Annotated in this window: 46 protein-coding genes, 2 tRNA genes, 2 rRNA genes and 3 pseudogenes (2 of these 53 only partly in view); 28 read left to right on the top strand and 25 right to left on the bottom strand. The window is 45.2% G+C overall.

Annotated features, from left to right (window positions below):
- The 3 genes from ACOGW3_RS19690 to ACOGW3_RS19680 form a co-directional block, all read left to right on the top strand.
- Positions 1-3,057: the 3' end of a cadherin domain-containing protein gene (locus tag ACOGW3_RS19690; RefSeq protein ID WP_419904508.1), read on the top strand. Its footprint begins 3,813 nt before the window's first position; the window shows 3,057 of its 6,870 coding nt (coding positions 3,814-6,870); its start codon lies off the left edge, out of view; its stop codon occupies positions 3,055-3,057.
- A 369-nt stretch (positions 3,058-3,426) separates the two neighbouring features.
- Entirely contained in the window at positions 3,427-5,211 is a 1,785-nt protein-coding gene (locus ACOGW3_RS19685) for a calcium-binding protein (RefSeq protein ID WP_419904507.1), read from the top strand.
- Positions 5,212-5,303: 92 nt separating this feature from the next.
- Entirely contained in the window at positions 5,304-6,695 is a 1,392-nt protein-coding gene (locus ACOGW3_RS19680) for a phenylacetate--CoA ligase family protein (protein ID WP_419904506.1), read from the top strand.
- A 26-nt stretch (positions 6,696-6,721) separates the two neighbouring features.
- Here the strand turns inward: ACOGW3_RS19680 and ACOGW3_RS19675 are convergent, their stop codons facing one another.
- From ACOGW3_RS19675 to ACOGW3_RS19665, 3 genes are all read right to left on the bottom strand, one after another.
- Complete coding sequence (locus ACOGW3_RS19675) at positions 6,722-8,107, bottom strand: HlyD family type I secretion periplasmic adaptor subunit (RefSeq protein WP_419904505.1); 1,386 nt, start codon at positions 8,105-8,107, stop codon at positions 6,722-6,724.
- Positions 8,104-10,116, bottom strand: a complete 2,013-nt coding sequence (locus ACOGW3_RS19670) for a peptidase domain-containing ABC transporter (protein WP_419904504.1) — start codon at positions 10,114-10,116, stop codon at positions 8,104-8,106. The genes ACOGW3_RS19675 and ACOGW3_RS19670 overlap by 4 nt, the downstream gene beginning before the upstream one ends.
- Positions 10,117-10,307: 191 nt before the next feature.
- Positions 10,308-12,053, bottom strand: coding sequence for a peptidase domain-containing ABC transporter (locus ACOGW3_RS19665; protein ID WP_419904503.1), 1,746 nt, complete (start codon positions 12,051-12,053; stop codon positions 10,308-10,310).
- Positions 12,054-12,550: 497 nt separating this feature from the next.
- On the opposite strand from ACOGW3_RS19665, the pseudogene ACOGW3_RS19660 reads away from it, so the two are divergent.
- From ACOGW3_RS19660 to ACOGW3_RS19650, 3 genes and pseudogenes are all read left to right on the top strand, one after another.
- Positions 12,551-13,992, top strand: a pseudogene (locus ACOGW3_RS19660) (bifunctional metallophosphatase/5'-nucleotidase); the annotation flags it as partial.
- 6 nt (positions 13,993-13,998) lie between these two features.
- Entirely contained in the window at positions 13,999-14,172 is a 174-nt protein-coding gene (locus ACOGW3_RS19655) for a hypothetical protein (RefSeq protein WP_419906016.1), read from the top strand.
- Positions 14,173-14,372: 200 nt separating this feature from the next.
- The gene (locus ACOGW3_RS19650) at positions 14,373-15,119 is read left to right on the top strand and encodes a substrate-binding periplasmic protein (protein ID WP_419904502.1); all 747 of its coding nucleotides are present in this window, start codon (positions 14,373-14,375) and stop codon (positions 15,117-15,119) included.
- A 40-nt stretch (positions 15,120-15,159) separates the two neighbouring features.
- On the opposite strand, the gene ACOGW3_RS19645 is transcribed toward ACOGW3_RS19650, so the two are convergent.
- Together ACOGW3_RS19645 and ACOGW3_RS19640 are read right to left on the bottom strand one after the other, a co-directional pair.
- Positions 15,160-16,776 (bottom strand): 5-guanidino-2-oxopentanoate decarboxylase, encoded by a 1,617-nt coding sequence (locus ACOGW3_RS19645; protein WP_419904501.1) that lies wholly within the window; start codon positions 16,774-16,776, stop codon positions 15,160-15,162.
- A gap of 24 nt (positions 16,777-16,800) precedes the next feature.
- A complete protein-coding gene (locus tag ACOGW3_RS19640; protein WP_419904500.1) occupies positions 16,801-17,991 on the bottom strand; it encodes a pyridoxal phosphate-dependent aminotransferase in 1,191 nt (396 codons plus the stop codon).
- A gap of 201 nt (positions 17,992-18,192) precedes the next feature.
- Between ACOGW3_RS19640 and ACOGW3_RS19635 the strand changes: the two genes are divergently transcribed.
- The 3 genes from ACOGW3_RS19635 (at position 18,193) to ACOGW3_RS19625 (ending at position 20,866) form a co-directional block, all read left to right on the top strand.
- Positions 18,193-18,828: a TetR/AcrR family transcriptional regulator gene (locus ACOGW3_RS19635; protein ID WP_419904499.1), complete on the top strand. Its 636-nt coding sequence runs from the start codon at positions 18,193-18,195 to the stop codon at positions 18,826-18,828.
- A gap of 216 nt (positions 18,829-19,044) precedes the next feature.
- A complete protein-coding gene (locus ACOGW3_RS19630; protein WP_419904498.1) occupies positions 19,045-19,869 on the top strand; it encodes a transporter substrate-binding domain-containing protein in 825 nt (274 codons plus the stop codon).
- A 28-nt stretch (positions 19,870-19,897) separates the two neighbouring features.
- A complete protein-coding gene (locus ACOGW3_RS19625) occupies positions 19,898-20,866 on the top strand; it encodes an amino acid ABC transporter permease (protein WP_419905963.1) in 969 nt (322 codons plus the stop codon).
- Positions 20,867-20,886: 20 nt separating this feature from the next.
- Here ACOGW3_RS19625 and ACOGW3_RS19620 read toward each other — a convergent pair whose 3' ends face one another.
- The 9 genes from ACOGW3_RS19620 to ACOGW3_RS19580 form a co-directional block, all read right to left on the bottom strand.
- Positions 20,887-21,930: an AbrB family transcriptional regulator gene (locus ACOGW3_RS19620; RefSeq protein ID WP_419904497.1), complete on the bottom strand. Its 1,044-nt coding sequence runs from the start codon at positions 21,928-21,930 to the stop codon at positions 20,887-20,889.
- Positions 21,931-21,933: 3 nt separating this feature from the next.
- Positions 21,934-23,466: a tripartite tricarboxylate transporter permease gene (locus ACOGW3_RS19615; protein WP_419904496.1), complete on the bottom strand. Its 1,533-nt coding sequence runs from the start codon at positions 23,464-23,466 to the stop codon at positions 21,934-21,936.
- Positions 23,466-23,957, bottom strand: a complete 492-nt coding sequence (locus ACOGW3_RS19610; RefSeq protein WP_419904495.1) for a tripartite tricarboxylate transporter TctB family protein — start codon at positions 23,955-23,957, stop codon at positions 23,466-23,468. Before ACOGW3_RS19610 ends, ACOGW3_RS19615 begins: the two co-directional genes overlap by 1 nt.
- Before the next feature lie 39 nt (positions 23,958-23,996).
- Positions 23,997-24,995, bottom strand: coding sequence for a tripartite tricarboxylate transporter substrate binding protein (locus tag ACOGW3_RS19605; RefSeq protein ID WP_419904494.1), 999 nt, complete (start codon positions 24,993-24,995; stop codon positions 23,997-23,999).
- Between the two features lie 258 nt (positions 24,996-25,253).
- Positions 25,254-26,486, bottom strand: a complete 1,233-nt coding sequence (locus tag ACOGW3_RS19600; protein WP_419901077.1) for an ISL3 family transposase — start codon at positions 26,484-26,486, stop codon at positions 25,254-25,256.
- A 70-nt stretch (positions 26,487-26,556) separates the two neighbouring features.
- A complete protein-coding gene (locus ACOGW3_RS19595; RefSeq protein WP_419904493.1) occupies positions 26,557-26,823 on the bottom strand; it encodes a hypothetical protein in 267 nt (88 codons plus the stop codon).
- A 70-nt stretch (positions 26,824-26,893) separates the two neighbouring features.
- Positions 26,894-27,331 (bottom strand): citrate/2-methylcitrate synthase, encoded by a 438-nt coding sequence (locus tag ACOGW3_RS19590; protein ID WP_419904492.1) that lies wholly within the window; start codon positions 27,329-27,331, stop codon positions 26,894-26,896.
- Positions 27,328-28,527, bottom strand: coding sequence for a CaiB/BaiF CoA transferase family protein (locus tag ACOGW3_RS19585; RefSeq protein WP_419904491.1), 1,200 nt, complete (start codon positions 28,525-28,527; stop codon positions 27,328-27,330). Before ACOGW3_RS19585 ends, ACOGW3_RS19590 begins: the two co-directional genes overlap by 4 nt.
- A gap of 79 nt (positions 28,528-28,606) precedes the next feature.
- Positions 28,607-29,488, bottom strand: a complete 882-nt coding sequence (locus ACOGW3_RS19580) for an ABC transporter substrate-binding protein (RefSeq protein ID WP_419905962.1) — start codon at positions 29,486-29,488, stop codon at positions 28,607-28,609.
- Between ACOGW3_RS19580 and ACOGW3_RS19575 the strand changes: the two genes are divergently transcribed.
- The 3 genes from ACOGW3_RS19575 to ACOGW3_RS19565 all read left to right on the top strand — a co-directional run bounded on the left by ACOGW3_RS19575 (position 29,477) and on the right by ACOGW3_RS19565 (position 31,959).
- Complete coding sequence (locus ACOGW3_RS19575; RefSeq protein ID WP_419904490.1) at positions 29,477-29,653, top strand: hypothetical protein; 177 nt, start codon at positions 29,477-29,479, stop codon at positions 29,651-29,653. The two genes, ACOGW3_RS19580 and ACOGW3_RS19575, sit on opposite strands and share 12 nt — an antisense overlap.
- A 246-nt stretch (positions 29,654-29,899) precedes the next feature.
- Positions 29,900-30,562: a response regulator gene (locus tag ACOGW3_RS19570; protein WP_419904489.1), complete on the top strand. Its 663-nt coding sequence runs from the start codon at positions 29,900-29,902 to the stop codon at positions 30,560-30,562.
- Positions 30,562-31,959 (top strand): sensor histidine kinase, encoded by a 1,398-nt coding sequence (locus ACOGW3_RS19565; RefSeq protein ID WP_419904488.1) that lies wholly within the window; start codon positions 30,562-30,564, stop codon positions 31,957-31,959. The genes ACOGW3_RS19570 and ACOGW3_RS19565 overlap by 1 nt, the downstream gene beginning before the upstream one ends.
- An 8-nt stretch (positions 31,960-31,967) precedes the next feature.
- Here ACOGW3_RS19565 and ACOGW3_RS19560 read toward each other — a convergent pair whose 3' ends face one another.
- The 3 genes from ACOGW3_RS19560 to ACOGW3_RS19550 all read right to left on the bottom strand — a co-directional run bounded on the left by ACOGW3_RS19560 (position 31,968) and on the right by ACOGW3_RS19550 (position 33,678).
- Entirely contained in the window at positions 31,968-32,468 is a 501-nt protein-coding gene (locus ACOGW3_RS19560; protein WP_419904487.1) for a hypothetical protein, read from the bottom strand.
- 195 nt (positions 32,469-32,663) lie between these two features.
- Positions 32,664-33,494, bottom strand: coding sequence for a hypothetical protein (locus ACOGW3_RS19555; RefSeq protein WP_419904486.1), 831 nt, complete (start codon positions 33,492-33,494; stop codon positions 32,664-32,666).
- A 61-nt stretch (positions 33,495-33,555) separates the two neighbouring features.
- Positions 33,556-33,678 carry a hypothetical protein gene (locus ACOGW3_RS19550; protein WP_419904485.1) on the bottom strand — a complete coding sequence of 41 codons (123 nt, stop codon included), beginning with the start codon at positions 33,676-33,678 and terminating at the stop codon, positions 33,556-33,558.
- Here ACOGW3_RS19550 and ACOGW3_RS19545 point away from each other — a divergent pair.
- Positions 33,665-34,216 (top strand): helix-turn-helix domain-containing protein, encoded by a 552-nt coding sequence (locus ACOGW3_RS19545; protein ID WP_419904484.1) that lies wholly within the window; start codon positions 33,665-33,667, stop codon positions 34,214-34,216. The genes ACOGW3_RS19550 and ACOGW3_RS19545 overlap by 14 nt on opposite strands.
- 57 nt (positions 34,217-34,273) lie before the next feature.
- Here ACOGW3_RS19545 and ACOGW3_RS19540 read toward each other — a convergent pair.
- Positions 34,274-34,714, bottom strand: a pseudogene (locus ACOGW3_RS19540) (recombinase family protein); the annotation flags it as partial.
- A gap of 99 nt (positions 34,715-34,813) precedes the next feature.
- On the opposite strand from ACOGW3_RS19540, the gene tnpA reads away from it, so the two are divergent.
- Positions 34,814-35,248, top strand: a complete 435-nt coding sequence (gene tnpA / locus ACOGW3_RS19535) for an IS200/IS605 family transposase (protein WP_419901154.1) — start codon at positions 34,814-34,816, stop codon at positions 35,246-35,248.
- A gap of 74 nt (positions 35,249-35,322) precedes the next feature.
- Here the strand turns inward: tnpA and ACOGW3_RS19530 are convergent.
- The 5 genes and pseudogenes from ACOGW3_RS19530 to ACOGW3_RS19510 form a co-directional block, all read right to left on the bottom strand.
- A pseudogene (locus ACOGW3_RS19530) lies at positions 35,323-35,457 on the bottom strand (recombinase family protein); the annotation flags it as partial.
- Between the two features lie 151 nt (positions 35,458-35,608).
- On the bottom strand, positions 35,609-37,885 hold the full coding sequence (locus tag ACOGW3_RS19525) for a YecA family protein (RefSeq protein ID WP_419903825.1): 2,277 nt from the start codon (positions 37,883-37,885) through the stop codon (positions 35,609-35,611).
- A 72-nt stretch (positions 37,886-37,957) separates the two neighbouring features.
- On the bottom strand, positions 37,958-40,882 hold the full coding sequence (locus tag ACOGW3_RS19520) for a Tn3 family transposase (protein WP_419903826.1): 2,925 nt from the start codon (positions 40,880-40,882) through the stop codon (positions 37,958-37,960).
- 257 nt (positions 40,883-41,139) lie between these two features.
- Positions 41,140-41,634, bottom strand: a complete 495-nt coding sequence (locus ACOGW3_RS19515) for a hypothetical protein (protein ID WP_419904483.1) — start codon at positions 41,632-41,634, stop codon at positions 41,140-41,142.
- A 56-nt stretch (positions 41,635-41,690) separates the two neighbouring features.
- The gene (locus ACOGW3_RS19510; RefSeq protein ID WP_419904482.1) at positions 41,691-42,866 is read right to left on the bottom strand and encodes an MHYT domain-containing protein; all 1,176 of its coding nucleotides are present in this window, start codon (positions 42,864-42,866) and stop codon (positions 41,691-41,693) included.
- 260 nt (positions 42,867-43,126) lie between these two features.
- On the opposite strand from ACOGW3_RS19510, the gene ACOGW3_RS19505 reads away from it, so the two are divergent.
- Entirely contained in the window at positions 43,127-43,402 is a 276-nt protein-coding gene (locus ACOGW3_RS19505) for an acylphosphatase (RefSeq protein WP_419904481.1), read from the top strand.
- A gap of 29 nt (positions 43,403-43,431) precedes the next feature.
- On the opposite strand, the gene lipB is transcribed toward ACOGW3_RS19505, so the two are convergent.
- Positions 43,432-44,103, bottom strand: coding sequence for a lipoyl(octanoyl) transferase LipB (gene lipB, locus ACOGW3_RS19500; RefSeq protein ID WP_419905961.1), 672 nt, complete (start codon positions 44,101-44,103; stop codon positions 43,432-43,434).
- 218 nt (positions 44,104-44,321) lie between these two features.
- On the opposite strand from lipB, the gene ACOGW3_RS19495 reads away from it, so the two are divergent.
- The 7 genes from ACOGW3_RS19495 (at position 44,322) to ACOGW3_RS19465 (ending at position 52,679) form a co-directional block, all read left to right on the top strand.
- Positions 44,322-46,607: an NADP-dependent malic enzyme gene (locus ACOGW3_RS19495; RefSeq protein WP_419904480.1), complete on the top strand. Its 2,286-nt coding sequence runs from the start codon at positions 44,322-44,324 to the stop codon at positions 46,605-46,607.
- A gap of 97 nt (positions 46,608-46,704) precedes the next feature.
- Positions 46,705-48,099 (top strand): magnesium transporter, encoded by a 1,395-nt coding sequence (gene mgtE / locus ACOGW3_RS19490; protein WP_419904479.1) that lies wholly within the window; start codon positions 46,705-46,707, stop codon positions 48,097-48,099.
- A gap of 257 nt (positions 48,100-48,356) precedes the next feature.
- Positions 48,357-49,037, top strand: coding sequence for an SDR family oxidoreductase (locus ACOGW3_RS19485; protein WP_419904478.1), 681 nt, complete (start codon positions 48,357-48,359; stop codon positions 49,035-49,037).
- A gap of 35 nt (positions 49,038-49,072) precedes the next feature.
- Positions 49,073-50,224 carry an acyl-CoA dehydrogenase family protein gene (locus ACOGW3_RS19480; RefSeq protein WP_419904477.1) on the top strand — a complete coding sequence of 384 codons (1,152 nt, stop codon included), beginning with the start codon at positions 49,073-49,075 and terminating at the stop codon, positions 50,222-50,224.
- Positions 50,221-50,823 (top strand): 2-hydroxychromene-2-carboxylate isomerase, encoded by a 603-nt coding sequence (locus ACOGW3_RS19475; protein ID WP_419904476.1) that lies wholly within the window; start codon positions 50,221-50,223, stop codon positions 50,821-50,823. The genes ACOGW3_RS19480 and ACOGW3_RS19475 overlap by 4 nt, the downstream gene beginning before the upstream one ends.
- A 273-nt stretch (positions 50,824-51,096) precedes the next feature.
- A complete protein-coding gene (locus ACOGW3_RS19470; RefSeq protein WP_419904475.1) occupies positions 51,097-51,885 on the top strand; it encodes an enoyl-CoA hydratase-related protein in 789 nt (262 codons plus the stop codon).
- Positions 51,886-51,920: 35 nt separating this feature from the next.
- Complete coding sequence (locus ACOGW3_RS19465; RefSeq protein WP_419904474.1) at positions 51,921-52,679, top strand: hypothetical protein; 759 nt, start codon at positions 51,921-51,923, stop codon at positions 52,677-52,679.
- 6 nt (positions 52,680-52,685) lie between these two features.
- Here ACOGW3_RS19465 and ACOGW3_RS19460 read toward each other — a convergent pair whose 3' ends face one another.
- The gene (locus ACOGW3_RS19460; protein WP_419901077.1) at positions 52,686-53,918 is read right to left on the bottom strand and encodes an ISL3 family transposase; all 1,233 of its coding nucleotides are present in this window, start codon (positions 53,916-53,918) and stop codon (positions 52,686-52,688) included.
- Here ACOGW3_RS19460 and ACOGW3_RS19455 point away from each other — a divergent pair.
- The 6 genes from ACOGW3_RS19455 to ACOGW3_RS19430 form a co-directional block, all read left to right on the top strand.
- A complete protein-coding gene (locus tag ACOGW3_RS19455) occupies positions 53,905-54,204 on the top strand; it encodes a potassium channel family protein (protein ID WP_419904473.1) in 300 nt (99 codons plus the stop codon). The two genes, ACOGW3_RS19460 and ACOGW3_RS19455, sit on opposite strands and share 14 nt — an antisense overlap.
- A 167-nt stretch (positions 54,205-54,371) precedes the next feature.
- On the top strand, positions 54,372-54,791 hold the full coding sequence (locus ACOGW3_RS19450; RefSeq protein ID WP_419904472.1) for a DUF1489 family protein: 420 nt from the start codon (positions 54,372-54,374) through the stop codon (positions 54,789-54,791).
- 460 nt (positions 54,792-55,251) lie between these two features.
- Positions 55,252-56,747: ribosomal RNA gene (locus ACOGW3_RS19445) — 16S ribosomal RNA — on the top strand.
- 162 nt (positions 56,748-56,909) lie between these two features.
- Positions 56,910-56,986: transfer RNA gene (locus ACOGW3_RS19440), tRNA-Ile, on the top strand.
- Between the two features lie 134 nt (positions 56,987-57,120).
- Positions 57,121-57,196: transfer RNA gene (locus ACOGW3_RS19435), tRNA-Ala, on the top strand.
- Positions 57,197-57,392: 196 nt separating this feature from the next.
- Positions 57,393-57,671, top strand: a 23S ribosomal RNA gene (locus tag ACOGW3_RS19430); it runs 2,467 nt beyond the window's last position.
- Together the 16S and 23S rRNA genes with 2 tRNA genes alongside form the textbook arrangement of a ribosomal RNA operon.

The following is a 57,671-nucleotide window of genomic DNA, read 5'->3' as shown; positions in this document are numbered from 1 at the left end:
CTTAACGCAGGTGTTGATGCCGAGACATCGACCGCCCACTCTGTCACCATCCAGGTCGATGATGGTTCGGGAAATACCTATCAGGAAACCTTCTCTGTTGGTGTCACAGACGTGGATGATACCGCCGCGACTGATATTGCGCTGTCTAATTCATCTGTCGCCGAGAGCGCCGGGGTAGGCACTGTTGTTGGCAACTTGTCCGCAACCGATGTCGACAGTTCTACCTTCAGCTACACGATTGTATCTGATCCCGACAGCAAGTTCGTAATAGATGGCGACCAGCTCAAGCTTAACGCCAGTGTTGATGCCGAGAATTCTACCGCTCACTCCGTCACCATCCAGGTGGATGATGGCGCGGGTAATACCTATCAGGAAACATTCTCTGTTGGTGTTACAGACGTTGATGATACCGCGGCGACTGATATAGCGCTGTCTAACAACTCAGTTGTTGAGAGCGCCGGGGTTGGCACCGTTGTTGGTAATCTGTCCGCCATTGATGTCGATAGTAGCTCATTCAGCTATTCGATTGTTTCCGACCCGGATAATAAGTTCGTAATCGACGGCGATCAGCTCAAACTTAACGCTGGTGTTGATGCCGAGACATCGACTGCCCACTCCGTCACCATCGAGGTCGATGATGGCGCGGGTAATACCTATCAGGAAACTTTCTCTGTTGGTGTGACCGACGTTGACGATACCGCGGCCACTGATATTGCGCTGTCGAACAACTCCGTAGCCGAGAGTGCAGGTGTTGGTACCGTTGTTGGCAATCTGTCCGCAACCGATGTTGATAGCAGCTCGTTTAGCTACTCCATTGTTTCCGACCCGGATAATAAGTTCATCATCGACGGCGACCAGCTCAAGCTTAACGCCGGTGTTGATGCCGAGAGTTCCACGGCTCACTCTGTGACCATCCAGGTGGATGATGGCTCCGGTAATACCTATCAGGAGACTTTCTCCGTTGGTGTCACAGACGTTGATGATACCGCCGCTACTGATATTGCACTGTCTAACACGTCGATTGCTGAAAATATTGTTGGGTTAGCACGTCCTGAAGGAACCGCTCTTATAACGGATGCTGCTCCTGCACATTTAATTTCGGATAGTTCTTCATCCAATACTTATGATTTTGGCACCGAAAACGCAGGCAAAACGGTCAACATTTCCTTTGATACCCAATCTTTCGGTGGGTGGGAAGAAACCGGAACCTACCAGGATGATTTCACCGTCAATGTAAATGGTGTTCAACAGGTATTTTCACATGAAGGGGATGCAACCAGTTATAGTTTTCAGGTTGTAACAGACGCGTCTGGCAAGGTCGCTATTGATTATGGGATCGATGTAACGGCTAATGGCGAAGGTATGGATGTTTCCAACCTTGTGATATCAACAGTTGGAAATAACTGGGATACCTCGGTTGGTGCGGTTGTTGGAGATCTTTCTGCTACAGATGTGGACAGCAGTTCGTTTACTTATACAATTGTATCAGATCCCGATAGCAAGTTTGTCATTGATGGCTCTCAGCTTAAGCTTGCTGCTGGGGTTGATGCTGAGACATCAACCGCCCACTCCGTCACCATCGAAGTCGATGATGGCGCGGGTAATACCTATCAGGAAACTTTCTCTATTGGTGTGAGTGATGTTGATGATAATGCTCCAACTGATATAGCTCTATCCAATAGTTCCATAGCCGAAAACGCCGGGGTGGGATCTGTTATTGGAAATCTATCAGCAACAGATGTGGATAGTAGTTCCTTTACCTATACGATTATTAGCAATCCCACTCAGGGATCCGGTGTTATTTCTAGTTCGAATATATCTGATACCAGCAACGGTTTTTCCGTTACTGCGCAATCAATTAGTGGTGCAAACCTTACTGATGCCTCTTCAGCTAATGTATCTACCAACGGTAATGGTTTTGGTGTATCAGGGGCGATTTCAAATTCTGACAGTGGAATGAACGAGCAACTCGGATACGACCAGGCAAGTGCACAATCCGAAAAATTAATCGTCGACTTTGATAATGAGGTCGATACTGCTGATGTCTCTTTTAAATATCTGTTTGATAGTTTCGATGAATCTGCTCACTGGCAGGCATATAATGATGGCGTTCTGGTTGCTGAGGGTGATTTCAACCCGGCAAATAATCAGAATACAGGCACTTTCACGATCAACCCCGCGGATAATTTTGATCAACTTGTCTTTACGGCAAAAGAGCAAACCGATGGTTCGGATGGTTCTGATTATCTCCTAACCCAAATTTCCTATACTGAGGCCCCAATAGACGATAGTACCTTGTTCTCGATTGATGGCGACCAGCTTAAACTTGCTGCTGGTGTGGACTATGAGAATGCAACCTCACACGCCGTAACGGTTGAAGTCAATGATGGTGCGGGGCACACCTATCAGGAAACATTTACCATTAATGTTGGTGATGTGAATGATGTTCAAACTGCCGATATTGAAGACCCTGGATCTATGTCTGGGGCAACAATTATTGGGACATCTGGAAATGATGATCTTGATGGGACAAACGCCAAGGATGAAATTTGGGGGCTTGGTGGTAATGATACGATTAAAGGCGGTAATCAAGCCGATACTTTAATTGGTGGAACCGGAAATGATTTTATCGAAGGTGGTAATTCAGGTGATATTCTTTATGGGGGCTCTGGAAACGATACTCTGTACGGCGAGAACTCTTCTGACACGATTTACGGTGGTTCTGGTAATGATATTATCCAAGGGGGAAATGGGAACGATTTTATCTACGCAGGAAGTGGAAACGACACGATGACCGGGGATAATGGTAACGACGTGTTTGTTTTCGATGGCAGTAGTAGTGTTGGTGATAGTAACTGGGTGAATGGTGGATCTGGCGTTGATACCATCGATTTATCCAGTGCTATGGATGGCTGGACTGTGGTACTGGATAACGGGGATACTTTCTCTAGCACTGATACTTTTGATGCAGCATTAATTACAGATGATACTGGTACTCTTACGACAGGGAATGGCGCAACAGTCACATTTGAAAGTGTCGAGTCATTTACCTGGTAAAAAACGCTTCAGGTAAAGAAAAAGAAGCCCATTTTACTGTATAGTCGGAATTTCAGCCCTTCGATGAAGAAAATTTAAAAATAAATTCCCTTAAAAACAACTTGATTATTTTCCTATCACTTCAACCCGAGGTTTATTTGTATAGGAGCCTCAACTGCTTATTACAGTTTAAAAATAATCCTAAATTTACATCGTATTTTATCCAAATTTTACAGAAGCTTATTCGACAAAAAAATTAACATCTTGTTCATAAGAATACACCAATAATCAGTGTAGATTTCTTTAATCGGCAATTGATCTCCCCTCATGCGGAGCATCCATAGAGGATAGCTTTGGCCCAAAAGATCTTGCCGGATACGGGAGTATTTTATGGCAGATCAAGACCAGGAAAAGGATGGTTTAACCACCGCAGGAAAGTTGTTTTCTGTGGATGAAAACCTGTTGGATAACGAATCATCAGAGAGAAAAGAGCTGGATAAAGTCGAAGAAAACAGCTCGAAAAAACTTGGTGGTGTAGAAAACAGTTCTTCAGCAGCAAACCTCCATTATGGTTCGTCCGAACAGGGTGAAGATTTCGATCCTAAAGCTATTGAAACTGTAGAAATAGACCTTGAAAATTCTAATGGGATTGATACGACCAATTCCAGTGGTGTTGATGGAATTGATCCCGCTAATGAGTTTAATTTTTCAACCCCTCTGAGTTCAAATGATCCGAAATCTCTAGAGGCAGGAGCGAGTTCTTCAACGGGTACTCAAAATGAAAATGTACCCAATGAAGTGGATACGTTACCTGGTACAGAACTTCCCAATGCTACAAATTCTGTGGAGTTAAGCCCTCTAAGCGTACCAATTAAAGACAGTGGTTTTAGTGAGCAACTTGATCTGAACGCAGATAACAAACTTGAAAGCGTTGATGTTCCTGTGGCGCGGGAAGAGACAAGCCAAGATATCGGTACAGAAGCTTCAAGTTTACCGAATATAGCCATTTCAACCAACTCAATCGCTGAAAGTGCCAATTTAGGCGATGTTGTCGGTAACCTTTCTGCGAACATAGCTACCAGTGGTTCTTTCACATATACCATCATCTCTGATCCGGATAGCAAGTTCACTATTGATGGCTCTCAGTTAAAATTAGCAGCCGGTGTTGATGCTGAGACCTCTACGTCGCATTCGGTTACCATAGAAGTAGATGACGGAACTGGTAATACCTATCAGGAAGTCCTTACCATAGGTGTGACTGATGTGGATGATACCGCGGCAACAGATATCTCGCTGAGTTCTAGCTCTGTTGCTGAGAGCGCCGGGATTGGTACAGTTGTTGGAAATCTTTCCGCGACTGATGTGGATACAGGCGCAGGATTTACCTACAGCATCGTTTCTGATCCCGATAGCAAGTTTTCTATCGACGGCAGCCAGCTGAAACTGGCCGCAGGTGTCGATTACGAAAGCCAAACTTCACACTCTGTGACTATTGAAGTGGATGACGGATCCGGTAATACCTATCAGGAAGTCTTTTCCATTGGGGTCGGTGACATAAATGATGTTCAAACCGCAGATATCGAAGATCCTGGCGATATGTCTGGTGCAACTCAGATAGGTACGGCTGGTGATGATACGCTTACCGGCACCGTACATCCCGATGAAATATGGGGACTTGGTGGCAACGATACGATTACCGGCGATAATCAAGTAGATACTTTGGTTGGCGGAACAGGAAACGATAATCTTTCTGGCGGAAACTCCGGGGATATCCTCTATGGTGGTCAAGGCGATGATGTCTTAAATGGAGAAAATGGGAAGGATATGCTCTATGGTGGCTCAGGAGATGATACGATCTCTGGGGGTACTGGGGTCGATACCATTTATGGCGGCAGCGGGAATGATACTCTCAATGGTGATCAAGGAAATGATCTCTTTATCTTTGATGGCAGTAATGGAACCGGAGACACCGATTGGGTCGATGGCGGTTTAGGGACTGATACAATTGATTTATCTGCCGCATTGGATGGTTGGGCCGTCGCGTTAGATAATGGGGATACCTTCTCAAGTGCGGATGCTTTTGACCCAGCTCTGTTAACGGATGATTCCGGTACGATTACCACAGGGAATGGGGCGACGGTTTCATTCGAAAGTATTGAATCCTTTACATGGTAATTGGTGGTCTCTTAAAAATAATTTTTAATCAGTCTTTGTCTGCTTTGTGATCTCTGGTGTAGGGTTTTCCTAATCTATTTTGGGGGGAAGCTTTGCAAAAGAACAGTTGGCTGAACAATTTTCACTTAACAAGCAATATTGAGCATCTTGAGTTTCCGGCCATAGGCACCCCAGAAAATCTAGCCGTTATCAGCACACTAACCCAGCTTGATAATAGCCAGTGGTGGAGCCCTGAGAAAATAAATGAAAATCAGTTTAAACAACTGTTTTCTCTTTTCAAACATGCCATCAAAACTGTTCCTCATTATAAGGACTACCCGGTTCCAACCTCCGTATCTGGACTTATGGAAATTTGGCAAAGTCTTCCCATTTTAGAGCGAGCAGATATAGGAGGGCAGGGGGAGGCACTTGTTTCTAGCAAGACGCCACGCAGTCACGGGGGTATTGGTACGCAATATACCTCTGGTTCAACAGGGCAACCGATAGCAGTTAAAAACACGGCCTTGAGCCGGGTATTCTGGCGAGCTTTTACGGCACGTGATCACATTTGGCATGAACGTGATCCCGGTTGGAAACTGGGGCATATTCGTATTGCTAAAAAGGGGCAGGCAAAGTATCCCGGAACAACGGGGATGGGCTGGGGATCCTTGAAGGGAAAAGCTGAGCTTTTCAAAACAGGGCCAATCGCGGGATTAAATATTAACTCAACCCTTGAACAGCAAGCTGAATGGCTGTTGAGAACAGACCCAGAGTTCTTGATTACTTACCCAAGCCTTATACAGCGCTTGGCCGAATATTGTATTAAAAAGAAAATTCGGCCTAAAAAGCTTCGTCAGGTGGAAACCATTTCTGAAGTTTTAACACCAAAGGTGAGAGAGCTTTGTCATGAGGCTTTTGGGGTTAAGATTGTCGATCTCTATTCAACCCGCGAACTCGGTTATCTCGGACTTCAATGCCCAGAAAATGATCACTATCACGTACAGAGTGAGGGGGTGTTGCTGGAGGTCGTTGATGAAGAGGGCAAGGCTTGTCCTCCCGGATTACCTGGGAAAATCCTTGTAACACCCTTACATAATTTTGCCATGCCATTGATCAGATACGCTGTTGGCGATTATGGCGTGATGGGGGAAGCATGTTCTTGTGGCCGCGGATTACCGGTTTTAAAATCTATTCTGGGACGGGAACGTAACAGATTACGCCATCCCGATGGCTCTCATCGATGGATTGCCTTATCTGCGAAAGATTATAAAGCTTTACTCACCATTGCCCCGGTTAAGGAATATCAAATTATACAAAGGTCTTTAACCAAGTTGGATTTAAACTTGGCGGTAGATAACAAGCTTACCAAAGACCAAAAAGAAAAGCTGACCAAATGGGCTCAGTCAGCTCTTCATTTTCCTGCAGAGATTAATGTTTATGGCCATAAAACTCTTGAACGAAGTGCAAATGGTAAGCTGGAACTTTTTAAAAGTCTGATCGAATAAGGCATTTCCTCTATACAACCAGATAATTATCGTTCGCCAAAAGAGCTATCCAAGGCACGATAAATTGGCTTCAAAAGATACTGCATCACGGTTCTGTTGCCCGTTGTTATATCGGCGTCAACGACCATGCCTGGCAGGATTAAATTACGATCAGGTTGATTGCCAACGTAATTTTTATCCAGATCAATGGTGCCTTTATAAAAGGGCTCACCCTGTTCATCCTGAAAGGTTGATGCTGATATATATGTAAGTTTACCAGATACATCACCAAACCGGGATACATCATAAGAGGTAAGTTTAACTTTGGCTGTTTGCCCGATCTTTAGGTGGCCGACATCTTTCGGTTGGATCTCTACTTCGGCAATAAGATGAGAGGAGAAGGGGACTATTTCCATCAATACATCGCCGGGGCCGACAACCGCACTGATGGTTTTTGTCGCCAGGCCTTTCACAATACCGTCGGTTGGGGCGACGATTTCCAAACGGGACACCCTGTCTTCTAGTTTTGCTTTGGCTTCTCTGACTTCTGCCAATTCAGCGGTTACTGTTCCCATTTCTAAAAGAGAATCACTCCGAAGATTTGCGCCGAGTTCAACCAAGGCACTTTGAGCTTCTATTTTGGCTTCCCGGGAGCGAATGATATCCCCTTGGACTGAGAGTAAATCCCCCTTAACCTGGATCAGAGATCGTTCGACATCCAATACGTTGGTACGGGCCTCAATACCTTTTTTGAATAGGTTACGATGGAGTTCTACCTGTTCCGTAATAAGTGTGATTTGGCGTTTAAGATTGGCCTCTCGATTATTGAGGGCAACGGTTTCATTACTGCGTTGTTCAATGCGTGATTGTAAGACGGTTCTTTGACTGGCGAGTGCTTCTTGCTGCAAAGAAAGAATGGCCGTTTGATCACTGACGAGGTCAGGATATTCCGCAGCAAAAGAAAAGTCTGGTTGTCTGTTTAAAACAAAAGATTCAAGTCTTTCTGCCCGCAAAGCCAAACTAACTTCCCTGGCCTTTAATTGTTCCAACTCACCTTTAGCAGCGGCTTCATCCAGACGGAAAAGGGTATCTCCTTTGTGTACAATCTGCCCGTTATCGACCAAAATTTCAGATATAATGCCGCCTTCAAGGTGCTGTACAACGTGCAAATTCCCAGCGGGAACGATACTCCCGTGTGTTGTTGCTCGTTCGCTGATTTTAGCCAATGCAGCCCATAGACCAAAGCAAATGAGTAAAAGAACGAAAACAACGACAAATTGTCCAAGCAGCCTTGGAGGCCCTGTTTCTTCAAGAAGAAGTGGTTGAGAAAGAAAACGAATTAAACGACGATTTGACCTTGGTGGGAAAGGTCGTTTATCGCTTTGTGTTTTAAACGTATTTTGCATCTTATCTGTACCTGAAATTTTGCTCATGCCTGGGACACAGTCTTGGGGATCATGCCAAGCTTTTCCATTACGGCTTGGGGAGGTCCATTTAACAAAATGGCGCCATTTTCGATGTAAAGTATCCTATCTGCATGTCGCATGTGGCTTGGCCTATGGGTAACGGCCAGAACGGTGGTATTACCTTTAAGGGTTTCAATTTTCTTAAGAAATAATTGATCGCCTTCCCAATCAAGGTTATTGGCGGGTTCGTCCAGCAGCATTATATTTGCACGTTTTATATAGGCGCGGGCCAACATAATTTTTTGCTTAAATCCAGCGGGTAATTGTCGTTGTAATTGGTCCGTAAGTCTGGTTTCCAGCCCATCAGGAAGATCTTGGATTTCCTCTTTAAGTCCAACATCTTCAATTGCCTGGATGATTTGTTCATCACTGGCGTTTGGTTCTGCAAGCCGCAGGTTTTGGGAAATTGTTCCATAGAACAAATGACAGTGCTGAGGGGCATAGGCAATCGAGTTTCGAAGCTCTCCCATGTCCAACTGTTGAATATTAATGCCGTCTAATAAGATTGCACCTGATTGAGGCTTATATAACCCTGCGACGAGCCTCAGTATTGTCGATTTTCCCGATCCGTTGGGTCCGGTAACGCATACAAACTCACCAGGATCTATGCTAAAGCCGGCGCCTAACAGTGCGGGCTCTGTTTTCATTGAATAACGCATACTCACACGGTTAAAGGTTATTTCCCCTTTAAACTCACGATGCCTGCTGATTATTTTATTTGGCTCTTTCTCAAGCTGTAGTTTCATCAGCTGGTTTAGGTGAGATAAGCCAATGCTCATTTGTTCCAGACGATTTAGAGATAAGAAACCTGTATGCAAGGGTGAGAGTACACGCCAAACCAATGCCATGGACGCAATAAGAGCACCAAGCGTTATGTCTCCCTCTAATACCAGTAAAGTCCCGACAGCAAGGGTCGCAACACCTGATAACATCATAAGAACCTGGGCAAGCGTTTGAATGAGAGACGTTATTTGTGAGCTTTTGAAGTTGGATTTGGCTGTCTTTGCAGAGATATCCCGATAACGGGAGTGCCAAATTGATTCCGCTCCAGCGAGCTTAATGGCTCTGAACTGGGACATCATTTCAACTAGAAAACCTTGCCGTTCTGATTTGGCTTCACCAGAAGATTTTATTGCGCGTTTGAGAACAGGGTGGAGGGTTATCCCAATGAGTGCGAATAAGACGATTAAAATCAGTGGAACCCACGCGAGAGGGCCAGCAATAATAGCTATGACGAGGATATATAATACAGCAAAAGGGAGATCTAAAAATACGCTCGCCAAGGGGCCGGTAAAGAAATCCCGAACAGCCTCAAATTGTTTGAGGCGGGAAATTTGTGTGCCGATACTGGCGCGCTCTGTCATCGCAACGGGAAGGTGCAGAATTTGTTTGAATGCTGATACCCCAACAATCATATCTATCCGACCACCCATGTAGGATAACATCCTGGCTCTCATCACTCGTAGCAAGGAGTCAGCCAAAATAGCGATTGTTACCCCTAAAACGAGATTTGTTAGGGTGAGTTGTGAGGAAGAAATAATGACCCAGTCATAAACGGCCATAATAAAGAGGGGAACACTCAAGGCCAAAATATTGACAATTGCCGTAATTCCCAGCATCTGCCAAATAAGAGGCTTAAAACGCCTACTAATCATGTCAAACCATTGGCCTGAATCAGACTGTTTTTTAATTTCGCTTCTTTTTACATCTGCTTCTTCAATCAGATAGGCAGTACCCTTTAAGCCCCTGGTTTTAATTTCGAGTGTTTTTTTTCTTTGCCCGTCATATACAGTCGCCGTTGTCCCATGGTGTTCCAGAATAACCAGTGCGGGATCATTTCCTGGTTTGAACAAACAGGGTGTTAATCTCGGATCCAACTGAGAAAGTTTCAATTTTGTCGGATGGGTTATGATATTCAGGTTAGATAATATTCTTCGCAATTGAGATGAGTCGATATCATCAGCAAAGTGAGGCATTGCCTCTATAATATGCCGTGGCGTTCTATCCCAGCCAAGATGACGCAGAAGGATTGGTAAACAGGCAGCAATATCCGACTTGTTCTCCATTCCACCCAGAGAAATTTCTGGACCGGGATGGTTCATCATATCTACGTGTTGTTTGTTGTCTTGAGCATCACTGGAAAAGATGTTGGTCATTGACATTTCAATTAACTCGCAGCTTTTGGGTTTTGTGATGAAACATCAATCTCTCTTTTAGGCCGTTTTTCTTTATTTTCCAGAGTACCGCCCACCAGTAAATATTGCTGGTCAGCTAGGTTAAGTAGGGATGGACGTTGCGATATTAATATGATGGTGGCTTGACCTTTGAGGTGTTCCATCATGTTTTTGAGATTTTCATCACTCTTGTTATCCAAAGCTGAGTTGGCTTCGTCGAATAAAATAATTTTAGGCTGTTTTGAAAGTGCTCTCGCCATAACAATCCCTTGTTTCAAGCCAACAGATATGTCGTCGGATATGCCATCGGCTACCATAGTTTCGTAGCCTTTGGGTAACCGGTTTATGGACTTGTCAATGCCGAGGAGAGATGTTGCTCTTATGGCGGCATCTACCGAGCTTTGCTTGTCAAACAGGGTGAGGTTTTCAAGGATAGTGCCGCGGAATAAAACCGGCTGTTGTGGCAGGTAAGCTATTTGGTTTCGAATTCTGCGCGGGTCATAATCCATTAAGTTATGACCATCATATAATATTGAGCCCTTGGTGGGGGAAGTTGCTCCCATTATTAGTTGCAATAGAGTGGATTTTCCGCTTCCGGTACCGCCCGAAATACCGATGAATTGATTGGCTTGGATACTTAATGTGATATTCGATAAAATAGGGGTTTCTTCGTCGTAATCAAAACTGACATTGTTCAGTTCCAGATTTCCCTCCAAAGGGGGAGGGGCTTTTCTTGCCAGATTACTTTCCTGCTTCAAACTAAACAGAGTATTCAGGCATTGTTGGGCCACTGAAATGGTTTGAAACTGGGTCCAAATCCCAAGTGCACGTAAAAGCGGTTGTGCCGTCCGTCCCGAAAGCAGGGTACTCGCAGCCAGAGCACCCATCGAGATTTCACCAGCAATAACATAGGTTGCCCCAACGCTTACGACAGAAACCATAATCAGAAGAGAAAAACTCAGGCCGAGGGTTTGTGCGATGTTACTCCAAAAAGTAACTAGATAAGTACTTGCAGCACCGTTTTCTTGCAATCGTTCGTAACGGCGAAGCATCAAAGCTTCCATCGCGAGTGATTTGACCGTGTGAATATTACTTAAAACTTCGATGATGAAGTTAAATCGATGATCGTCGTGGTTGGATTTTTGTTGGATGTGTTTTTTTAAAATGAGACCAACGAGGTATGAAAGAATGACCAGTATTGTAAGTAAAATAAGGATTATATAGACCAAAGGTCCTGCGATTACATAAATAACCCCGAGAAATAACCCGGCAAAGGCAAGATCAATGGCAAGTGTTTTCGATTGACCAGCATGAAAATCTCTTAATATTTCTAGGGCATTAAAATTATCAACATGATCTCCAGGGGCGCTTTTTTCAAAGGAGCTTATATCTGAAGATAACACCCGTTTTATAGCACGACACCCGCCCTGATGTTCGTAGCGCATGGCCTGCCAACCAGAGAGATAGTTTCTAATGATACGAAATAGGCCATCTATAAATAGAACAATTGATAAACCCAGTATAAAAAAGAACAGGGTATTGGTAGAGGCATTTGGTAATACGCGATCGTAAATTTGCAAAATCACGATAGGCAGAGCTAATGAAAGGATATTGACGGCAAGTGATGCCGTTAAGATAGCAGAAGACGGGAAAGGAAACCGGGGGAGGGTTATCTTCTCGGCAAGAAAATTATTTTCGGTCTCATTTATACCAAGTTTGTCGGCAGGATTTGAATTCATGCTGCTTCTGTTAAATATTGTTTAAAATGAAATTGGGCGAGCACCCATCGTTTCTTAAAGTTACGATTATTATGCTTTCTAAATAATTAATATTCCTACCCGTTTTGTCGGATTTAGGATTAATTTTAAGTAATAAATTAAGAGGGGTTTGAATTTTTTTTCCATCCTGGCTCTGGACTGAGAGGGGTAATCCTCTTAGTGTTTTCACCCATAACAAGAATAAATTTTCTTAATCTATGGGAGCTCCACTTAACACCTTCCCCCGCTTGAAAGCAGGGGATTTTCGGGGCGGTTAGCCCGTCAGGTTGACGCTTCACAGGGGAGCCAGTGCTACCCTCCACGTCCAGCAACGGTGTGTTCCACCGCCGTTTGGGTAAAAGCGAAACAGCTTGGTTATCACTGTTTCAAACGCAATCTACCACCAATCGGTGGCAACGTAAAGAAAGGCCGCGCTTCCTCCCCGACCTAAAGGACGGGGTATCCGCGCGAGATTTTAGATGAAAAAGCACCTTTCCGGCGCAGTCACCCTGGCTGCGGGACTTTGTCTCTTTGCGGCTTCGGCACAGGCCGATTATTCTTTAAGTGTTCTTCATATCAACGATTTGCACTCTCGTATTTTACCCGTGAATAAATATGATTCCACTTGTGGTGATAAAGATCTTGCTGAAAATAAATGCTTTGGTGGATTTGCCCGGGTTTCACAGGCTTTGAATGATCGCCGGGATGCATTGGAAGCGGATGGCGGAAATGTATTGGTTCTGGATGCTGGTGATCAATTCCAAGGCTCTTTGTTCTATACGAATTACAAAGGCGAAGCGGCTGTTGAGTTGATGAACATGACTGGTTTCGATGTTATGACCATCGGGAACCACGAATTCGATGATGGCCCTGAAACTCTGCTGAATTTTATCAATAAAGCAAACTTCCCAATCGTAGGCGCCAATACAATCGCTTCTTCAGATTCTATACTGCGCGGTAAGTATGCATCTTCCATCGTATTAGAGCGCGGAGGAGAAAAGATTGGTGTGATTGGTGCTTTGGCAGAAGATACTGATGAGACATCTAGTCCTGGTGATGGGATCACATTCTTTGATACGGCTAACGTAGTTCAGCCAATTGTGGATCGGATGCAAGCCCAAGGCGTTAATAAAATTATTCTATTAAGCCATTTGGGTGTTCCCAGAGACAAACAAGTTGCTGCTCAACTGACAGGTGTTGACGTAATCGTGGGTGGTCACAGTCATACGCTACTTTCCAACAGCAATGACCGTGCTGAAGGGCCTTATCCAGTGATTGCTACGGCGCCAGATGGTAAAGAAGTACCAATCGTTCAGGCTTATGCTTATTCTAAGTTTATGGGTGAATTGAACCTGACATTTGATGATGAAGGTAATCTCAAAGGTTGGTCAGGTGATACCGTGCTTTTGGATAATTCCTTTCCTGAAGATGCCAAGATGAAAGCACGTATAGCTGAAATGAATAAGCCTTTGGCCGAAATTCAAAAGCGTGAAGTTGGTGTTGCCTCTAGTGTAATCGAAGGGAGCCGGAGTGTTTGCCGGGCTGCTGAATGTGAAATGGGTAACCTTGTTGCAGACGCCATGCTTGAACGCGTCAATGCCAATGGGGGAGACGCGGTTATTGCCCTTCAAAACGGTGGTGGTGTTCGGGCCTCAATAGATGCCGGTCCTGTGACAATGGGCGAAGTCCTCACGGTTCTTCCTTTTCAGAACTCTATTGCAACTTTCAAGTTGAAAGGGGATGACTTTATTGCAGCGCTAGAAAATGGCCTCTCTAAAGTTGAAGAGGGGGCAGGTCGCTTCCCACAAGTATCCGGTGCCCGTATACCTGGAACCCAGCCGCTGAAGCAGGTGCGCGTGTGGTCTCTGTCGATGTTGGCAATGAGAAAGACGGCTTTACTCCGTTAGATCCAAATAAGATCTACAGCATGGTGACTAACAACTATCTCAGGGGAGGTGGCGACGGTTACAAAGTCTTGGCAACAAAAGCAATAGATGCCTATGACTTCGGTCCAAGTCTGGAAGACGCCCTCGCTGAGTACATTGGCAACCATGGCCCGGTAAAAGGTTCAGTAACCGGACGCATTACGGTACAAAAATAAGTTACTCTTAGTTTGTGTTAGGGTTACAAAGGGCTTCACAATTTGTGAAGCCCTTTGTATTTTTGGTTATCGGTCTGTTTCACTAGAGCGTTTATATAACTCTCACGAGTGTATGCTTTTCTATTGTGAATGTGGTATTATTGTATTCGTTGAGATGGCCATAATGTGCGGCTATGCGCAATGTGAGGGTTAACTGTAAAATGTCGGTTAAACCAAAATTCCAATTTTACTTTCTGCTGATGATTTTCCTTCTCAGTTTTACTGTTGTGTCGTCAGCATTTTCTGATGACCCTGTAGTCATAACTTCCGGTGATTCTGAACCATTTATTAAGCCCGACGGTACAGGCATAATAGATCAGGTTATGCGCGAAGCATTTCGTCGCATTGGTCGGGAGTTTATTTTAAAATGGGAACCGCAAAAGCGTGCCCGAAAAAGCGCTAACGCGGGTAAAGCCGATGGTACATATGGGGGGGTGAGGGAGATACTTGAAAGTTATCCCGATCTGATCGTGGTGCCATCACCTTATTACCGCACGACATATGTCGCTGTCAGCAAACACCCGAATATTGAAATAAATGGATGGTCATCACTAAAGCCCTATACAGTAGGGTATCCCATGGGTTGGAAAATTTTCAAAAATAAGGAAAATCATTTTGGACATGCTTTTCCGGTTTCAGAAATCCCTAGCCTCTTAAAAATGGCCGATCAAGGGCGTATCGATATTATTTTAATCGAACGAACAGTTTTTAGATCCCATGCTGAACGGGAGGGTATTGATCAACTTCATATTCTCGCCCCACCGATTGACACTAAGGAACTCTATCTTTTCCTTCACAAGAAAAACTTACACATGCAGTCTCAACTGGCAGCTGCCCTGGACGAGATGTCAGAAGATGGAACTCTAAAACAGATATGTTTGATTTGTGCTGAATCCTTAGCTGATTAGTATTGCTAAGAATATCGTTTTCAAAGTGTCATCTCCAGTTTCAACTCAGTTTATATAGCTGTTCTTCAATCTGAATTAATGCAGGTTTTCCAGAGGACACAGCTCTCCCTAGAGCATTCGGAAGGTCATCTGCCGTTTTTAGGTGTTCGGCATGAAGACCATAAGCCTGGGCAATAGTGGGAAAGTCAGGGGTGGTTAAATCCACTCCTTCGGGTTTTATCTTGTTATCTTCCATATAACTTTTGATTTCCCTGTATCCATCATTATTCCACACCAAAATAATAATTGGTGTCATGGCATCCATTGCTGCGCCAAGTTCACCCAGGGTAAATTGAATTCCACCGTCTCCAGTCAAGCAAACAACTGGTCGTTCAGGGCTTGCGAGTTTAGCACCGATAGCCGCAGGAAGGCCATAACCCAAGGTACCAAAACCAGTTGCAGAGTTCATCCAGCCCTTGGGTTGATCTGGTGAATAATAAAGGTTTCCCGCGTAAACGGCTTGGGTTGAATCACCAACAATTATGGCACCGGGTAAGGTGTCATTTATCTGGCGCAGAAAGTCGATCTGAGTATTCATTTCCGGGGTAAGTTCTGATCTGGCTTTATCATTTGTTCTGGCGGTTCTTTGCGACCCCTTTGTGGAAGGTGGCAGAGTTTTTGCCCGAGACAATGAGCTTAACAAGGCCTGTAACGTTAATCTTGCATCCCCAACGATGGCAAGATCTGCCTGCGCATTACGGTGTAGTTGTGTGGGGTCGATATCAACACGTATTAGCGTGCCTGGTACTCTGAAATTACCGTCGTAATACATATCAAAATCTGTCGGCCCGAGCTCTGTTCCCAGGGTCAGGACAAGATCAGATTGTTGGATCAGATCTCTAACGGCTCCAAGAGATGGACTTACTGGAATTGCCAGAGGGTGATCAGAAGGTAACTGTCCCCGTGCATTGACAGTCATCACCACTGGACTATCAATAATTTCTGCGAATGTGCACAGATCAGATGTGTCACCGTTAAAACCACCCCCAATGATTATCAGAGGATTGGTTGCGTTGGTGCAGAGGTCTATGGCTTGAGTGATTGCAGCTGACGACGCCTGTGGTCGGTTTATAGAAGGCTGTACTTTGGGCAGGGGGAGATGATCGGCAGGTGCCGACATCAAGTCAATTGGAATTTCGATATGAACGGGGCGGGGGCGACTAGTGTTAAATACGCTAAAGGCCCGGGCCATGGCCTGTGGCAAATCAGAGGGATCAGTAACAGAGTAACTAAAGGCGGAAACCTGTTCAGCAAAGGCAGTTTGATTTGGTAACTCGTGTAAATGACCGTTACAATGACCTTGATCTTTAAGTCGGTTGACGCCTGAGATCACCAGCATAGGTATGGAATCAGCATAAGCTTGAGCCATGGCGGTAGCTATATTTGTTAAGCCAGGACCGGTGATAATAAAACATACACCAGGTTTTCCGCTTAACCTCGCGTAGCCATCCGCCATAAATCCGGCACCTTGTTCGTGACGCGGAGTGTGATGAATGATCTTATTAGAATCTGCCAGACCTCGGTATAGCTCAACTGTATGGACGCCGGGAATGCCGAAGACGCGTTCTACGTCATAACTTTCGAGTAGCTTTATAAGGTATTCGCCAAGGGTAATCATGTTCAATGTCTCACACGTTGAGTTTTAAGCTATGGCTCTGTCGTTCACTCGTGTATTCACAAAGTGGCACAAGCGCCTGCACCCCTCAGAGAGTTGATCCTCACCGAGAGTAAAGGAAAGCCTGATATGCCCGCTCGCGCTCTCACCAAATGGGGTTGCATCTAAAACGCATACCCCCGTTTCTGAGTACAGTTGTTCTGAAAACTCCCTGCTAGTCATTCCTGTTGCTCTTACGTCGACGAGTAGGAACATTCCTGCCTCAGGAATGTGAGCGATAAGAGAGGGCGCGTCTGCCAATGCTGCAATCGTGAGGTCTCTACGTTGTTGATAGATTATCTTCATTTTTTCTGGCTCATCTGCGAGATCTGTCAGGGCAACCATGGCTGCTTGCTGGGAAAACCCAGGCAATCCATAAAGCATACACAGCGCAACCTTTTCCATTGCTTGAATAAGGTGTTGGGGGCCTATTGCCCATCCCACACGCCAGCCGGTCATGGCGTGAGATTTTGACAAACTGCTGATCGTAACGGTTCGTTCTCCCATACCCGGTAAGGAGGCTATCGAGAGATGTTCTCCACTAAAAATGAGATCGGCATAGACTTCGTCTGAAATTACCCAGAGGTTATTTTTTATAGCAATTTTAGAAATCTCTACCAATTCATTTTCTGTCAGAACGACGCCCGTTGGGTTATTCGGGGTGGTTATAAATATAGCTTTGGTTTTTGGCGTAATAGCAGCTTCTATTGCAGCAATATCAGGTCGAAATCCGTCAGAAGCCTTTTGGGCTACTCTAACAATTGTGGCACCTGTAACCTGAATACTGGCTTCATAGGTTATGTACATTGGCTCAAGCGCAATGACTTCATCACCTGCTGTGGCAATACAGAGCGAAGAGGTAAAGAGGCCGCATTGGGCACCAGCGAGTACAATCACATTATCCGGGGTTACTTTTTGGCCCGTTTGACTTATATGACGGTTGGCAATTATCTCTCTGAGAGCAAATCGGCCTTTGATTTCAGCATAGTGTGTATCACCGGCTGTTAAGGCGTCACGAGCGGCTTGAGAGATTTTGTTAGGAGTAGCAAAATCGGGATCCCCGACACTCATGATGATGGCATCTTTACCTGCAGCTTGCTCTTTTAGAGCCTTACTATGAAGATCCCAAGCTGAAGCACCTGAACCAGTAACGCGTTCTGTAAGAGGAGAGAGCTGCATATTTTCCGCCTGTAACCATAAAAGATATGACTTACTGAAATCATCCGTTTTGGATGATCTTATAATTGGATTAAAGTTACCATAACTGAACGAACGTTCAACTAGAAAATTTTCTATTTCAGGAAGTGTTTAATATCAATGCTTTTCAATGGGGTAATTTCTTGAATAGACTGCAATCAAATAAAATTCATTACGGATAACATGACTGATTCGCTTAAAAATCCCCCAAAATTTAGAAGGCATACGCCGGATGAGCGTAAAAAAGAGCTCGTGGAAGCGACGATCAAGTGCCTTGAAAAAAAAGGCAGTGATGGACTTTCTGTACGGAGTATAAGTGCTGAAGCGGGGATATCAGTCGGTCTAATCAATCATCATTATCCAAGCAAAGACGATCTGATTGCCGATGCGTATGAAAAATTGGCCACAGATATTCTTCATCACGTTTTAGATCTGGTTGAAGAAAGTGGCGGTAATCCGCGCGAGAGGATGAGTGCATTTTTTGATGCATATTTTTCATCGCACGTTCTGGATCAGAAAATATTACGTATTTGGATCGTGTTTTGGCACATGTCGGATAAATCAGACAAAGTCCGCTTATCCCATGACAAGACGAGTGAAGGATTTCGTCAGAAAATTGAGGAAATGCTTCGTGATCTGGGAGAATTGCCTGAAACCCCTGATTTTAATTATCGCCTTGCGGCCATTGGCCTTTCTGGGATGCTCGATGGCTTGTGGCTTGAATGGTGTTTGAACCCGACTTCTTTTGCACCGGAAGAGGGGCTGAGAATATGCGAGGCTTGGGTTGATTGCCTTATGTCTGGTTCTTTCAAAATATAATCAGAATTTAAAACACAAAGTTAAAGTACTGGAACAAATATATAAAAATGACATTTAGAGTTTTCTGAATCAAAAAAGCAAATTAACTAGTTGAACGTGTGTTCAGCTATGTTATCGTTCAATGCGCTGGAAAATTAATCAGTGAAAAGCAAATGAGCTTTAGGGCCAAAGAAGCGGGATAACCTGTTCAGTCCTTATTCCTACAGGGAGGAAGTAATGAAACTATTTAAATATACATTGTTAGCAGGTGCCATGGTTATTGGTGCTACATCTGCCTTTGCGGGCGAAGCACTTGACCGTGTGATGGGCAAGGGTAAGCTTGTTATCTCTACCGATGCTGAATATCCACCACAATCTTCTATTAATGCTGACAATGAATTGGTTGGTTTTGATGTTGACGTTGGACGTGCGATTGCAAAACAAATGGGCGTCGAAGCTGAATTCGTTACTCCAGGTTGGGATGTGATCACTTCAGGACACTGGGCTGGTAGATGGGATATGTCTGTTGGTTCCATGACACCGACGAAAGAGCGTGCAAAAGTATTGGATTTCCCTGCTGTTTATTACTTCACCCCAGCAGCTCTTGTTGTGCATGAAAAAAACACCACAATTCATCAAACTAGTGATGCTTCAGGTAAAAAAGTAGGAGTTGGCGTTTCTACTACCTATGAAAGCTACCTAAATAAGAAACTGGTGATTGATGCTGAAGGTGTGCCTGAATTCTCATTTGTTGTTAATGATGCAGATATTCGAACCTACGATTCAGATGTGTTAGCCCTTGATGACTTGCGTTTGGGTGATGGTGTCCGTTTGGATGCGGCATTTACGGCTTTGCCTACAATCCTGGAAGCTAAGAAAAATGGCTATCCGATTAAAGTTGTTGGCCCAGAGGCCCTGTTCATGGAACCTTTGGCAATCGCAACGGCAAAGGGAGATGTTGAACTTAATGCCAAAATTAAAGACGCGGTAACGGCTTTGCGTGCTGATGGCACTCTTTCGAAGATATCGGAAAAGTGGTACGGCGGCGACCTTACTCAGTAATATCTGGAATATCTGAACCGTGAACCAGATGTTTATGGAAATTTGGGAGCGACCGTCAGCACGACGGTCGCTTTTCTTCATCCTGGTCTATCTCTCACTTTTGAGTATAGACTTTTCCAGTCTCTATGAGGGCACAAGCTTTTTCCTGGGAGCAACTACTCAGGTTGAATTAACACGCGGTCTTATGGCTGCAGCGATTGTCCTTAATTTTGTTTTGATCACAAGGCTTCCTAATCGAATACAGCTCTATGTTACCTGGGCAGAGCTCCTCTTTCTGTTTTTGTATTTTTTCTACAGTTTTGATCTGTCTTATGAATACATCTGGACAAGACTTCCCCATCTGCTTGGGTTTGGCTTAAAAAACGGTTTTCTTATGGGAACCGCTCTTACTTTATTTATGTGTGTTGTTTCGATAGCTGCATCGACGGTGCTAGCTTTGGTCGCGGCATTAGCACGGCTTTCAAATAATGGTGTCGCCCTTGGGATTTCCACGTTTTATATCTCGTTTTTCCGTGGCACTCCTTTAATCCTGCAGATATTGTTGATCTATATCGGCTTGCCGCAAATTGGGATTATTCTTAATCCTATTCCTGCAGCTATTATCGCACTTTCTCTTTGTTATGGCGCCTATATGGCTGAGATATTCCGGGCAGGAATTCAAGCTATTCCCGCGGGACAGGGTGAAGCGGCGAGAGCTCTTGGCCTAAAAGATGTGCAGATAATGCGGTTGGTAATCTTGCCACAGGCGATCAGGCTCATTATCCCCCCAACGGGCAACCAGTTTATTGCCATGCTCAAGGATAGTGCCTTGGTGGCGACGCTTGGTGCTTGGGAACTTATGTACATGGCAAGACTGCATGGGCGTGCTGAATTCAAAAATATGGAAATGATGATTACAGCAGCTTTGATCTATTGGATGCTGTCAATGAGTATGGAATATTTCCAGGCCAAGATTGAACGTAAATTTGGTAAAGGCATTGACGTCAACAACGTGTAACCGTTGTTGACGTCATACTGTTAATTCTTATTTCGTTTAATCATCCGTGTTAGGAATATTGGCACGACAAACACGATTACCAACAGACGTAAAGCATGATGGGTCGTGACAAAAGCTGGATCGATCCCCATGGAAAGGGCTGCCAGGGTCATCTCGGCAAAACCTCCTGGGGAGAGAGCCAGTATCAAGGCCTCAAAACTGGCGTCTGTTACGTAAGATAATAGAGCCGATACGATCAATGTGACCATGAGCATGAGAAACGCCATGATCACGGCGAGGGACATGATCTTACCAACTTGTTTTAGGGAATAGCCGGCAAAACGTGCGCCTAGGGCTGATCCCAAAGTGATCTGTAATAGGATAGTAACAAGTTCTGGCGGTTTACCATCAATCAATCCCGTTGTATGAATGATGGCACTGAGCAATAGCGGGCCAGTTAATTGGTATGCCGGAAATTTCGCGAACTTTCCTAATGCCAGGCCACCAATGGCGATAGCTAACAAAATCAAAATATCAAAGTTGGACCAAAACAACGTAATCTCTTGTCGTTCAAGAGTTTCCAATCCTGACCAATAGGTGAGGAATAGGGGGATCGCGAGCAAAATCGAGGCCACTCGGCAGGCGTGGGTTAAAGTCAATGCCCTGACGTCGGCACCGGCTTCTTCGCCTAGCAAAGTCATTTCTGATAATCCGCCGGGAAAACCAGAAAATATAGCCGTCATTTTATCCATTTTCAGGAATTTACGGCAATAAAACTGTGCAACAAAAGTGATCAGACCAAGGTAAAGAACAGCTGCAATAAGAGTTGGTATCCACTCTCCGGCTCTAGCGACCACCTCGGGAGAGAAAGTCCCCCCAAGCATGACACCAAGAACGACCATGATGACAAGGCGAATAGGCTTTGTAACGCCCACAGGAGCCCCTGAAAGAGAGGCAATTAAACTGCCACTTAGACAACCGAGCATCCAAGGAAGAGGGAGGCCAAGTGTCCAAAACACAAGGCCTCCCAAATATCCACACAGCAGGGTTAGTAAAAACTTAGGTACCGCACTGGTAAAGGACACTTTTTATCCTTCACCGTCGTTTACTTTAAGAGCTTTATTTCTACGGATATCAATCAAGCCCTTAATGGCAGGCGCCAGGAGAATTACTGCGGTTATGGCAAGAATGGATGCCGTCAGGGGGCGTTCCCACATAAAGGATATTTCACCGTCATAAATATCGAGAGCGCGGCGAAGATTATCTTCCATTAATCCTCCCAGAATAAACCCAAGAAGCATTGGTGCGAGAGGGAAATCAAGCAGACGAAGGAAGATCGCGATGATTGCCACCAAAACCATGATCTGTATATCGATGGTGTTTGCCGATACCAGATAAACACCGATCAAAGAGAAAAACAGGATCAAAGGTGTCAAAATTTGTTTTGGCAGAGATAGTAGGCGGGCAATATATGGAATCAAGGGCAGGTTCAAGACCAAGAGAATGATATTCCCGATATACATGGAGATAATCACGGACCAGAAAACAGCTGGATTTTCGACAAAAAGTCTTGGTCCTGGTTGGACACCATAGGATATCAGTGCACCGAGCATAACAGCAGTTGTACCTGATCCTGGAATGCCAAGAGTTAGTAGGGGGACGAAAGAGCCGGAACTGGCAGCGTTGTTTGCTGTCTCGGGAGCGGATAAGCCACGTAGGCTGCCTTTCCCAAATTTGAGCTTTTCTTTGGCACTGGCAAAGTTACGCTCCATCCCATAGGCAAGGAATGAAGCAATTGTTGCGCCGGCACCAGGAAGGACACCAATGAAAAATCCGAGTACTGAGCTACGAGCCACCACTGGCGCCAAATCTTTGACTTCTTCTTTGGTTATTTTCATAGAGCCAAGATCGCCCTTGGTTGCCTGTTCGGCTTCCTTGGAGACCTTTTCAGGTTTTAGAACAACCATCAAAGCTTCGGATAAAGCGAAGGTTGCCATGGCCAGGAGTAAGAAGCTTAAACCGTCTATGAGATCGATGGCACCAAAGGTAAAGCGTTGAATACCAGATTGATCTTGCCCAATGGTCGAGAGCATCAGCCCTAACATGGTCATGAGGATCGCGATTAGGAATTTACCTTTACCCGCAAAGGCGGATACAGCGGTAAGTCCTAGGACCATTAGGGCAAAATAATCAGCAGATTGAAAACTTAGAGCTACAGAGGCGAGGGCCGGGGCCGCAATAAGAAGGAAAATAGCTGCAATCGTACCGCCACTAAAAGAGCTGTAAGCCGCGATTGCAAGTGCTTTCCCTGCATGACCTTGTTTGGCGAGAGGATAACCATCAAATGCAGTCGCAACAGTTCCCGCCACTCCAGGCGCGTTGATCAGGATGGATGAAGTTGAGCCGCCAAAAATAGCACCGTAATAGACACCAGCCATCAAAATCATGCCCGTTGAAGGATCAAACCCATAAGTAATCGGGATCATAAGAGCAATGGCTGAGATCGGGCCAAGGCCTGGTAGCATGCCGATAAAAGTACCCGCGAAACAGCCAACAAAAACCATGAGAAGGTTGATAGGTGTTACAGCCGTTGTCAGGCCCGTAAGAATACCGTCCAGCATTAGTTGATCCCCAAAAGTTTAATGATAGCGAAGTAGAGTTCACCTTCTCTGAGCGTAATTTCGAGAAGTTTTGTGAGGATAAACCAGAAGGCGAGAGTTACCGGGATCGAAGAAAGTAATATGACCTTCCAACGGCGTTCGCCAAGTACGTAAATACTGGCTGTTAAAAACAAAATTGTTGCCAGACTAAAACCGAGCCAGTTGAAGCTTGCCCCATAGGCAACCATCAAGCCTAGCAGTGTAAATGTTCTTCCCCAGTTAAGCCCTTTGAAGACAGAGAGAAAATCATCCGTTTCGCCGCGTTGGGGCAAAACTAAGAGGAGGAACGAGAGTACGCCCGTTATCCAGGCCAAGGCAGTTGGAAGAGTACTTGCCGTCATTGGCGCAAATTTATCACTTGGTAATGACGGTATATCTCCTGTCATAAATCCATAAGCTATGGCTACGACAAGAAAGCAAAGTGCTCCTGCCTTTTCCTTACTGAGGGTCATACGCCCGTTCCTTCTTTTTTAGTTATTGGCTGTTATGGCTTATAAGAAGCCGAGCTCTTTCATGAGATCGCCAATAATGCCTTCTTGCTCTTCAAGGAAGGTGTAGAAAACATCAGAAGGTTGGAAAACTTCAACCCAGCCGTTACGTGAGCGAACAGTTTCCCAATCCGGTGTTCCATACATTTTCTCAAGAGTAGTGTTGTACTGAGCAACTTTTTCTTTAGAGGTACCTGGAGCGGCAAAGAATCCACGCCAGTTCACAAAAGTTGCATCAATTCCTTGTTCTGTAAGGGTTGGTACATCCGGAGCGTCACTGATACGGTTGGCGCCAGTCATGGCAAGGATACGAACCTGACCACTACGCTGTAGCTCGAGTGCCTCGGAAAGACCTGTTGATAGAATAGAGGTTTCCCCTGAGAGCAAGCCAGCCATAGCTTTACCACCGGCATCGTATGGGATGTACTTAACGTCAGTTGGGTTACCACCAGCAGCTTTAAACGCCTGAGCGGCTACCAGGTGATCCATGCCACCACGTGTAGAGCCACCAGCAACTTTTACTGATTTTGGATCTGCCTTAAAATCAGTAACCACTTCAGAAAAAGCTTTGTATTTTGAATCTGCAGGAACGACAAAAGCTGCATAATCGCCGATAACACCAGCAACCGGCACCAGATCACGGAAAGATTGTGGGAATACTTTTGTCAGGGAACGAATAACGATTGGTGTCGAGTTCACCATCAGTGTATCGCCCTGGCGCTCCGCAGTTTCGATTAGATGCGCAATGGCTTTACCACCACCGCCACCTGACATGTTTTCGAAAGAAGCGGACCCAAGTAGGCCTGATTTTGTTAAGGCTTCACCAGTACCACGAGCGGTACCGTCCCAACCACCACCAGCACCACCTGGGATCAGGAAGTGGATTTTGTCGATATCAGCAGCAGATGCTGATGAGAGTGGCATAGCCATACCCACGCTGACAGCTGCGGCTGCCATAGACAGTACTAAACGACGTGAAAATTTTGTTGTTTTGCCAAACATGAATTGGCCTCCGAGTCTGATTGTTAAATCGATGAACAACAGACCGCCGTCCTATGACCGGCGCAGAGAAGGGCTCATCATATGATGAGTAAGCAGCTCAGAAGTTATTCTGGTATGCTAATTATGTACTTGCTCCCCAACCGCTATTTTTGATTTTATTTTGCGGCCTGTAATTCAATAGAAGCAGACTAGGGGATAAAGCTGTCACTACCCTGTCGTTAAGAAAATAATGGCACTTCTCCGCTTTGTTGAGTAGATTTAGGATTTCAAATAGAGCATAGATTGATTATCTGGAATGGATGATTGTCTAATTTTGAGTTTGAAGTATTCGGTATCCTTGATGCCTCTGGCTCGCTTACGGATCATTCCTATACTGACATTACCAGCCTCTATCCTGGCGCTTGTGAGCTTGTGTTTGGCGTAGTTGCAGATGCCCACACAATGTTTCCGTAGGGATTTCGCGAACTTTTTTAGATAGAGCATCTGTGACTGATCTGCTATCAGGCACCAACGTTCCAGTTGCTCCGCCATCGCCTCAAATGAAGCGGCACTCCACAGCAGCTGAAGCTGTTCTTTCAAGACGTAAAGTGCATTCAGGTTGCTATTGCTCTCCAGCAACCTTTGCAGCTTGTCACTTTGTTTTTCACTCAACTTATCCGCATTTTTGAGCAACAGATAATGTGTCCCTTTCATCAACTCTTTACCACTTGGATCGGCCTTTCTGAACTCAAGTCGACGCTGATTATGGATAGCTTTGCTGTAGTTTTTCATGACGTGGAAACGGTCAAATACTATGTCGGCCAACGGCAAGGACTCTCTGACAGCCTTTTGGTAGGCAGGCCCCATATCCATCGCTACGGCCTTTATTTTGCAGGCTGTATCTGGTTGCAGTTGTTTCAAAAACCTTGAAAAAACCTCGGCAGTTCGGCCTGCTTCAACCCAGATCAGATGACCGCCAACCATATCGTAGACCACCGTCATGTAGTCATGACCTTTCGCCCGGGCAACTTCATCTACACCAATATATTCCAAGCCAGTTAGCTCTGCAGGATCAAGCGTAGGGAGAGTTTCAATAAGGTATGCCCTGTCGATATTCTTGACCGTTTCCCATCGTATATCCAAATGTCTGGAAACCGCTTGAATAGACATATGCCGACATAATCCACTGATCAGTCGGCAAAATCGGTGAGTGAAACGGCACCCTTTATCAACAAAATCACACCCCTCAATGCGGCGTTCGCCCTTGTTAATATAAACCTGCGCCAGCTCAATCTCGACCACACAAGGATACCCAAAAAGGGGGATGTCGTTTACTTGTCGGCGGACATGCTGGTTGATGCTTCCCTTCTGGCCTGTAGCAGGGTCTATAGCCCTCCTACGCGCGTCTCGGCTGCAGTGAATGACAATCTTAACACCGCCGTCATCCAGTTTAATTTCATTTACACGTTGCCCTTTGAGGCCTAAAATATGCTGCGAGATGTTGATTGTCATATACCTGCTCTATGTAAAGTTATCAGAAACCATACATATCAACAGGTTACTTGGCGGTCGGCATCTTTTTCTACTCAACAAAGCGGAGAAGAGCCATATAAACCTGCGCCAGCTCAATCTCGACCACACAAGGATACCCAAAAAGGGGGATGTCGTTTACTTGTCGGCGGACATGCTGGTTGATGCTTCCCTTCTGGCCTGTAGCAGGGTCTATAGCCCTCCTACGCGCGTCTCGGCTGCAGTGAATGACAATCTTAACACCGCCGTCATCCAGTTTAATTTCATTTACACGTTGCCCTTTGAGGCCTAAAATATGCTGCGAGATGTTGATTGTCATATACCTGCTCTATGTAAAGTTATCAGAAACCATACATATCAACAGGTTACTTGGCGGTCGGCATCTTTTTCTACTCAACAAAGCGGAGAAGAGCCGTCGCCTTTTCGAGTGTTTCTCCCTGATCTATGGTAGCTTTAATGTCATGATAAAGCTCGACGGCTTGTTCGCCTGCGCCACCATGGACATCGCCCAAAACATTCAAACCGGATGCCATCGCTGAATTCAGACCTACACCACAAGTCGCTGCCATTCGGGCAATGGCTATACTTGGCGCTTGAGGCCCATGGTCAACGGCTGCGACCAGAGCAGCTTCTAAAAGTTTGGCCTGGGCATCACTTGGCAAGGATCCGCGTGTCATAAGCCAGATCATTTGTGGGAAAGATATCTTACCTATCAAGTCTTCGATTGCATGGCCGCGGTATTTAATAATACCGGGCTCCATTTCAATGATATCCGTACTCCACCAATCACTTACAGCCTGATCTTGATTTGATGGCTTGTCGTTCATATCACGCCTTCCGAATGTAATTTTTCAATTTTATCATCTCCATAACCCAACTCTTTCATGAGAGATTGGGTATGCTCTCCAAGGGTTGGAGGAGGTGTTTCAACTGATGGGGCCTTGCCGTTTATTTTAAAACCTGGTCGTAGAACTTTGACGGGTAGGTGGACGTCAGCCACATTTTCATAGGTGGCAATCATACCGCGATCACGGATTTGAGGATCTGCCAGAATATCTGGGATCGAGTTTACTGGGCCGGCTGGGACGCCTGCTTCTTTGAAGGTGTCCAGCAAATCATTGGCAGTCCAGTTCTGAAAGGAATTCTCAAGCAATTTTGTCAATTCCACCCGGTTTTCCAATCTGCTTTGACGAACAGAAAAACGAGGATCGGTTATGAGTTCCACTCGCTCTATTATGTGGCAAATACTCTCAAAATGTTCTTGTTTGTTGGCGGCAATATTAATCTCTTTGTCGCAAGTCTTAAAAGTACCCGAAGGACTGGATGTAAAATTATCATTGCCTAGTGGCATTGGATCAATGCCCCCGATCAAGTGGTTTGATACCACCCAGCCCATGGTGGCCATCGTCGCTTCTAGCATGGAGACATCAATAAAGCGGGCATGCTCTCTATTGTGATCAGCAAGCGCAGCAGCTATGGCAAAAGCTGCCGTCATGCCTCCGATTGTATCGCACAGGGGATAACCAACCCGATAGGGGGCGGTTTCTTTTGAACCCGTGATCGACATTACTCCGGAAATGCCTTGAATAATCTGGTCGTAAGCAGGAAGGCCTTTCATGGGGCCATCTTGGCCAAATCCGGATATGGCGCAGTAAATTAATGTAGAATTTTCCTGCTTTAACTTTTCAAAACCGACCCCAAGCCGATCCATTACTCCCGGTCTGAAGTTTTCGACCAATACATCACTGGTTTTAACCAGCTTGCGGAGTATCTCTTTCCCTTCTGGTGATTTGAGGTTAACCGTAATTGATTTCTTGCCGGGATTTTGAGCAAGAAAAGAAATCCCCATATCCTTTTCGTTCAGGGTTGGGTCTGCACCAAGTTGTCGGGCAAGGTCTCCTGAGCCGGGGATTTCAACTTTAATTACTTCTGCGCCCATATGGACGAGTTGATGGCAACAAAACGGTCCGGACAAAACATTGGTCAGGTCAAGAACCCGTATACCAGATAAAGGTGGTTTCATGATATAAATCTCTTGTTCCAGTCTGGCCTTAAATAAGTCCAGACGAATAAACGCTATTACTATATGGGTAATGGCATTTTTATTCTCCCCGTAGGGCTTTGTTCCATTTGTTAATGGTTTTACGTCTTTTTACCTGATCAAGGTACACGAGCAATCTAGGGCCAACCTTTATTGGTTGCATATTACTCCGTGCTTGCGCGGCGAGTATTTCTTTGGGACCAGAAGACTTAACCCTGGGATGAACAGCGTCCATTTTTGCGCTTTGTGCCAGAACTGTCTGTCCCCGTTCAGATAAAAGATACTCAAGAAAAAGTTTGCCGGATTCCGTTGATTTAGCCGCTTTGGGGATAAGGGCGAGACGCGAAAGTACCGTCGTATAATCTTCGGGGTAAAGGATGCCGAGATCGGGAGAGTCCTGAAGTCTTGCTAAAGCATAAGACCCAAGCACGTTATAGCCGATTACAAATTTACCGCTGCTAACGTTGTTGATAATGGCGGTTGAGCTTGAATAAAGCTTTACGCCATTGGCGCCAAAAGTTTTGACCAGGTTCCACATGCCTTTGTAACGTTCTGAATCAACGGCCATAAATAGAAAGCCAACACCACTTCGTTCTATGTCGTAAGTCGCAATTTTTCCAAAGAGATCGGAGTGGCGTTCTGCTAAAAAATCTTCCATTTCTCTGCGTGTTTTAGGCAGTGGGTAGTTTTTAAAGTAGGTTTTATTGTAAATCGTAACAGCTGGTTCAGAAGTGAAACCAAAGACTTCATTTCGCCAAAGAGACCACGAGGGGAGGTCTTGTGCGCTTGATATTTCGACGGGTTGGGCAAATCCGTCGTTTGCGAGCTTCATTTGAAGGTCCATAGCAGAACTAATGGCTATGTCTGCAGTTTCACCGTTCTTCAAACTTTCTTTTTGAATACGCTCGAATAATTCCAAGGATTGCAGCTCATGATAGGTAATCGCAATATCAGGAAAAATGCCTTGAAAATCTTCAATTATTCCTTGGAATATATCAACATCTGTAACGCTGTAGATATTGATATTTATCTGATCAGGTTGTTCCCCATTTACGGCTTTAAAATCGAAAGCTTTAGCATCAACAAGGGACGGATGAATTATGCATAGAGATATTGCAAAAAGGCTGAGCCTGATTATCCGAGATCGTTTGAGTAAAGAAAAACACCGATCAATAAAAATAGAATTCGAGCCCCTGTAACTTATGTACGGCCCATAGTCAGGCTTCTTTTGGATTTTGATTAGTTTACAGATTATGCAGCCAAAGCTGTCGGCAACCTGTCATATACAGTATTTTCAAATTTTCTTTTAACCCAGCCTTTCCAAAAAGCACAGAACAACGTTAGTCTTTTGGTTATGAGAATTTTGGTTGTAGAAGATAACGCTGCTTTAGCGGATGGGATTTCAAGTGCACTAACACGCATGGAGATGGCCGTTGATGTTGTCGGCGACGGGCAGGATGCGGATAGTATTTTGCGAGCTCAGGAATTTAACCTGGTCGTGATGGACCTCAACCTGCCGGGCTATGATGGCTTGGAAGTGCTCAAACGATATAGACAAAACGGGGGAAAAGCTCAGGTCTTGATCCTGACCGCACGTGACCAATTGAGCGATCGGGTAAAGGGTTTGGATCTTGGCGCAGATGACTATCTGACAAAACCATTTGATCTCGTCGAACTCGAAGCCCGTGTCCGCGCCTTATTGCGTCGCCAGAGCGGACTGAAATCCCCTGAAATCAAAGTTGGTGACCTGGTTTTTGACAGTGTTGCCCGGCGTGTGTCCTTGGATGGAGAACCCATGGATATTCCCCGTCGAGAATTTTGCTTGTTAGAGCTTTTAATCAGCAGGGCTGGGCACGTCGTCAGTAAAGAGCAAATAGCGGATGGTTTGGCTAATTTTGACGATGATATCAGCCCTAATGCCGTGGAATTGTACGTCAGTCGTCTGCGAAAGAAACTGGCACCAGCAGCTATAAATATCAAGACTGTCCGCGGCCTTGGTTACCTGATGGAAAAATAATGAGCTGGCAGCGAAAATCACTCCGACGCCGTTTATTACTCTGGCTCTTGGGGGCTTTGGCCTTAATTTCTGCCTTGATGTTGTTTGAGGTGCGATCAAGTGCGACCAAAGCGGCCAACGAAGCCTATGATCGGGTTTTACTTGGGTCGGCACTGGCGATAGCTGAACGGGTTGTCGTCGTTGGGGATACCCTTGAGGTCGATGTCCCTTATGTCGCTTTGGAGATGTTAACTTCTGCCGCGCAAGACCGTGTTTTTTATCAAGTTATCGGACCAGGAAATCAGTTCATCACAGGGTATAATGACTTGCCCATGGTTGATGATGATGAAATACCGAAAGACGAGACCCCTCTCTTTTTCGATGCTGACTATCGCGGTGATGCCATCCGCATTGGGGTTATATCACGTCATTTATCTGGGGGACGATTATCCGCGCGCTTTACGGTTATGGTGGCTGAAACGGTTGAAGGCCGTAATCGATTAATTCGGGAGATGATGACGGCGGCCATCGTTCGTCAATTGGTCTTAATCCTTGTGGCTGGTGGTGTCATGTGGATAGGCATTGGATGGGGACTTAAACCGCTCGTTCGCCTAGAGGCCGCGCTCAATCGAAGGACGCCATCAGATTTAAGGCCAATCGAACACGAAGTACCACGGGAAGTACGGCACCTGATTGATGCCATTAATGATCTTATGCACCGACTGGAGGCTTCTTTTGATGCGATGCAAAGATTTACTTCCAATGCGGCTCATCAATTGCGCACACCGCTTGCTGCTATTCAAACCCAGGCTGAATTAGCAATTGATGAAACCAACCCGGCGGAAACCAGAAAGCGGCTTGAACACTTGGGCCGTAGTACCAAACAAACGTCGCGGCTGATAAATCAATTACTTATTTTGGCCAGAGCGAACCAGACGGAGGAGGGGTTCTCTTCGGTAAATATTGACCTCAAAATGGTGTGTGAGCAGGTAACACGTGAGTTTGTCCCCCGTGCTGTGTCAAATGATATAGATCTTGGTTTTGAAAGCTTGAATGGTTCATTCAATATCATGGGAAGCCCGGAACTTATTGAAGAAGCTCTGAAAAACTTAATCGATAACGCCCTGAACTATTGCACACAAGGAGCACAGGTTACAGTTCGATTGAGACATGAAGACGACCAGGTTTTACTTGAAGTGGAAGACAATGGACCTGGGATCATAAAGTCTGAACGATCAAAAATATTTGAACGATTTTATCGTTCGGAAACAAGAGATGATGAGGGGTGCGGCCTCGGTTTACCAATCGTCCGAGAGATCATGGAACGCCATGGTGGGCGAGTAGAATGTCGGCCCGGACCAAATGGTATTGGATCATTATTTATTCTATCTTTTGGGCCGACTAAAAGTATTGAATAAAACGAACTCTATGATGCTTTTAATATATTTCGGATGCGCGCTTTGACCGATGCTGCTTCGTTATTAATAGCTTTGGAAAAGAGTTTATCTCTTTCCTCTTTATATTCATGAAACTGATGAGCGAAAAGGTGGAACCCGTTATATGCCCACGCTCTAACTAATTTATTTTGATCTTTGAGAGAAGCTCTCAGAAAGCGTAAAGTCACTTTTTTCTGGTTCGTAGGAATTGGCATATATTCCATAGATTGCAGAATGTGAAGTTTGCTTTCCCAGTGATCTAAGAGGGGTAAATATTTATATATGAGTACAATCAGGTTAGGATGTAACGTTCCACCTTCTGACATATATCTTTTTAACAACCAGGTGGCCCCTGATTGTAAATTGGTGTCTGTTAAGGCTTTGATGATGTTTTCTGTAAATTCATTTTGAGCAGAGAATTGGTCGTATATTTTGGATATATCTTTTACAGATTTTCCATCCCAGTTTAGGATGTTACTTAGAATTTCCATTGTTCAGCCACGATAATAAGGTATTAAAGTCATTCATTTATTAGAATGTAAATATTACCTGCTATAGATATAATTTTGTAGTGCCGTAAATGAAGAAGGCGATATGTCCTTGTCCTAATACGTGGAAGGATTCCGCTTGTTAATTTTATTAAATCACTTTGTATAACCTAACAGATCAAACATATTTCGCTGACCTTAATTTCTGATATGGACAAAGTCTGCTCCAAATCCGGTACAACTTTTGGATTTTTCAGAAGGTGTATTCAATATTAGTAGTTTTTTCTTCTTTTGTTTTAGTACCTTAATGGCTTTGATAAATTTTGAGCGTGAGTGTTTTAACAAAGCTGCAGCCTCATAGTAATCCAGCTTAAGAATGGATATACCAGCCAAATCAAAACCTGGATCCGAAGGCATTTCAATTTGAAATTCTGTCATGCGCATTTTACTAAAAGGCCTTAACCGCATCATGAGGTCGGTTAACTGAGCAAGGTGTAGCTGTTTGGGTATATCGGTGATGGCGATAATCAACCGCTCTCTTGCTTTCGGTGTTAATTTTTCAAGTGCATTGATCGTATTTTCAAATTCACGTCTATTGATACAAAGTTGGTAACTAATATTCATGATAACACCAGCAGCAGCCATATCCGCAAGACTGGCAATCATATAAGCCACTGTCTGTCCAATATACCCGCCTTCAATAATAAGACTGCGGGGGTCTGTTTTGCCGATAACCTGGTTAATGTTTTGAAGTTTTCGTAAGCCAAAATTATCGAAAGTAGAAATTGAAATTGGTAACTTTTCTCCGGCTGGCTTTTGAAGCTTAGTAAACCTGACTTCTGCGCGTTCAAGTATTTCTTGAACAAAGAGGTCAACACGTTCTTCGGCCGCTGCCGCTGCACAGTTAATTCTGTTTTGGATGATATCCCAGGGATCTGGTGCTTCAGAATATTCATCTTCGTCAATTTCGATATCAAAAGTTTGAGTATTTATTTCCAATCCTTCTTGATAATCTTCCTCGCCAAGCACCCGGACCCAAATTTCTTTATTTATTGCTTCTAGTTTATAGGCGGCTTCAATTCGGTTGAGCTTAGAAAAACATATGGCTCTTCTCCGCTTTGTTGAGTAGAAAAAGATGCCGACCGCCAAGTAACCTGTTGATATGTATGGTTTCTGATAACTTTACATAGAGCAGGTATATGACAATCAACATCTCGCAGCATATTTTAGGCCTCAAAGGGCAACGTGTAAATGAAATTAAACTGGATGACGGCGGTGTTAAGATTGTCATTCACTGCAGCCGAGACGCGCGTAGGAGGGCTATAGACCCTGCTACAGGCCAGAAGGGAAGCATCAACCAGCATGTCCGCCGACAAGTAAACGACATCCCCCTTTTTGGGTATCCTTGTGTGGTCGAGATTGAGCTGGCGCAGGTTTATATTAACAAGGGCGAACGCCGCATTGAGGGGTGTGATTTTGTTGATAAAGGGTGCCGTTTCACTCACCGATTTTGCCGACTGATCAGTGGATTATGTCGGCATATGTCTATTCAAGCGGTTTCCAGACATTTGGATATACGATGGGAAACGGTCAAGAATATCGACAGGGCATACCTTATTGAAACTCTCCCTACGCTTGATCCTGCAGAGCTAACTGGCTTGGAATATATTGGTGTAGATGAAGTTGCCCGGGCGAAAGGTCATGACTACATGACGGTGGTCTACGATATGGTTGGCCTAATGACATCATAGCTGCCCAAAAACGACATCTCAACGAACATATAGAGAACAAAGATTCAGCACTGCTGCTTATCCGTCTTCCAACCGAAGGTATTGATACAAAGTTTCTCGACTGATACAAAAGTCTCGTGCAACCTGTGATTTTGTTACGCCAGATGCCACTCGTTTTTTCAGATCGCAGACCTGATCCGATGAGAGTGCCTTCTTTCTTCCTCGATACGCGCCTCGTTTTTTAGCCAACTCAATGCCTTCACGTTGCCGTTCATGGATCAAAGAGCGTTCAAACTCTGCAAATGCTCCCATAACCGATAACATCAAAGTCGCCATTGGTGAGTCCTCGCCCGTGAAGGTCAAACCTTCCTTGATAAACTCTATACGAACTTCACGGCTTGTCAGAGATTGTACAATCCGACGCAGGTCATCAAGATTTCGAGCCAAGCGATCCATACTGTGAACAACGACTGTGTCACCGATCCTGACAAATTTTAAGAGTTCATCTAATTTAATCCGGTAAACCCCCGGCTATGCCGGGGGACTCTCAATGGTTTGACCGTTCCCACGGTCTTACATTTCTTTGTTTATTGACCAAAATAACAAAGGAATTAGCCGATGAGAGATTACAAAAGCCTTGCACATACGAGATGGGATTGTAAATACCACGTGGTTTTCATCCCTAAACGCAGGCAAAAAGTTATCTATGGCAACCTACGTCAGTATCTTGGTGAAATTTTCCATGAACTGGCCGGGCATCGCGAAAGTAAGATTGAGGAGGGCCATTTGATGCCGGATCACATTCACATGTGTATCAGCATACCGCCCAAACATGCTGTTTCAAAAGTCGTTGGATACCTAAAAGGAAAAAGCGCGATTGCCATAGCTCGAAAATTCAAAAATAAAGCACGGAATTTCAAGGGTGAAAATTTTTGGGCCCGTGGATATTTCGTCTCAACTGTAGGGCTCGATGAACAGATGGTGAGGGAGTATATCAGAACGCAAGAAGAGCGTGATAAGTACTTTGACCAAATGGATATATTCAATCCATAACCGCTTTAGCGGTTCCCAATTTGCCCCTTTAAGGGGCTCACCCGCTTAAGCCCCCGGCTTTGCCGGGGGTCATTTAACTGGGGGCGATTAACATCCTTGCCAGATGCACTATCTGTAAAAACACGGTCAAGTTTGAGGTTTTCCAGTTGTCGTTCCGGGTTCTGTTCATAGGTGCTTACCCGAATGTAGCCGATGCGCTGACCAATCATAGATTCTTTCCTCAAAACTGTCAGGAAAGAATCTATGACCCTGAGCACCTTGTGTCAACAAATAGAACAATTGATCCTATACTGACAAGTATCAGATTATGCACCTGACGTCAGGCTGGAGTATACCCAAAACCCACACTTCTAAATCTGCTCAGTTCAAACAGCATTTTTTGTATTTCTTGCCACTACCGCATGGGCAAGGGTCATTGCGTCCAACTTTAGGACTTGTTCTCTCAAGCGGGATGGTGTCTTCAGCGAAAAGGTCAGGATCATGAGGGATCATATTTGTAAGGTGTTCAAGTAAATCACCTTCGGTTAGCTCACCATCTGGGGAATTTCCAAACACCATGGATTTCGCCATTCCCCAGTTTCCAGGATCTTCAGATTTCTTAATCATTTTTGGAGAAATTTTTGCAATATGTTTTTGCAAAGCTTTTGTCTTTGATAAAAAACCTTGCTGTTCGCTCCATGTAAAAAACCGAGTTATCGTCGGAGCGAAAGTTGCAAACATTTCAGCACTCGCCGATACTTTCCGCGGCATGATATCCAAACACACGTCATCTATTATATATTCATCGATATCTGCAGGTCCTGCCAAATGGTAACCATAACAAAAATCGTAGAAACAGCTGATCATGAAATATCCATTTTGTTTCTCACAGTCATTAAGCTCCTCAAATAACAGGTCTTTTTCGAACTCGTCAAACGCGACATCAAACCAGTCTGAAATTGTGGAAGCATCTTGGTCGGAATATTCACCATCTGTAATAAAGGATAAATTATTCACTAAAGCATCCCCTAAGGGGCTATACAGTTCTGGACTATCGTCATCGTGATACAACAATGTTGATCTCGGTTGCTGAAGCAATTTTTCTTCTGCAGCATCAATTGTTGTGTAGAGGATCTCTCGCATTACAGGAATTTTACGGAGAGCCTTCTGATTGATGAGTTGGAATGCAGCGGCAGCCAAACATTTCCAGTCAGGATTTTGTTGATCGTCTTTCAGCATTGCTGCGGTTTGTAACATTCGTTGCGCCCAGATTTCCCGGCGTGTTTCCAGATATTTCCAGAGTTTGGTTTCAATTGTGCGCTCTGAACCGGTTGATGAGACAATAGCTCTGGTGGTTTCATTGTCTTCAAACCAGCAATCAGTCAAAGGAAAGAGTCTGTGCCAGGTGTCTTCGCCATTAACCAGGCGACCCCGTTTTTGCGGAGACGCGTCACTTATTTCACCTTGTGGGTCTACATATTCCATCCATGCCTGTACTGATGTGGCTTGAGGTTTTAAAGAGAAAAGTCCGCACTGTTCCACAACGTCCAATAAGCCAGGTGCTGGTAGGGCCTTATGTTCAAGCCCATCTGCCAATGCTGACTGTAAAATTAATTCAAGTGTTTGTTGGTCTATTAGAAAGCCTGGAGAGTGCGAACTTACTTTCTCCAAAATTCCATGAGCTTCTTTGAGACTGTCGCAGGGAATGACAAATGCATCTTTAATTCCATGCCCCATTTTTGTAAGTAACATGGAAACTGTCACGTTTTGTCCGTTCTGTGCCAGAATAGAAAGGCTTTGCGATCCTACCCCGTCAACGACACTGGCCCTCCTCTCATGGATTTGTATAGCAACCTGATTTTCAATAGCCCCTGAAATTTCTTTGCGCCGTGCATTTTTTAATGCGTTATCTATTATATTCCGCGCCCGGCCAGAACCCATCCAACTGCGTAGCATAGGCATATATTGAAGAGTTTCGGGATGAAGTTTGGCTAATGCCGCGTTGTCAGCCAACCCCATAGCCGCAGATTCACGTATTAAAGGTGTTCGGTCCAGCAACCAATACAATGCTAGTCGTTCAAATGCAGGATTTTCCATTGTTGAAACATAACGGGCAAACCCAGCTTGTGCATCGCTCGGGAAAGCCGAGGAGGCATTATTCAAAGCAAGATAGAAATCATACGATGTCCCACCCTCTTCCTGGAGAGAGGTCAACATCTGTTCCAGGTCGGCGGGCAATGGAGTTGGAAATTCAGGTGTATCAAAGTCCGAATTTAAATCAAAAATCAGGACTTCAGGTACTTTTAGGCTTGCCCTTCCATAACATTCGACCAAGTTCATATGAGTGTGATACTCAAAGCTCTTTTTTGCCTGCAGGGACTTAAGAGCGACCTCAGAGCTTTCCAGGAAAGTTTTACCGTAAAGACCATCATTCTCAACGTCCATCCGGGCTTCATCTAGAAGGCGGGTGAATAAATCACTGAACCTCGTTTCTTCGGATTTTCCCTCTTTAGATATGCCTAGAATCAAAGTTTTTGCTATCTTGTCATCACTTAACAGGTCCGATTTTACGGATAAAAAATATTCATAAAATACACTCGAATCAAAACCATACGTTTGAATAAAGTCGAGACAGGTATTTAACAGTTTTTTGGACACAAGATCTTCCTTTGTTCCTGGATCAGCCCGCTTGTTACTCAAAATCGATTAGAGAAATTTAGCCCCCTGATTTTAGGCAGCCAATCTCTGATAATCAATTCGTTTCAGCAGATTGACATCAAAGAAGCCATACGGGTTGATATGGCCGTAAATAGCAGGATTAAGACCCCGAAAATCTTCCAGTGTCATCCGCGCGGCCCATGCCTGTTCTGATAATACAGTTTGTAACATCCTGGTATTTACGTAAACAAGACAGCTCTGCAGAAGATGTAGCGCCAAAACGGATATCTCCTGATCATCGATACGGTTTGTCGCAATCTCACCGCCATTACCAAAAAATACAAAGCCGTTGGCACTATTCCAGTTTTCCACCACATTCAGGCCCTCATGGATTTCCCGACGCAGGGATTCCAAACGTAGATACTTGCATAGGAAAATGGTTTTGATTGCTCTCCCCAATTCCGCCAATCCCTTGTACGTCGGATGCATAGTTTCTCCACGAGAAAAACGACGTAGAATAGCTTCAGGATCTGCCGTTCGATGTTTCAGCGCTGCAGTATACTTAACCATTTCATCGTATTGTCGTTCAATCAGATCCCAGTCAATGACAGAGCTCAGGATAGGAGTAAGATTTTGCAACCGGCCTTTGAAGTCTGATGACGGTAGACATAGTTTTTGACGTGCAATCGCCTTCAATCTTGGAGCCAGTTCGAAACTGAGCATACGACAAAAGGCAAAAGCCACTTCGCTCTGGCCATGACTATCTACATACTGTCGTTGAATATCCATATCAGTACAATGGCGTAACACTCCCTCAATCATGGAAGCTACTTCAGATGAAGAACATCGTTTCAATTGAGAAAAAATACAGGTAGAACGCTTGGCCACATGCCAGTAAATCATGACGCCACGCCCCTTATACCGGACATGCCATTCCGTCATAAGGTTACGGTCCCAGGCGCCAAATTTCTTGGAATCTGAGGCGCAAGCCGTGCCAACTTCTCCCCAGATAGATGGGTCACGAATAGCAAGCGTCGCATTGACAATTTGCCTGATTGCTTCCTGGAGAGCTCCCCGGTGGATGAATTTACGCCGGACATGAAGAAGTTCTTTATAGGATACACCTGGAGATCCAGCACTTATACGTTTTAGTCCCGCATTCGTCCCCAGACCATAAAGACACAACAGGAGTCTTTGCTGGAGGGTTTCTTCGTCCAGAACTACCCTGTCCCCTGAAGTTTGGAAAGCACTGAGAAACCCAGTATCAAGGGCGCTTTCTTTAAGAAGATCCAATAACCCTGTCATCGGCCATCTGCGTTCGATCTCGGTTTTGACTGATGCCAATCCTGTTGGTTCAGGTAAAGGAATATAGGGCGAAATGGATATACTATTTTTACCACGCTCCTTGATCCGGACAAGGTTGTTATTCGGGAGTTCATTGTTCAGTAATAGCAATTCGGCTTCAAGTTCAGCCCGTATACCTGCAGTGAAGGTCTTTGCATCCTGGCTAAGGCCAAGATCCTCATAGTAAGTCTTGCGTTTAGTATCAAAATCTTTAGGCAAATCATCGTCCGGATTACGATAACGATCAGAGCCAACAACCCAAATTTCCTTGCAACGTATCCGGTCCCGTAGAGCAAGCAGAACACAAAGTTCGTAATTTATCCTATTTATTCGGAGACAACCCGAACTGTCGGCTTCAACAACGCAATTATACCATTTCGGTGCGATCACCCCGTCGATTGGGATACCATCTTTCAGACGGACAATTCGGCGGGTATCGTTTTTCATACTCTCAATCCAGGCAAGAGCCTTAAGTACTGGGCGATGTATGACGTTGTTAGATTTAAAATCCAGGACCTTGAGAGTATCAGGTAACATTGGACGATAATGATGAGCGTAGGAACTTCTCATGACCTGAAATACAAGCTGGTTCCATGTTCCTCGCGTCTTATGGCCTTTAATTATTGCAGCAAGCTTCTCTTCCCCTGCAACCGGAAAAATAACGTCCCTAATTACTCCGTCCGGGTTTCTAAGGGCAGCAAAGGCCATGTCGACAAGAAGTTTTTCCTTACCATGTATCTTGGAGGCATTCCGGGAAACTTCAGCAATAATTGTGCTTTCAGCCTTTTTTGATATTTTATGAGTCGTTTCCAGCAAGAGATCGGTTAGGCCATCCGCCAGCTCAGCTTCGCGTTCAATCAAGAAAATCACATACATTCCAAGTCGGCGGTTTATTGTGTGCCGGCGCATTTCCCATGCGGCTTCCTGTGCCACCCGACGCCTGTATTTCTCCCGCCAGTAAGGCCCAATTTTGGATATCATTGAGCGTGGCAGGGCAAGTGAGCGTATAAAAGACAATCGTCCAGAGACCTTAAGCACACTCTCGAGCGCTACACGCCCGGGCTCTTCTTTGAAATCCGAAAACCCATAGGAAGGTGGAGTTGGGTCAAGAGAATTTTCAAGGCGGCATATAGTCTCATACCCGAGCCTCATAACAATACGAGCCAAGAGATCATCCTCATATTGTTGCCGTGCCGTTCTAACCAACCGAGTGGCCTCTTTAAGAGCTGGTCCCTGTAGTTGTCGTTCTAGGCACCATAAATACAGGTGATCCAACATCTCTCCTGTTAACGTACAGGTGGAGCAAAGCTCATGGGTCAACCATAGTTGTAAATTCCTACGATCATCAGCTTTCATCTTTCGCACATTGAGGAGAGATAAAATTTCCAAACGATGACGTTGGCTGTTGCGGCTGGAAAATTCATATAAATCAACGTCAGTAACCTCCCGACCAACTTGGTCGGCAAGGAAAGGCAGTGCAAATTCAGGGATTTCTTTCCATGTTTTTGGAAAACGGCCTACAAGACTATAAAACTTTAATTGTGCCGCAAAACCAAGTCTGAAACCTGACGATTTACCCTCGATCCGGGTTAAGTCGTCATATCCTAAGCTCCATTGAGTTCCCACATCTGCTTCGGTCCAGTCGTGTGCCATACCAACATCCCTTGTCTGAAATGAAAAAAGATGAAGTATAATGATCAATGTTTATACCGTATGCAGGCTATTTGTTCTCTTTATGTTCGTTGAGATGTCGTATTTGGGCAGCTATGATGTCATTAGGTCTTGGTGCACGAATGGCGTTTATTCAGCACGAAATGCGATTAGTTTTGGGGAAATATTATTCAACAGAAATACCTATAAGCGGGAGGTGTTCAATTCTGATAAATTGAACCTTTCTTAGGATCTGTCCTCTAAAGAGCAATCCCTACAGGTGATCCCCATTGTTGCCAACTGATTTGCCGTCCCGGCCAAGCAATTTTCTTGAAAGGCCAAGCTTCTTCCAACCAGTTCTGGATATTAGTATAAAATTCAGTCTCAATATGAAGACTATCGTCCCTTATCCAAAAATAAACTTCACTGTCAAAATCACTCACTCTGCTCGGGTCAATATACAAGCAGCCAATGCATTTTGTTTTGTCAGTTGTTAAGACCGTGTATGCAAATGCTTTTCGCAGATCGAATTCTTCCCTGTGCTTTAAAAGGTCACCATTATTATCTTCTAAAGTCATGGTATCGCGAGGCCATTCATGGTTCTCAGAAAAAATTTGTCGCAAGTTTACCTTACTCGACATAACGGCATCATAGTCCAACTCCACAACACTTGGGTCGAGAATGCCGAGGTAAAAGTGATCGGAAGTATAGGAAGTGGGGACATCAAAATCAGGTGGTACAAAGTCTATTGTCATACCGAAAACTCCGTCAGAGAGCGTTTTTTAAGAGAACTCAATAAGTATTTGGTGATCTAATTCAACTGTAGCAGCTTACGTAGTTCAGTAATGCGGGATCGGCTTACCGGTATTTCTGTGCCGTTACTATTTCCAGCCCCATTGCCCACGATACAAAAGGCTTTATCACCATCTCTGCGAAAACCTGTGATCTGGCTCTTATTGACGATAAAGCTGCGATGAGTACGGACAAAATCATCTGGGTTAAGTTGCTTTTCCAAGCGGGAAATCGACCAAGGACAAAAGAGATCTTCACCGCCGTCATTGATCTGGGTGTAATGGCCATCCGCTTTTACGACGTGAATATCTTCTGCAGAAAGAAGCCTCTGGATCTTATTTTGCTCATAAGGGATCTTGATTTCAGTGTCCGTCCCCTTCGTTTCATGCACTGTTGTGTTATTTAGTGCCTCAGTGTTTGCAAGCGTCTCTTCTATGTTTTGTTGAGTGACATCTTGTCCGTCAGCCTTTTTTATATCCCCCTTTGCGTCTCCGGGAACTGCCATCAGCAGGAAAAGTCCTGATAGAACAAAAGAGGAGAGAACGACGACGAGAGCGAGACGATCATTATCAAGAAAGGATGGAGCAGTGGGCGTCAACTCTGCGCCAAGACTAAACGCAGTGAAATACATGGCCGAATAATGCATTGCCGATATCGCCAGTCCGAGGACAACAGACCCTGCAGATATACTGAGCAGCGAGCGATTACCATAGGCGAGCTCTATTGCTGCAATGGAAGAGGCGATGCCAATGGCAATAGCCATGACAATGCCTATAGGACTGTAGGTCACCACGCAATTAGCAGATAAAGCACTCATGCCGAGATAATGCATCCCGACAATACCTAACCCCGTGAGAGTTCCAGCTATGGCAATTCTAGTTTTTGTCCGAACACCAAAATGTAGCGAGAGAAGAGCAACACCGACAACGAGCACCGCAATTAAGGCCGATGCCAAAGTTCTTAGGGGGTCATAACTGATCGTGATGGGGAGCTCTACAGCGAGCATTCCGGTGAAGTGCATGGACCAGATGCCTGTACCCAAGGCCAGTGCGCCTTGAGTGACACGGGTTTTGCGTTTAGATGCATCAAGGTGGCGCAGGTTTGAGGTCAGGCGTAGGGCTGTGAAAGCCCCCATAATAGCGACTGCCAATGACCCCACAATAAGAAGTGGTGAATAGGCCACCTCTAACGGCATGTTTCTCTCCCCGGTATTCGTCCTGTTTCGGCTTTTATCTTATTGATTTTTTGTGATGAAAGTCGATTTTTCTTTTCAGCCTATAACGGCCAGAGACGAAATTCAAGCAGTCGACTTAATTGAAACTTTAAATCGGTTCTCGGTTTGCTGGCTAAATAAAAAATTTCATATAAAGCAAATAGATGCTGAACCAAGTGATGTAAAATTAGATGTGTTATGTTAAGTTTAGGGATGAATTCTTTGGCATTGAGTTATATACCATGAAACAAATCAGAGTATTAATCACGGGTCGGGTACAGGGCGTTTGGTATCGGGGCTGGACCGTCGATAAGGCAAAGGCTATCGGGGTGCAAGGCTGGGTGCGAAATCTGGGTTCCGGCCAGGTGGAAGCTGTTATTCGTGGCGAAGAAGCTGACGTTGAGGTGATGGTGGAAGCCTGCTGGCACGGGCCCGAATTGGCAAAGGTTGAAGCCATAGAAACCTTTGTGGATACATCGGACCTAGAGGATGAAAACCTGTTTATCCAGATACGTTAATTTTTATTACCTTCAGGTTTAAACCAGATTTAATTCTCTTGTTCTGTATTTTGCTCTGGTACGAAAACTTCATAAAAAGCCTCTTTCATGGCAACATCCAAATCCTCCATTGAGACGCATAAGCCAAGGTCGACGAGGGAGGTGACCCCGTGTTCATTGATGCCGCAGGGAACGATACCTTCAAAATTGGATAAATCAGGGTCCATATTGATGGCGATGCCATGAAATGATACCCATTTCCTGACCCGTACACCGATAGCCGCTATTTTATCTTCCCGGCCATTGCCGCGATTAATCCAGATGCCAACACGACCTTCTCTGCGTTCTCCGTTAACATTGAATTTTGCAAGGGTTCGAATAATCCATTCTTCGAGATTAAAGACGTATTTTCTCACATCCTTATTATAGAGGCTCAAGTCCAACATTGCGTAGGCCACACGTTGGCCAGGCCCATGATAGGTGTATTGGCCACCCCGCCCGGCGTCATAGACCGGAAAGCGATCGGGATCCACCAGGTCTTCAATGTGAGCAGATGTTCCCGCGGTGTAGAGGGGAGGGTGTTCTAATAACCAGATGGCTTGCGGGGATTGTTTCGAGAAAATTTCGTTGGCGCGGTTTTCCATAAAGCTTAGAGCGTCAGGGTAATCAACCTGATTTTCAGAGATTCTCCACTCGATTCCAAGTTCATCTATGGAAGTTATGACTTCATCTTTAGATAATACTTGTCCGTCTTTGGAAGAAATTCGGGAATTTTTCACTTTTTACACATCCTGTCTATGGCACAGCGCCGACTGCTATGTTTTAATCGCGTCAGGGTGTCGCTTTTCCGCGCCACTCTGTCAAGACCGTCTTTGGCAGGAACGAGCCGTTCCCCCAGCTATATATAAGGCATCGACTGCCCTAAGGAGCAATAAACTTTATGACGCAAGACCTACGCGACGCTGCCCTCTTTTACCACCGTCATCCCACACCAGGAAAGTTAGAAATATCAGCCACTAAACCACTTGGTAACCAGCGCGACCTGGCATTAGCATATTCTCCAGGTGTCGCCGCAGCTTGTGAAGTGATCGTTGAAGATCCGGCGGAAGCCGCTACTGTGACTTCACGCGCAAACCTTGTTGGCGTAATAACCAATGGTACAGCCGTTCTTGGCTTAGGAGCAATTGGTCCCCTTGCTTCAAAACCGGTTATGGAAGGAAAGGCTGTCCTTTTCAAAAAATTCGCAGGTATTGATGTCTTTGACATTGAAATTGATGAGACAGATCCAGACCGTCTGATAAATGTTATTTCTGCTCTGGAGCCGACATTTGGTGGGATCAATCTGGAAGACATTAAAGCACCAGAATGCTTTATTGTGGAAGATGCTCTCCGTGAGAAAATGAACATTCCTGTTTTCCACGATGATCAGCACGGTACAGCCATTATTGTTGCTGCTGCTATTTATAATGCCTTACGTCTCGTCAAAAAGAACAAAAAAGACGTTAAAGTTGTTGCTTCGGGCGCAGGCGCAGCCGCACTTGCTTGCCTTAACCTTCTGGTTTCTCTCGGGATCGATCGCAAGAATATCTGGGTCACAGATATTGAAGGCGTCGTATACGAAGGCCGTGAAAAATTAATGGACCGTTGGAAGTCTGTCTTTGCACAAGATACAGATGCACGAACCCTTTCAGATGTAATTGGTGGTGCAGATATATTCCTTGGTCTTTCCGCGCCTGGTGTCCTTAAGCCAGACTACGTTAAACGGATGGCTAAAGACCCAATAATTATGGCTTTGGCAAACCCAACGCCAGAAATCATGCCTGAAGAAGTAAAAGCCATCCGTGATGATGCGATTATGGCTACGGGACGGTCTGACTATCCCAACCAGGTAAATAATGTTCTTTGCTTTCCGTATATTTTCAGAGGCGCTTTGGATGTTGGAGCTACGGCTATCAACGAAGAGATGAAGGTCGCGTGCGTAAAAGCTATTGCTGATCTGGCAATGGCTGAGCAGGATGAAATCGTGATCAAGGCCATGGGCGGTGAAGCTAAGAACTTTGGGCCGGAATATATCATTCCAAGTCCTTTTGATCCTCGTTTGATTTCTGTGATTGCACCCGCTGTTGCAAAAACGGCGATGGAAACGGGAGTGGCCAGCCGACCTATTACAGATTTCGATGCTTATTGCGAAAAACTGAAACGTTTTGTCTATCGATCTGGTTTGGTGATGAAGCCGCTTTTTGAGCGCGCTAAAAAGGATCCGAAGCGGATTATTTATGCAGAAGGTGAAGATGAGCGTGTTTTACGTGCCGTCCAAATCGTTTTGGATGAAAAAACAGCTGTTCCAATCGTTGTTGGCCGCCCAGACGTTGTGCAAAATCGTATGGATAAGGTCGGAATTAAACTTACTGTTGGGAAGGATTTCGAGGTAATTAACCCTCAAGATGATTCCCGATATAACGATTATTGGACCACGTACCACAAACGTATGGAACGAAGCGGCATTTCTCCTGACACGGCCAAGGTTATTGTTCGGACCCGAAACACCGTTATTGCCGCTCTTGCCGTTTATCGGGGGGATGCCGATGCGATGATTTGCGGATTAACCGGGGGATATCATCGTCATCTGAAACATGTTCGCGGTGTTATCGGGCTTCAGGAAGGGGTTTCAGACTTTTCTTCCCTAAGTCTGATGTTGATGCCAAGTGGCACCTATTTCATGGCTGATACCTATGTGACAGAAGAGCCAACGTCGCAACATCTTGCTGAGACAACGGTTCTGGCGGCAAAACATGTAAGTCGTTTTGGTCTTAAACCGCGTGTTGCTCTGTTGTCCCATTCCAACTTCGGAAGTTCGGATAGCGAGTCCGCTTGCAAAGTTCGAAAAGCTTTAGCTGCTCTCGAAGAGCTGGCACCAGACCTCGAAGTAGATGGTGAAATGCATGCAGATGCTGCATTGGATCCAGAGTTGAGAAAGCGGGTTTTCCCGAATTCCAATTTAACTGGTCCGGCAAATCTTTTGATCTTCCCCAATCTGGATTCAGCAAATATCGCGCTAAATCTTATGAAAACCGTCGAAGATGGCCTCGCTGTTGGCCCCATTTTAGTTGGTGCTGCACAGCCTGCTCATATTCTTACGCCTTCAGTCACCGGAAGGGGGGTTGTAAATATGACTGCTATTGCGGTAGTTGATGCACAGAACAGAGAAAGACGGGCTAAAAAGTAACCGTCTAACATATAAAAAGCCCAGAGAAAGGTTACAGCGGTGAACTGTAACCTTTCTCGTTTAATAGTGGCGCGAACAGCAAGCGGTAGGAGGCGGGATGTCGGAAGATCTTAAGGGTGGAAACGACCTGCAAAATCTCTCGGATGATGAGAACTTCGGGGTTTCAGCCGATCTTATTCATGCTGTTGAAGACGCTCTTGAGGAAAGTCGTGATGCTGAAGTTGAAGATCTTGTCGAAAGTCTTCATGAAGCTGATACCGCCGATCTTCTTGAAACTCTGGGGCGGGAAGAACGTTACCGTTTGATGGAGGTTATGGGGGCTGGCTTCGATCCCGAAATTTTACCCTATCTTGATGAAACTGTTCGGGAAGAAATTGTTGAATGGCTTGGACCTGACGGCATTGCCAAACTGGTTCCCTCCCTTGATAGTGATGACGCCGTTGAACTCATCGAGGACTTAGATGAAGACCTGCGTATCCACATTTTAGCAGCGTTACCCCAAGCCTACAGACGGGTTATAGAAGAGAGCCTGAGATACCCTGAAGATTCCGCTGGTCGCTTGATGCAGCGAGAGATTGTTGCGGTACCTTCGGTCTGGACTGTAGGTGAAACTATTGATTACATGCGGGTAAGCGAGAATTTACCTGAAGATTTTTATGATATTTTTGTGGTTGATCCAAGGCATCATCCGGTTGGATTTATCCCAGCAAGTCGCTTGATGCGATCCCGGCGACATGTTCGGTTGGATGAAATCATGGACGAGGATATGCGTATTATTCCTCTCGACCTGGACCAGGAAGATGTCGCCCATATGTTCCGTCAGTATAGCTTAATATCTGCGCCTGTTGTGGAAGAAAGCGGACGTCTCGTTGGGGTGATTACTGTTGACGACGTGGTTGATGTTATTGATGAAGAAGCCGGGGATGATCTCATGAAAATGGGTGGTGTTACTGAACCCGACCTTTATGAAGATGTCGCCGATACAACGATTGCAAGATTTACCTGGCTCGGTGTTAATCTGCTGACTGCTGTCCTGGCGTCTTTAGTGATCAGATTGTTTGATGCAACGATTGAAAAGGTTGTGGCATTGGCTGTTCTTATGCCGATTGTCGCTTCAATGGGGGGCAATGCTGGAACACAAACCCTTACGGTTGCCGTTCGTTCCCTTGCAATGAATGATCTGTCAGAGGCAAATGCTGCGCGGTTTGTTGGAAAAGAACTCATCATCGGTGTGATAAACGGCGTACTATTTGCTTTATTAACTGGCGGGGTTGCCTGGCTTTGGTTTGATGAGATGGCCTTGGCACTTGTTATCGGTGCCGCGATGATTATCAACATGATTATCGCTGGACTATGTGGCACCCTTATACCTTTGGGACTTGAACGATTTGATATCGATCCTGCGGTAGCATCTAGTGTGTTTCTAACCACTGTTACAGATGTAATAGGATTTTTTGCCTTCCTCGGACTGGCGGCACTTTTTCTTTTATAATCTTGTGTTGGGGGCTCTGCAGTATAAATTCTTTTGTTTTTTCAATGTGAAATTTCAAAATAAAACAAATACTTGCATCTGACTAACGTATTCTACCTATGGGGATGAGTTTTCTTTCCTGTGATAGATTATAATAAAAACGGGGCTAATTTCGCAGTTTGATTTAGCGTGTCTTTGTTGACTGCTAAGGTGAAAAGCGTAAGGTGCGCTTATGGGTATTATATATCCACAGGGTTAACAGAAGATGGAGTGGCCGTGTGCCGAGTGTCTTAATAACAGGTGCGAACAAAGGTATCGGTTTGGCGTTTGCCCAATCTTTCGCAGTGGATGGCTGGAAAGTTTATGCTTGCTGCAGACAACCAGATAAGGCCAAGGAATTAAAAGCGATAGAAGGGGATATTGTTCTCCACAAGCTTGATGTTTCTGACGGTTTGAGGGTTGCAGGACTTGCACGTGAAGTAATTGACGAACCGATCGATATTCTGATTAACAACGCGGGGTATTTTGGTCCTCGGCTGGAGTTTGGTGAAATCGATTATGATGATTGGGCTTATACCTTTCAGATTAATACGATGGGGCCTCTAAGAATGGTCGAGAACTTCGTTGAGCATATCGCTTCCAGTGACCGTAAGCTGATCGTCAATCTTTCAAGTAAAATGGGGTCCATGGGCGCCAATGAAACTGGCGGTCAATATGTATACCGCTCTTCCAAAGCCGCACTGAACGTTGTCACAAAAAGCCTTTCAATCGATTTGAAAGATAAAGGTATAACCGTTATCTCCGTTCACCCTGGCCACGTTCAAACAGATATGGGTGGAGAAACCGCTCCGGTATCAATTGCAAAATCCGTCTCTGGATTAAGAAAACTAATTGGTAGAGTGACAGAGGAAGATACTGGCCAGTTTTTCAATTTTGACGGGTCAGTAATACCTTGGTAAAAAAGATTATCGAATTTATTTAAGTGGGGACGCAGATGCCATCAGGTTTAAGTGAAGAACACATCCTTATTCGTGATACTGCACGAGCGTTTTCCCAAGAAAATATGGCCCCTTTTGCTGCTAAGTGGGATAAAAATTCTGAGTTCCCCAAAGACGCCATCGCCGGTCTAGGGGAACTTGGTTTTATGGGGATGCTGGTTCCACCAGAACTTGGGGGGGCTGGTACTGATCATGTTTCATATGTTCTTGCTCTGATAGAAATCGCTGCGGGAGATGGATCTTGTTCCACCGTGATGTCGGTTCAAAACTCATTGGTCTGCTCTCCGATACAAAATTATGGTAACGAATTCCAAAAGAAAACCTTTTTGGGACCACTTGCCCGAGGTGAAATTCTGGGATGTTTTGGTTTGACCGAACCGGGGGCAGGTTCTGATGCCGCTGCCCTTACGACCAGAGCTGAGCGTTCGGACAAGGGGTATGTTATAAACGGCAGTAAACAGTTTATTTCCACAGGCAAAAATGCTGATGTTGCTTTGATTTTTGCCGTTACTGATCCTGAGGCTGGCAAAAAGGGCATCTCAGCCTTTTTGGTATCCAAAAATACCCCTGGATTTATCTGTGCAAATATTGAGGAAAAGCTCGGACAACACGCATCAGATACGGCCCATCTCGTTTTTGAAGACTGTTTAATTCCCATCGAAAACCGGCTAGGAGAAGAGGGCGAAGGGTACAAAATTGCTCTTTCAAATCTAGAAGGGGGGCGGCTGGGTATTGCTTCACAATCTATCGGAATGGCACGTTCCGCCTATATGGCAGCCAAAAAATACGCCAAGGAAAGAAAGACGTTCGGGAAAGAAATCGCCCAACATCAGGCCGTCGCATTTAGGCTGGCAGATATGGCTACATCATTGCAGGCCGCAGAGTTGATGGTTATAGAGGCAGCAAGAGTTCGTGATGCGGGACTTCCCTGTCTTAAAGAGGCATCAATGGCAAAGTTATTCGCCTCTGAAATGGCCGAGAAAGTGTGTTCTGATGCCATTCAAATACACGGGGGGTACGGCTACCTTCGCGATTATGGGGTCGAGCGAATTTATCGGGATGTACGTGTATGCCAAATATACGAAGGAACATCGGACATTCAGCGCCTTGTGATCAGTCGACAAATACTTCAGGAGGATGACGTATGAACCGTGCTATTGATTTCTATTTTGATTTCTCCAGTCCCTACGCTTATTTCGCAGCAATGGAAATAGATAAACTTGGTGAGAAGCATGATTTATCTGTCAATTGGCGGCCAATCCTCCTCGGAGCAATATTTAAAAAAACTGGCGCAAAACCTCTTCTTCAAACTCCGCTAAAAGGCGAATACGCTCAACACGATCTGGAGCGAACAGCCAGATTGAAACGCTTGCCGTTTGCGCTCCCGGTAAACTTTCCCTTTGCCGCTCTTGCTGCATGTCGGGCTTATTATTGGATTAGACGTCAGGACCCAGATCTCGCAAAAAGCTTTGCAAAAAACATATTCAAAGCAGGCTATCAAATGAGATTGGATATTTCCGATCCGCAAACGATCATCGACCTTTCTACAGCGCTTGGATTGGATAATGGGCGTATTGGCCCGGCTCTGCAAAGCGAGATCGTGAAAGAAGAACTGAGAAGCGAAGTCTCTTTCGCCGAGCAAAGAGGTGTTTTTGGCAGCCCATTCTTTATTGTGGAAGATGAGCCTTTTTGGGGCCATGACAGGTTGCCAACTCTTGATGCATGGCTTTCGCAGAAAGGCTGGTAACGCGCTGGAAAGCGTTCATTGTAATGAATATTTTTACCTTCTGACGCATCATTAAAAAGTGTTGTTTCAAAAAATATATAAAATTTTCTCGTAAAATAGAGTACAATTATCTCATGGCTACTTCCCTTGAGGACATCACCCTGACCCAATATACACTTCGGTTGTATTGCTAACCGTAGTATGTAAAGCGATGCTTCTCACTCTTATAAGTGAATGAGTAAGGCGATTTTGTTAAGCTTGACTAATCGTCTCTCTTGGATAAAGAGGCCCTTGATGCGTACCCCTTTTTTTATCGAAGAAACCGGTGCTGATGGTGTTGCTTATATAACACTGACCAAACTTGAAACTCACAATAGTTTAAATGGCGAACTTATCGGCGAATTGATAGATGCCTTAACCGGTATTGAAGATGATCATCGTGTTCGAATTCTTGTCTTGACGGCTAGGGGGCCAAGTTTTTGCGGTGGTGCTGATTTAAAGTGGCTAAAAGGCATGTCAGCAAACTCAGTAGAAGACAACATACTTGAAGCTCAGCGACTTAAGAAACTTATGTCCGTATTGGATCGATTGACAATCCCCACCATTGCCCGGGTTCAAGGGAATGTTTATGGCGGTGGGATCGGTCTTTTGTGTTGTTGTGACATTGTCGTCTCAATGGCTGGTACATTCTATAGTATGCCTGAAGTGCGTATGGGATTAATACCAGCTGTTATTTCTCCCTATGTTTTAAGATCAATCGGAATACGTCAAGCTCGAAGGTATCTTCTTACCGGAGAGAAAATGTCTGCAGATCGCGCTCTGGAAATTGGACTGTTACATCAGGTCGTTCAGGGGGACATGATCGACTTAACGATCGATGGAATAATCAAGGATTTACTCAAAGCTGGCCCGAATGCCTTGAGACTTGTAAAACAACTTGTATCCGATGTTGCTGGTCGGCAAATAGATGATACTCTGCTTAATGAAACGGCTCAGTTGATTGCTGAAATCAGTGCAAGCGATGAGGGGTTGGAGGGGATAAGAGCTTTTTTGGAAAAACGAGATCCTGAATGGCCAGATTAAGAGATCAATTTTTAAAGTTAAATTAAAGGAGAATAGTGGACATGACTGGGGGCAGGCGGGGTATATGGAAAGCCGCTGGTTTTACGGCCTTTTTTTTGTTGCTTGTTGCATTGGCTATGGGCTCTGTCAATCCGCTTCAATTAACGGTTTTTCTTTTCCTTATCACTTCTAGTGTAATCTACCTCTATAGCGTTTTTCCCGGCAGCCGTTTTTTCTCAATTTCAATAGCCAACTTTCTCGCTCTCTATACCAGCCTTTTTCATTTTTTTTTGACGACTAATTTTCCTTCAACCGGCCCAGAGCTTGGAGCCATAGGTTATACGATGCCAGTCGTTGGTTTTTATGGTGGAACCTGGTTTCAACGCCAGAGCATAAAATCAATAGTATTGGCGCATAAAAATAGCGACATTGGGATAACTGCGGGTTCTGCCCGCTGGCTCCTTCCTGTTAGTTTAATAGGTATTGCGACTTTCTTTGTTCCTGAAGGCTCTGTGCCGCTACTTTGGCAAGAAGCGTTCTTTTTTCTTGCGATGGGTGGGATTACTCTGGTTGTGATGTCTGTAAGTAAACAGGTGGTAACCTTTCTTTTAGATGTGGGATTGTTATTCGAATCATTTTTTCTTCGCATTGAATCTCTTGTTATGCCCGCCTTTGCTTTTTTGACGTTCTACTCAATGAACGTGATGGTTTTCGGGTTTGTATATCGTATTATCGATCATTACAGTTCTTCGATGCATTTTTCTATCGGGGGTGAGACCAAGGCGATATCATTTGGCACTTCTCCGCTTTGTTGAGTAGATTTAGGATTTCAAATAGAGCATAGATTGATTATCTGGAATGGATGATTGTCTAATTTTGAGTTTGAAGTATTCGGTATCCTTGATGCCTCTGGCTCGCTTACGGATCATTCCTATACTGACATTACCAGCCTCTATCCTGGCGCTTGTGAGCTTGTGTTTGGCGTAGTTGCAGATGCCCACACAATGTTTCCGTAGGGATTTCGCGAACTTTTTTAGATAGAGCATCTGTGACTGATCTGCTATCAGGCACCAACGTTCCAGTTGCTCCGCCATCGCCTCAAATGAAGCGGCACTCCACAGCAGCTGAAGCTGTTCTTTCAAGACGTAAAGTGCATTCAGGTTGCTATTGCTCTCCAGCAACCTTTGCAGCTTGTCACTTTGTTTTTCACTCAACTTATCCGCATTTTTGAGCAACAGATAATGTGTCCCTTTCATCAACTCTTTACCACTTGGATCGGCCTTTCTGAACTCAAGTCGACGCTGATTATGGATAGCTTTGCTGTAGTTTTTCATGACGTGGAAACGGTCAAATACTATGTCGGCCAACGGCAAGGACTCTCTGACAGCCTTTTGGTAGGCAGGCCCCATATCCATCGCTACGGCCTTTATTTTGCAGGCTGTATCTGGTTGCAGTTGTTTCAAAAACCTTGAAAAAACCTCGGCAGTTCGGCCTGCTTCAACCCAGATCAGATGACCGCCAACCATATCGTAGACCACCGTCATGTAGTCATGACCTTTCGCCCGGGCAACTTCATCTACACCAATATATTCCAAGCCAGTTAGCTCTGCAGGATCAAGCGTAGGGAGAGTTTCAATAAGGTATGCCCTGTCGATATTCTTGACCGTTTCCCATCGTATATCCAAATGTCTGGAAACCGCTTGAATAGACATATGCCGACATAATCCACTGATCAGTCGGCAAAATCGGTGAGTGAAACGGCACCCTTTATCAACAAAATCACACCCCTCAATGCGGCGTTCGCCCTTGTTAATATAAACCTGCGCCAGCTCAATCTCGACCACACAAGGATACCCAAAAAGGGGGATGTCGTTTACTTGTCGGCGGACATGCTGGTTGATGCTTCCCTTCTGGCCTGTAGCAGGGTCTATAGCCCTCCTACGCGCGTCTCGGCTGCAGTGAATGACAATCTTAACACCGCCGTCATCCAGTTTAATTTCATTTACACGTTGCCCTTTGAGTCCTAAAATATGCTGCGAGATGTTGATTGTCATATACCTGCTCTATGTAAAGTTATCAGAAACCATACATATCAACAGGTTACTTGGCGGTCGGCATCTTTTTCTACTCAACAAAGCGGAGAAGAGCCTATCATTTTCTGAAAGCCTATATTTTTCCATTATTACACTCAGTACCGTTGGTTATGGGGATATCGTCCCCTTATCTCATGTGATAAAGGCAATAGTGTCCCTGCAAATTGTTGTAAGTGTCATGCTCCTTCTTTTTGGTTTTTCGGAAATTATGTCTTTTTCCAGAAGCAAACCGTCTGAGAGAAAGTAAAGAGCAATCTCTACAAACTCTTGTGTGAGCAAAAAGTACTTGTAACAATTTCTTCTCCAAGGCTTACTCTGCTTTAAAATACCGATGAAGATTGAAGTTTTTTTGTTCGAACCGGGGTATGTGTGTCTTAAGCCGGGAAATATGTTTCTTAAGAGAGTGTGTTAACTATGGCCCTGCATTTAATTAAATTGTCTGTTGGTACGGAGAGCCCGGAAACTCTCGAAGCCTGGCAAGCGCAACGTAAGGCTGATTACGGCGAAATCTTCCATCAAACCCGGATGTTTCCCAAAAGACGCGATGAGATTATCGCTGGTGGTTCTATCTACTGGGTGATTAAAGGGCAGGTTCGTGCTCGGCAACTCGTTACAGACATTGTTAGAGTCGAAGATCAGGACGGCCGTTCGATGGCACGATTTATTCTGGACCCTAAACTGGTTCTGGTTCGAAACCGGAAACACAGGCCTTTTCAAGGCTGGCGTTATTTAAGGCCGGAAGATTCTCCAGATGATTTGTCTGAATACGAATCGTTTGAAGAGGATTTACCTGAAAAAATGAAGGATGAACTCGAAAAATTGGGGCTTTTGTGACCGAGTTTATAAAAAAAACAATTTAATTGATATTTGCTATAGACAAGCCCCGGCAATGTCCTTATAACCCGGCTTCACCAGCGAGGAGCACGGTAAGACACCGACGCGAAACGCTGGGACGGTTTTTAAAAAGTTCAAACAGTACTTGCACTTTTAAGAAATCAACTTATAATAACCGACCTTGGCTAAACGGTCTCGACCGAAGCTAATTCAGGTAAATTATTATAAAATTAATATTGACGGAAACGGCTTCTTAGCTGTATATCGTCCTGCTCACGAGGCCTTACGGTTTCTGAAGGAGTTGTTGTTTGATATTGTAGATCAGATGGAAAGGATGCGTGAACGGCGGTTTGTTGGTTTTAGCAACGAGCTAGCTAGTTTATGTATCTTATTCGAAATAAGTTACACTATACCTAGTCAGTAAATAAATTTGAGTTCTGTTTTAAGACAGAAGTCAGGTCAACTTGAGAGTTTGATCCTGGCTCAGAACGAACGCTGGCGGCAGGCTTAACACATGCAAGTCGAACGAGAAGGTACTTTCGGGTACTGGACAGTGGCGCACGGGTGAGTAACGCGTGGGAATCTACCATGGAGTGGGGGATAACATTTGGAAACGAATGCTAATACCGCATACGCCCTACGGGGGAAAGATTTATTGCTCTATGATGAGCCCGCGTTAGATTAGATAGTTGGTGAGGTAATGGCTCACCAAGTCTACGATCTATAGCTGGTCTGAGAGGATGATCAGCCACACTGGGACTGAGACACGGCCCAGACTCCTACGGGAGGCAGCAGTGGGGAATATTGGACAATGGGCGCAAGCCTGATCCAGCCATGCCGCGTGAGTGAAGAAGGCCTTAGGGTTGTAAAACTCTTTCAACTGTGAGGATGATGACAGTAGCAGTAGAAGAAGCACCGGCTAACTTCGTGCCAGCAGCCGCGGTAATACGAAGGGTGCGAGCGTTGTTCGGAATTACTGGGCGTAAAGGGCGTGTAGGCGGATTGCAAAGATAGAGGTGAAAGGCCTGGGCTCAACCTGGGAACTGCCTTTATAACTTACAGTCTAGAGATCGAGAGAGGATAGCGGAATTCCTAGTGTAGAGGTGAAATTCGTAGATATTAGGAAGAACACCAGTGGCGAAGGCGGCTATCTGGCTCGATACTGACGCTGAGGCGCGAAAGCGTGGGGAGCAAACAGGATTAGATACCCTGGTAGTCCACGCCGTAAACGATGTGAACTAGTCGTCAGGATGCTTGCATCTTGGTGACGGAGCTAACGTATTAAGTTCACCGCCTGGGGAGTACGGTCGCAAGATTAAAACTCAAAGGAATTGACGGGGGCCCGCACAAGCGGTGGAGTATGTGGTTTAATTCGAAGCAACGCGCAGAACCTTACCAGCCCTTGACATACCAATCGCGGTTACCGGAGACGGTTTCCTTCAGCTCGGCTGGATTGGATACAGGTGCTGCATGGCTGTCGTCAGCTCGTGTCGTGAGATGTTGGGTTAAGTCCCGCAACGAGCGCAACCCCTGCCTTTAGTTGCCAGCATTTAGTTGGGCACTCTAGAGGGACTGCCGGTGATAAGCCGGAGGAAGGCGGGGATGACGTCAAGTCCTCATGGCCCTTATGGGCTGGGCTACACACGTACTACAATGGTAACTACAGTGGGCAGCGACGCCGCGAGGCGAAGCTAATCTCCAAAAGTTATCTCAGTTCGGATTGTTCTCTGCAACTCGAGAGCATGAAGGTGGAATCGCTAGTAATCGTAGATCAGCATGCTACGGTGAATACGTTCCCGGGCCTTGTACACACCGCCCGTCACACCATGGGAGTTGGTTCTACCCGAAGCCGGTGCGCTAACCGCAAGGAGGCAGCCGACCACGGTAGGGTCAGCGACTGGGGTGAAGTCGTAACAAGGTAGCCGTAGGGGAACCTGCGGCTGGATCACCTCCTTTCTAAGGATTTCGAAGAGGCAACTTTTTGAAATTACTTAAAAAATACCAAGCTACTACGGCGAACTGCCGTTCTCGCATCCTTTCCAGATAATGTCGCAAGCAGCCAGTTGGCTGCGTTCTTTTTTGAGCGCAGAAAATTGGTAAAGAGAGCGGTAGTTTTTCGGGCTTGTAGCTCAGTTGGTTAGAGCGCGCGCTTGATAAGCGTGAGGTCGGAAGTTCAAGTCTTCCCAGGCCCACCACTTACCAGCGGTAAGTAGCGTACTTTAAGTACGGCGCGCACCGAACGCAGTGAGGCAAGGCCAAGTGGCCGTCCGAGCTTATGCGAGGTAGCGAGTACGGAGTACGAAGCATAACAAACGCGCAGCGTGATAACGGGGGCATAGCTCAGTTGGGAGAGCGGTAGCTTTGCAAGCTTCAGGTCGTGGGTTCGATCCCCTCTGCCTCCACCACTCACCTTAAGTGACGGTTCGTTTAGCGACTTATATTATCTGGAAAGATCAAGAATTCTCTTTTAGAGAATACCTGCCTAGCAGGTTGTTGTTTGACATTGTTGATATGTATGAATTTGGTCTTGAATACGATCTGATCTTTAGCGCGTGTAGCGGTAAATCATTGATTTATCTCTGCGTGTGTTAGGGTGATTTCGATCAAGCGCTTTAAGAGCATCTGGTGGATGCCTTGGCGTATAGAGGCGATGAAAGACGTAGCACTCTGCGATAAGCTACGGGGAGGTGAGAGCAACCTTTGATCCGTGGATTTCTGAATGGGGAGACCCAACCCTTTAGGGTTATCGTTACCTGAATACATAGGGTAACGAGGCAAACCCGGCGAACTGAAACATCTAAGTAGCCGGAGGAAAAGACATCAACCGAGATTCCGTTAGTAGTGGCGAGCGAACGCGGACCAGGCCAGTGGCCTAGTTTT

Source organism: Kiloniella sp., from assembly GCF_965205715.1.
GTDB lineage: Bacteria > Pseudomonadota > Alphaproteobacteria > Kiloniellales > Kiloniellaceae > Kiloniella.
This window is presented reverse-complemented; position numbering and strand designations above follow the sequence as displayed.

Excerpts from the sequence above, each read along its gene's own strand:
- ACOGW3_RS19610 (WP_419904495.1), bottom strand. The coding sequence starts at position 23,957 with ATGACCCTCAGTAAGGAAAAGGCAGGAGCACTTTGCTTTCTTGTCGTA.
- ACOGW3_RS19640 (WP_419904500.1), bottom strand. The coding sequence starts at position 17,991 with ATGCAGCTCTCTCCTCTTACAGAACGCGTTACTGGTTCAGGTGCTTCA.
- ACOGW3_RS19545 (WP_419904484.1), top strand. The coding sequence starts at position 33,665 with ATGACAATCAACATCTCGCAGCATATTTTAGGCCTCAAAGGGCAACGT.
- tnpA (WP_419901154.1), top strand. The coding sequence starts at position 34,814 with ATGAGAGATTACAAAAGCCTTGCACATACGAGATGGGATTGTAAATAC.
- ACOGW3_RS19645 (WP_419904501.1), bottom strand. The coding sequence starts at position 16,776 with ATGATTACCCTTGGCGAATACCTTATAAAGCTACTCGAAAGTTATGAC.
- ACOGW3_RS19505 (WP_419904481.1), top strand. The coding sequence starts at position 43,127 with ATGAAACAAATCAGAGTATTAATCACGGGTCGGGTACAGGGCGTTTGG.
- ACOGW3_RS19510 (WP_419904482.1), bottom strand. The coding sequence starts at position 42,866 with ATGCCGTTAGAGGTGGCCTATTCACCACTTCTTATTGTGGGGTCATTG.
- ACOGW3_RS19675 (WP_419904505.1), bottom strand. The coding sequence starts at position 8,107 with ATGAGCAAAATTTCAGGTACAGATAAGATGCAAAATACGTTTAAAACA.
- ACOGW3_RS19460 (WP_419901077.1), bottom strand. The coding sequence starts at position 53,918 with ATGACAATCAACATCTCGCAGCATATTTTAGGACTCAAAGGGCAACGT.
- ACOGW3_RS19625 (WP_419905963.1), top strand. The coding sequence starts at position 19,898 with ATGTTTATGGAAATTTGGGAGCGACCGTCAGCACGACGGTCGCTTTTC.
- ACOGW3_RS19575 (WP_419904490.1), top strand. The coding sequence starts at position 29,477 with ATGATAGGTAATCGCAATATCAGGAAAAATGCCTTGAAAATCTTCAAT.
- mgtE (WP_419904479.1), top strand. The coding sequence starts at position 46,705 with ATGTCGGAAGATCTTAAGGGTGGAAACGACCTGCAAAATCTCTCGGAT.
- ACOGW3_RS19670 (WP_419904504.1), bottom strand. The coding sequence starts at position 10,116 with ATGCCTCACTTTGCTGATGATATCGACTCATCTCAATTGCGAAGAATA.
- ACOGW3_RS19565 (WP_419904488.1), top strand. The coding sequence starts at position 30,562 with ATGAGCTGGCAGCGAAAATCACTCCGACGCCGTTTATTACTCTGGCTC.
- ACOGW3_RS19630 (WP_419904498.1), top strand. The coding sequence starts at position 19,045 with ATGAAACTATTTAAATATACATTGTTAGCAGGTGCCATGGTTATTGGT.
- ACOGW3_RS19605 (WP_419904494.1), bottom strand. The coding sequence starts at position 24,995 with ATGTTTGGCAAAACAACAAAATTTTCACGTCGTTTAGTACTGTCTATG.
- ACOGW3_RS19520 (WP_419903826.1), bottom strand. The coding sequence starts at position 40,882 with ATGGCACACGACTGGACCGAAGCAGATGTGGGAACTCAATGGAGCTTA.
- ACOGW3_RS19470 (WP_419904475.1), top strand. The coding sequence starts at position 51,097 with ATGCGTACCCCTTTTTTTATCGAAGAAACCGGTGCTGATGGTGTTGCT.
- ACOGW3_RS19560 (WP_419904487.1), bottom strand. The coding sequence starts at position 32,468 with ATGGAAATTCTAAGTAACATCCTAAACTGGGATGGAAAATCTGTAAAA.
- ACOGW3_RS19590 (WP_419904492.1), bottom strand. The coding sequence starts at position 27,331 with ATGAACGACAAGCCATCAAATCAAGATCAGGCTGTAAGTGATTGGTGG.
- ACOGW3_RS19585 (WP_419904491.1), bottom strand. The coding sequence starts at position 28,527 with ATGAAACCACCTTTATCTGGTATACGGGTTCTTGACCTGACCAATGTT.
- ACOGW3_RS19475 (WP_419904476.1), top strand. The coding sequence starts at position 50,221 with ATGAACCGTGCTATTGATTTCTATTTTGATTTCTCCAGTCCCTACGCT.
- ACOGW3_RS19550 (WP_419904485.1), bottom strand. The coding sequence starts at position 33,678 with ATGTTGATTGTCATATACCTGCTCTATGTAAAGTTATCAGAAACCATA.
- ACOGW3_RS19455 (WP_419904473.1), top strand. The coding sequence starts at position 53,905 with ATGTTGATTGTCATATACCTGCTCTATGTAAAGTTATCAGAAACCATA.
- ACOGW3_RS19570 (WP_419904489.1), top strand. The coding sequence starts at position 29,900 with ATGAGAATTTTGGTTGTAGAAGATAACGCTGCTTTAGCGGATGGGATT.
- ACOGW3_RS19650 (WP_419904502.1), top strand. The coding sequence starts at position 14,373 with ATGTCGGTTAAACCAAAATTCCAATTTTACTTTCTGCTGATGATTTTC.
- ACOGW3_RS19635 (WP_419904499.1), top strand. The coding sequence starts at position 18,193 with ATGACTGATTCGCTTAAAAATCCCCCAAAATTTAGAAGGCATACGCCG.
- ACOGW3_RS19665 (WP_419904503.1), bottom strand. The coding sequence starts at position 12,053 with ATGAATTCAAATCCTGCCGACAAACTTGGTATAAATGAGACCGAAAAT.
- ACOGW3_RS19595 (WP_419904493.1), bottom strand. The coding sequence starts at position 26,823 with ATGACAATCAACATCTCGCAGCATATTTTAGGCCTCAAAGGGCAACGT.
- ACOGW3_RS19450 (WP_419904472.1), top strand. The coding sequence starts at position 54,372 with ATGGCCCTGCATTTAATTAAATTGTCTGTTGGTACGGAGAGCCCGGAA.
- ACOGW3_RS19655 (WP_419906016.1), top strand. The coding sequence starts at position 13,999 with ATGGTGACTAACAACTATCTCAGGGGAGGTGGCGACGGTTACAAAGTC.
- ACOGW3_RS19600 (WP_419901077.1), bottom strand. The coding sequence starts at position 26,486 with ATGACAATCAACATCTCGCAGCATATTTTAGGCCTCAAAGGGCAACGT.
- ACOGW3_RS19495 (WP_419904480.1), top strand. The coding sequence starts at position 44,322 with ATGACGCAAGACCTACGCGACGCTGCCCTCTTTTACCACCGTCATCCC.
- ACOGW3_RS19515 (WP_419904483.1), bottom strand. The coding sequence starts at position 41,634 with ATGACAATAGACTTTGTACCACCTGATTTTGATGTCCCCACTTCCTAT.
- ACOGW3_RS19615 (WP_419904496.1), bottom strand. The coding sequence starts at position 23,466 with ATGCTGGACGGTATTCTTACGGGCCTGACAACGGCTGTAACACCTATC.
- ACOGW3_RS19480 (WP_419904477.1), top strand. The coding sequence starts at position 49,073 with ATGCCATCAGGTTTAAGTGAAGAACACATCCTTATTCGTGATACTGCA.
- ACOGW3_RS19685 (WP_419904507.1), top strand. The coding sequence starts at position 3,427 with ATGGCAGATCAAGACCAGGAAAAGGATGGTTTAACCACCGCAGGAAAG.